At 66.1% G+C, this 57133-nt stretch carries 54 protein-coding genes, 1 tRNA gene and 2 pseudogenes (3 of these 57 cut by a window edge); 28 read left to right on the top strand and 29 right to left on the bottom strand.

Annotated features, from left to right (window positions below; all coding sequences use genetic code 11):
* Window positions 1–90, bottom strand: partial view of a metal ABC transporter permease gene (locus F4X41_08610; protein ID MYB17071.1) — the 5' portion only. The gene continues 894 nt to the left of window position 1, outside the view; 90 of the gene's 984 nt are visible here — the first part of the coding sequence; it begins with the start codon at window positions 88–90; its stop codon lies off the left edge, out of view.
* Window positions 1–788, bottom strand: partial view of a metal ABC transporter ATP-binding protein gene (locus F4X41_08605; GenBank protein ID MYB17070.1) — the 5' portion only. The gene continues 55 nt to the left of window position 1, outside the view; 788 of the gene's 843 nt are visible here — the first part of the coding sequence; the start codon lies at window positions 786–788; the stop codon falls past the left edge of the window. The genes F4X41_08610 and F4X41_08605 overlap by 145 nt, the downstream gene beginning before the upstream one ends.
* Window positions 737–1897, bottom strand: coding sequence for a hypothetical protein (locus F4X41_08600; protein MYB17069.1), 1161 nt, complete (start codon window positions 1895–1897; stop codon window positions 737–739). The genes F4X41_08605 and F4X41_08600 overlap by 52 nt, the downstream gene beginning before the upstream one ends.
* Before the next feature lie 444 nt (window positions 1898–2341).
* Between F4X41_08600 and F4X41_08595 the strand changes: the two genes are divergently transcribed.
* From F4X41_08595 to F4X41_08570, 6 genes and pseudogenes are all read left to right on the top strand, one after another.
* Window positions 2342–2716, top strand: coding sequence for a transcriptional repressor (locus F4X41_08595; GenBank protein ID MYB17068.1), 375 nt, complete (start codon window positions 2342–2344; stop codon window positions 2714–2716).
* 372 nt (window positions 2717–3088) lie between these two features.
* A pseudogene (locus F4X41_08590) lies at window positions 3089–3325 on the top strand (nitrate reductase).
* A 72-nt stretch (window positions 3326–3397) separates the two neighbouring features.
* A complete protein-coding gene (locus tag F4X41_08585; protein MYB17067.1) occupies window positions 3398–4819 on the top strand; it encodes a GTP-binding protein in 1422 nt (473 codons plus the stop codon).
* Window positions 4807–5853 (top strand): PQQ-binding-like beta-propeller repeat protein, encoded by a 1047-nt coding sequence (locus F4X41_08580; GenBank protein ID MYB17066.1) that lies wholly within the window; start codon window positions 4807–4809, stop codon window positions 5851–5853. The genes F4X41_08585 and F4X41_08580 overlap by 13 nt, the downstream gene beginning before the upstream one ends.
* Before the next feature lie 327 nt (window positions 5854–6180).
* Window positions 6181–6882, top strand: coding sequence for an amidohydrolase (locus F4X41_08575; protein ID MYB17065.1), 702 nt, complete (start codon window positions 6181–6183; stop codon window positions 6880–6882).
* A 78-nt stretch (window positions 6883–6960) separates the two neighbouring features.
* Entirely contained in the window at window positions 6961–7296 is a 336-nt protein-coding gene (locus F4X41_08570) for a cupin domain-containing protein (protein ID MYB17064.1), read from the top strand.
* Window positions 7297–7339: 43 nt separating this feature from the next.
* On the opposite strand, the gene F4X41_08565 is transcribed toward F4X41_08570, so the two are convergent.
* The gene (locus F4X41_08565) at window positions 7340–7675 is read right to left on the bottom strand and encodes a hypothetical protein (GenBank protein ID MYB17063.1); all 336 of its coding nucleotides are present in this window, start codon (window positions 7673–7675) and stop codon (window positions 7340–7342) included.
* Window positions 7668–9149: a sulfatase-like hydrolase/transferase gene (locus F4X41_08560; protein ID MYB17062.1), complete on the bottom strand. Its 1482-nt coding sequence runs from the start codon at window positions 9147–9149 to the stop codon at window positions 7668–7670. The genes F4X41_08565 and F4X41_08560 overlap by 8 nt, the downstream gene beginning before the upstream one ends.
* A 38-nt stretch (window positions 9150–9187) precedes the next feature.
* Between F4X41_08560 and F4X41_08555 the strand changes: the two genes are divergently transcribed.
* Entirely contained in the window at window positions 9188–10072 is an 885-nt protein-coding gene (locus F4X41_08555; protein ID MYB17061.1) for a hypothetical protein, read from the top strand.
* Here F4X41_08555 and F4X41_08550 read toward each other — a convergent pair.
* Window positions 10069–11874, bottom strand: coding sequence for an SLC13 family permease (locus F4X41_08550; GenBank protein MYB17060.1), 1806 nt, complete (start codon window positions 11872–11874; stop codon window positions 10069–10071). The genes F4X41_08555 and F4X41_08550 overlap by 4 nt on opposite strands.
* Window positions 11875–11877: 3 nt before the next feature.
* The gene (locus F4X41_08545) at window positions 11878–12105 is read right to left on the bottom strand and encodes a Trm112 family protein (GenBank protein MYB17059.1); all 228 of its coding nucleotides are present in this window, start codon (window positions 12103–12105) and stop codon (window positions 11878–11880) included.
* Between the two features lie 202 nt (window positions 12106–12307).
* On the opposite strand from F4X41_08545, the gene F4X41_08540 reads away from it, so the two are divergent.
* From F4X41_08540 to F4X41_08490, 11 genes are all read left to right on the top strand, one after another.
* The gene (locus F4X41_08540; protein MYB17058.1) at window positions 12308–13000 is read left to right on the top strand and encodes a hypothetical protein; all 693 of its coding nucleotides are present in this window, start codon (window positions 12308–12310) and stop codon (window positions 12998–13000) included.
* Window positions 13001–13048: 48 nt separating this feature from the next.
* Window positions 13049–14662 (top strand): CTP synthase, encoded by a 1614-nt coding sequence (locus F4X41_08535; GenBank protein ID MYB17057.1) that lies wholly within the window; start codon window positions 13049–13051, stop codon window positions 14660–14662.
* 53 nt (window positions 14663–14715) lie between these two features.
* Window positions 14716–15993, top strand: a complete 1278-nt coding sequence (locus F4X41_08530) for an adenylosuccinate synthase (GenBank protein MYB17056.1) — start codon at window positions 14716–14718, stop codon at window positions 15991–15993.
* Between the two features lie 195 nt (window positions 15994–16188).
* A complete protein-coding gene (gene pyrR / locus F4X41_08525) occupies window positions 16189–16710 on the top strand; it encodes a bifunctional pyr operon transcriptional regulator/uracil phosphoribosyltransferase PyrR (GenBank protein MYB17055.1) in 522 nt (173 codons plus the stop codon).
* On the top strand, window positions 16707–17648 hold the full coding sequence (locus F4X41_08520) for an aspartate carbamoyltransferase catalytic subunit (protein ID MYB17054.1): 942 nt from the start codon (window positions 16707–16709) through the stop codon (window positions 17646–17648). Before pyrR ends, F4X41_08520 begins: the two co-directional genes overlap by 4 nt.
* A complete protein-coding gene (locus F4X41_08515; protein MYB17053.1) occupies window positions 17645–18964 on the top strand; it encodes a dihydroorotase in 1320 nt (439 codons plus the stop codon). The genes F4X41_08520 and F4X41_08515 overlap by 4 nt, the downstream gene beginning before the upstream one ends.
* Complete coding sequence (gene carA / locus F4X41_08510; GenBank protein MYB17052.1) at window positions 18964–20145, top strand: glutamine-hydrolyzing carbamoyl-phosphate synthase small subunit; 1182 nt, start codon at window positions 18964–18966, stop codon at window positions 20143–20145. The genes F4X41_08515 and carA overlap by 1 nt, the downstream gene beginning before the upstream one ends.
* Entirely contained in the window at window positions 20142–23363 is a 3222-nt protein-coding gene (gene carB, locus F4X41_08505) for a carbamoyl-phosphate synthase large subunit (GenBank protein MYB17051.1), read from the top strand. The genes carA and carB overlap by 4 nt, the downstream gene beginning before the upstream one ends.
* A complete protein-coding gene (locus F4X41_08500; GenBank protein MYB17050.1) occupies window positions 23360–24169 on the top strand; it encodes a dihydroorotate dehydrogenase electron transfer subunit in 810 nt (269 codons plus the stop codon). Before carB ends, F4X41_08500 begins: the two co-directional genes overlap by 4 nt.
* Window positions 24170–24584: 415 nt before the next feature.
* A complete protein-coding gene (locus tag F4X41_08495) occupies window positions 24585–24848 on the top strand; it encodes an AbrB/MazE/SpoVT family DNA-binding domain-containing protein (protein ID MYB17049.1) in 264 nt (87 codons plus the stop codon).
* Window positions 24842–25183, top strand: coding sequence for an mRNA-degrading endonuclease (locus F4X41_08490; protein ID MYB17048.1), 342 nt, complete (start codon window positions 24842–24844; stop codon window positions 25181–25183). Before F4X41_08495 ends, F4X41_08490 begins: the two co-directional genes overlap by 7 nt.
* A gap of 258 nt (window positions 25184–25441) precedes the next feature.
* Here F4X41_08490 and F4X41_08485 read toward each other — a convergent pair whose 3' ends face one another.
* From F4X41_08485 to F4X41_08475, 3 genes are all read right to left on the bottom strand, one after another.
* Window positions 25442–27523: a GAF domain-containing protein gene (locus F4X41_08485; protein MYB17047.1), complete on the bottom strand. Its 2082-nt coding sequence runs from the start codon at window positions 27521–27523 to the stop codon at window positions 25442–25444.
* A gap of 91 nt (window positions 27524–27614) precedes the next feature.
* Entirely contained in the window at window positions 27615–28781 is a 1167-nt protein-coding gene (ftsZ, locus tag F4X41_08480) for a cell division protein FtsZ (GenBank protein ID MYB17046.1), read from the bottom strand.
* 91 nt (window positions 28782–28872) lie between these two features.
* Window positions 28873–29697, bottom strand: coding sequence for a ParA family protein (locus F4X41_08475; protein ID MYB17045.1), 825 nt, complete (start codon window positions 29695–29697; stop codon window positions 28873–28875).
* Between the two features lie 248 nt (window positions 29698–29945).
* On the opposite strand from F4X41_08475, the gene F4X41_08470 reads away from it, so the two are divergent.
* Window positions 29946–30809: a dihydroorotate dehydrogenase gene (locus F4X41_08470; protein MYB17044.1), complete on the top strand. Its 864-nt coding sequence runs from the start codon at window positions 29946–29948 to the stop codon at window positions 30807–30809.
* On the opposite strand, the gene ychF is transcribed toward F4X41_08470, so the two are convergent.
* Window positions 30810–31901, bottom strand: a complete 1092-nt coding sequence (gene ychF, locus F4X41_08465) for a redox-regulated ATPase YchF (GenBank protein ID MYB17043.1) — start codon at window positions 31899–31901, stop codon at window positions 30810–30812. It abuts the gene before it with no gap.
* Window positions 31902–31988: 87 nt separating this feature from the next.
* Between ychF and F4X41_08460 the strand changes: the two genes are divergently transcribed.
* Window positions 31989–32795, top strand: coding sequence for a pyrroline-5-carboxylate reductase (locus F4X41_08460; GenBank protein MYB17042.1), 807 nt, complete (start codon window positions 31989–31991; stop codon window positions 32793–32795).
* A 16-nt stretch (window positions 32796–32811) separates the two neighbouring features.
* Here F4X41_08460 and F4X41_08455 read toward each other — a convergent pair whose 3' ends face one another.
* Window positions 32812–34017 carry an aminotransferase class III-fold pyridoxal phosphate-dependent enzyme gene (locus F4X41_08455; protein MYB17041.1) on the bottom strand — a complete coding sequence of 402 codons (1206 nt, stop codon included), beginning with the start codon at window positions 34015–34017 and terminating at the stop codon, window positions 32812–32814.
* Here F4X41_08455 and holA point away from each other — a divergent pair.
* The gene (holA, locus tag F4X41_08450; protein MYB17040.1) at window positions 33943–35259 is read left to right on the top strand and encodes a DNA polymerase III subunit delta; all 1317 of its coding nucleotides are present in this window, start codon (window positions 33943–33945) and stop codon (window positions 35257–35259) included. The genes F4X41_08455 and holA overlap by 75 nt on opposite strands.
* A gap of 10 nt (window positions 35260–35269) precedes the next feature.
* Here the strand turns inward: holA and rpsT are convergent, their stop codons facing one another.
* Entirely contained in the window at window positions 35270–35533 is a 264-nt protein-coding gene (gene rpsT / locus F4X41_08445) for a 30S ribosomal protein S20 (protein MYB17039.1), read from the bottom strand.
* A gap of 275 nt (window positions 35534–35808) precedes the next feature.
* On the opposite strand from rpsT, the gene F4X41_08440 reads away from it, so the two are divergent.
* Both F4X41_08440 and F4X41_08435 read left to right on the top strand, forming a co-directional pair.
* Window positions 35809–35882, top strand: a tRNA-Arg gene (locus F4X41_08440).
* A 169-nt stretch (window positions 35883–36051) separates the two neighbouring features.
* Window positions 36052–36828 (top strand): glycerophosphodiester phosphodiesterase family protein, encoded by a 777-nt coding sequence (locus F4X41_08435; GenBank protein ID MYB17038.1) that lies wholly within the window; start codon window positions 36052–36054, stop codon window positions 36826–36828.
* Here F4X41_08435 and F4X41_08430 read toward each other — a convergent pair.
* Complete coding sequence (locus F4X41_08430) at window positions 36780–37202, bottom strand: hypothetical protein (protein MYB17037.1); 423 nt, start codon at window positions 37200–37202, stop codon at window positions 36780–36782. The two genes, F4X41_08435 and F4X41_08430, sit on opposite strands and share 49 nt — an antisense overlap.
* A gap of 39 nt (window positions 37203–37241) precedes the next feature.
* Between F4X41_08430 and F4X41_08425 the strand changes: the two genes are divergently transcribed.
* Window positions 37242–37619 (top strand): hypothetical protein, encoded by a 378-nt coding sequence (locus tag F4X41_08425; GenBank protein ID MYB17036.1) that lies wholly within the window; start codon window positions 37242–37244, stop codon window positions 37617–37619.
* 94 nt (window positions 37620–37713) lie between these two features.
* On the opposite strand, the gene F4X41_08420 is transcribed toward F4X41_08425, so the two are convergent.
* Both F4X41_08420 and F4X41_08415 read right to left on the bottom strand, forming a co-directional pair.
* Complete coding sequence (locus tag F4X41_08420; protein MYB17035.1) at window positions 37714–37923, bottom strand: CDGSH iron-sulfur domain-containing protein; 210 nt, start codon at window positions 37921–37923, stop codon at window positions 37714–37716.
* Window positions 37924–37972: 49 nt separating this feature from the next.
* Window positions 37973–39385, bottom strand: coding sequence for an aldehyde dehydrogenase family protein (locus tag F4X41_08415; GenBank protein ID MYB17034.1), 1413 nt, complete (start codon window positions 39383–39385; stop codon window positions 37973–37975).
* A gap of 163 nt (window positions 39386–39548) precedes the next feature.
* Between F4X41_08415 and F4X41_08410 the strand changes: the two genes are divergently transcribed.
* Both F4X41_08410 and F4X41_08405 read left to right on the top strand, forming a co-directional pair.
* On the top strand, window positions 39549–41213 hold the full coding sequence (locus tag F4X41_08410; GenBank protein ID MYB17033.1) for a hypothetical protein: 1665 nt from the start codon (window positions 39549–39551) through the stop codon (window positions 41211–41213).
* Between the two features lie 47 nt (window positions 41214–41260).
* On the top strand, window positions 41261–42865 hold the full coding sequence (locus tag F4X41_08405; GenBank protein ID MYB17032.1) for a hypothetical protein: 1605 nt from the start codon (window positions 41261–41263) through the stop codon (window positions 42863–42865).
* On the opposite strand, the gene F4X41_08400 is transcribed toward F4X41_08405, so the two are convergent.
* Entirely contained in the window at window positions 42862–43959 is a 1098-nt protein-coding gene (locus tag F4X41_08400) for a Gfo/Idh/MocA family oxidoreductase (protein MYB17031.1), read from the bottom strand. The two genes, F4X41_08405 and F4X41_08400, sit on opposite strands and share 4 nt — an antisense overlap.
* A gap of 138 nt (window positions 43960–44097) precedes the next feature.
* Here F4X41_08400 and F4X41_08395 point away from each other — a divergent pair, with 138 nt between their 5' ends.
* Both F4X41_08395 and F4X41_08390 read left to right on the top strand, forming a co-directional pair.
* Window positions 44098–45066, top strand: a complete 969-nt coding sequence (locus tag F4X41_08395) for a quinone oxidoreductase (protein MYB17030.1) — start codon at window positions 44098–44100, stop codon at window positions 45064–45066.
* Window positions 45067–45164: 98 nt separating this feature from the next.
* Window positions 45165–46682, top strand: a complete 1518-nt coding sequence (locus F4X41_08390) for a sulfatase (protein MYB17029.1) — start codon at window positions 45165–45167, stop codon at window positions 46680–46682.
* A 45-nt stretch (window positions 46683–46727) separates the two neighbouring features.
* Here F4X41_08390 and F4X41_08385 read toward each other — a convergent pair whose 3' ends face one another.
* The 12 genes and pseudogenes from F4X41_08385 to F4X41_08330 form a co-directional block, all read right to left on the bottom strand.
* Window positions 46728–47672 carry a D-2-hydroxyacid dehydrogenase gene (locus F4X41_08385; protein ID MYB17028.1) on the bottom strand — a complete coding sequence of 315 codons (945 nt, stop codon included), beginning with the start codon at window positions 47670–47672 and terminating at the stop codon, window positions 46728–46730.
* A gap of 79 nt (window positions 47673–47751) precedes the next feature.
* Window positions 47752–48234, bottom strand: a complete 483-nt coding sequence (locus F4X41_08380; GenBank protein MYB17027.1) for a hypothetical protein — start codon at window positions 48232–48234, stop codon at window positions 47752–47754.
* Between the two features lie 137 nt (window positions 48235–48371).
* Complete coding sequence (locus F4X41_08375; protein ID MYB17026.1) at window positions 48372–48935, bottom strand: hypothetical protein; 564 nt, start codon at window positions 48933–48935, stop codon at window positions 48372–48374.
* A complete protein-coding gene (locus tag F4X41_08370) occupies window positions 48936–50228 on the bottom strand; it encodes a hypothetical protein (GenBank protein ID MYB17025.1) in 1293 nt (430 codons plus the stop codon).
* Window positions 50225–50614 carry a hypothetical protein gene (locus tag F4X41_08365; protein MYB17024.1) on the bottom strand — a complete coding sequence of 130 codons (390 nt, stop codon included), beginning with the start codon at window positions 50612–50614 and terminating at the stop codon, window positions 50225–50227. The genes F4X41_08370 and F4X41_08365 overlap by 4 nt, the downstream gene beginning before the upstream one ends.
* Window positions 50587–51855 (bottom strand): S41 family peptidase, encoded by a 1269-nt coding sequence (locus F4X41_08360; GenBank protein MYB17023.1) that lies wholly within the window; start codon window positions 51853–51855, stop codon window positions 50587–50589. The genes F4X41_08365 and F4X41_08360 overlap by 28 nt, the downstream gene beginning before the upstream one ends.
* A gap of 2 nt (window positions 51856–51857) precedes the next feature.
* Window positions 51858–53111 carry a peptidoglycan DD-metalloendopeptidase family protein gene (locus tag F4X41_08355; protein ID MYB17022.1) on the bottom strand — a complete coding sequence of 418 codons (1254 nt, stop codon included), beginning with the start codon at window positions 53109–53111 and terminating at the stop codon, window positions 51858–51860.
* Window positions 53104–53814: an ATP-binding cassette domain-containing protein gene (locus F4X41_08350; GenBank protein MYB17021.1), complete on the bottom strand. Its 711-nt coding sequence runs from the start codon at window positions 53812–53814 to the stop codon at window positions 53104–53106. Before F4X41_08350 ends, F4X41_08355 begins: the two co-directional genes overlap by 8 nt.
* Window positions 53786–54673, bottom strand: coding sequence for an ABC transporter permease (locus F4X41_08345; protein ID MYB17020.1), 888 nt, complete (start codon window positions 54671–54673; stop codon window positions 53786–53788). The genes F4X41_08350 and F4X41_08345 overlap by 29 nt, the downstream gene beginning before the upstream one ends.
* Window positions 54666–55409 carry a cell division ATP-binding protein FtsE gene (ftsE, locus tag F4X41_08340; GenBank protein MYB17019.1) on the bottom strand — a complete coding sequence of 248 codons (744 nt, stop codon included), beginning with the start codon at window positions 55407–55409 and terminating at the stop codon, window positions 54666–54668. Before ftsE ends, F4X41_08345 begins: the two co-directional genes overlap by 8 nt.
* Before the next feature lie 170 nt (window positions 55410–55579).
* Window positions 55580–56758, bottom strand: a complete 1179-nt coding sequence (locus tag F4X41_08335) for a carboxylate-amine ligase (GenBank protein ID MYB17018.1) — start codon at window positions 56756–56758, stop codon at window positions 55580–55582.
* A gap of 25 nt (window positions 56759–56783) precedes the next feature.
* Window positions 56784–57133: pseudogene (locus F4X41_08330) on the bottom strand (hypothetical protein); it runs 1516 nt beyond the window's last position.

The raw sequence follows: 57133 nt of genomic DNA, 5'->3' as shown, positions 1-57133 counted from the left end.
ACGTCCACCGGGACGCCGTAAAGCATCGAGAGTTCGTCCCGGGTGAGGTCGTGCGGGGGCCCGTGGCGGACCAGCCGGCAGTTCAAACATGCCACCGTGGTTGCCTCGCGCAGCATCGCGCCGATGTCGTGGGAGACGATAACGATCGTCATGCCCCGGTCGCGGTTCAGGTCGCGCAGGACGGCGTAAAGCCGTTCCTCGCCGGCGACATCAACCCCGGCGGCGGGTTCGTCCAACACCAGTAACTCGGGGTCACGGACCAGTGCCCGGGCCAGCAGCACCCTCTGTTGCTGGCCCACTGAAAGTTCTGAAAGGCGCCGCGACTTAAAAGAAGTCATGCCGACCACCTCCAGTGCGGCCATGACCTCTTCGCGCTCGGAGCGCTCAAACACCGCCAGAGGAGAAAACCGGCGTTTTGCCCCATTGGCGACTATTTCAGAGACAGTGGCGGGAAAGTCGCGCCAGGCGCCGGAGCCAACCTGCGGCATGTAGCCCACTCTGCCCCAGTCCCGGAAATCGCCAGCGTCGCGGCCGAAGAGGCGCACGTGGCCCGAATCGGGCCGCAACAAACCGAGCGCCAATTTGATCAAGGTGCTCTTTCCGCTGCCGTTTGGACCCAGGACGGCCGCCAGCTCGCTGCGGTCAATCGACAGCGAAACGTCTTCGACCGCGGGGATCGCGTCATACGCGAAGCAGACGCGATCCCACTCGACTGCGCTGGGTGAGCCGATCGCGGTCACGCGCAATCCAGCGCCAGGACCAGATTGGCCAGGTTGTCCCGCATCAATCCGAAGTAGTCCCCATGGTCGTCCAACTCGGACTGGGTAACGCTTTCGATGGCGTGAATGGCAATCAAATCGATGCCGTGTTCGCGAGCAAGCGCAGACGTGAGCTCACCGCTGAGCACCGGTTCAACCATCACGTGTTCCAGCCCCAATTCGGCGATCCGGTCAGAGATTTCCGCCAATTCTCGCGGCGAGGGTTCCGTCTCTGGCGAAAGCCCGGCAACCGGTAACTGTTCGATCCCATATCGCGCTGCCAGATAACCGTAGGCGGCGTGCGAGGTGACGAAATGGTCGTGCCGGCAACTGCTCAGTCCTTCGGCGATTTCAATATCCAACGTCCCGAGCTCGTCAGCAAGTGCTGAAGCATTGGCCCGGTAGGTGTCGGTGTTGTCGGGATCGACGCCGATTAAAGCGTCGCGGATGCGCTCGACCTGAGCCACGGCCAACACCGGGTCTAGCCACATGTGCGGGTCCAGTTCGCCATGGTCGTGGGCATGGTCGTCTTCCTCGTGTCCGTGGTCGTCATCGTCCTCGTGGGCGTGGTCGTCGTCTTCTTCATGTCCGTGGTCGTCGTCTTCCTCGTGTCCGTGGTCGTCGTCTTCCTCGTGCCCTTCTTCGCCGTGACCGTGACCGTGCGGGACGCCTTCAATGGCGCGCGACGCATCCGCGGCCTCAACGACGATTCGATCCGGGTTCTCTCCTAAAGTCGCCAGCGCGCGCTCCATCCAGGGTTCGAGCTCCAGACCATTCATCACGACCAAATCGGCCTCTTCAAGCGATCGGAGGTCCGAAGCGGTCGGCACGAATCCGTGGTTTTCGAATCCGGGCCTGACCAAGACCTCTACCGTGACGAGGTCGCCACCGACGCGTTCGGCGAAATATCCGAGCGGATAAATGCTGGCCACCACTGAAAGGGGATCGCGTGGCGTAGCTGCTACATCGGTCGAAGCCTCCTCGCTTGGCGGATCGGGTTCTTCCGCGAGAACCGGTTCGCTAGTAGCGGGCGGAGCATCGACTGAGTCCTGTTCGCCATTTAAATCGCAGGCAGCGAAAACCATCAAAGCCAGCATCAACATGGCCGTCAGGGCGATTGGACCGAGGCGCATCCTCATGGATTCGTCCTTCTTCGGGGTGAGCACGTGAGTTTGTTGCAAGAGTTGCGACGAACGGGCGACCGGAACGCGAATCAAACGAATCCAGGCAAAGCCCAAAAACGCGACTCACCATCTCGGGGTCTTCCGCGCCAATGGGTCAGGAAGACGTGCAATCGTCGCTTTGCTCCCAGTACGACGAAATGATACTCGATTCTCAGTTGCGGGGGTGGTGCGCGTTTGGCCGATTTGACTTAAAACGAGAGCGATTGCAGCTAACGCAATCGATTGCCAGGCGGGCATTCGGGTACCAAATGTGGCCAATCCGCCGCGGCTTGTAGATTTGTGCCGTACGCGTGGCCCGGTCGAAACGCTCCCCGCCGGGAGCGTTCATTCGCCGGGGTGATACGAGCAGCGCAGCGACCCGGCGCAATCGTTGCCTGCCAACTGAGAATCGAGTATCATATGCCCATGGAACGAGCCAAGCAACAACTGACCGTCTTGCGTGCCCTCGGCGAGGCCGAAGGCCCTCTATCCGCCAGGGAACTCTGGAGTCGCCTGGGCGGGACCGGCATAGGTCTGGCCACGGTGTACCGGGCTCTCCGACGGGGCGTTGAGCAAGGCACGCTGGCATCGGTGGAGATGTTGGGCGGCGGGGTACGGTACGAACCCAAGAATCGCGGACATCACCACCACTTTCTCTGTTCGATTTGCAACCACGCTTTTGACCTCTTTGGCTGCGTCGAGGGACTTGAGTCTCTAGTTCCGGACGGGTTTCAGATGACGGAACATGAAGTGGTCTTGATAGGTACGTGCGACGCGTGCGCCAGCGCGGCATGACCGTGGATTGGGGACGGCGAATTCGAACGGTGGGCATTGCGCCGACCTCTGCTCCGCTCGCCACCTGATCGCCCTCCCCAACCCCTCTTTAATTGATCTCGAGTCCCTGGCCGGATACGGCGCTGATAAATCCAACCGGTAGTGCGGTTCTGGCAAGCCGGGACACCACAAGGAGTGCTGACGAGGAACCCCTTGGCGGCAAATTTGATCTGCGCATTCAGGGCGACGTAGCTCGCCATCGCCAGCATCCATCAAAGCGGGGCGCCGCGAGCCAGCTCCCTGACGAACCGCTCTCGTTGCCGCCGGCGCCCGAGGGGAGCAGGGTTAGTCGCTACCGTCCTCCGGCGAAGCTCGCATCAAACGGATGATCGTATGTTGATCGGCTCGTCTCCGCGCCCTCCGAATCTTGAACGAGCCAGACAAATCAAGCACGTCTTGCGCGAGGCGTTAACGCTTTCCGATGACACCACGGTCACGGTCGCCGAGCTGGCTTGTCTTGAAGAGGGCTGCGCGCCCGTCGAAACCGCGATCGGGCTTCTCCGGCCCGGCGCGCCACAGCTACAGGCGAAGGTACACAAACCCATGGACGCCGTTGTCGCCGAGGACCTGGTCCAGGTTTGTGCGACATGGGGGTTTAACGCAGCGAGTTCGGTGCTCGCAGATCTGCTCCAGGAGGACTAGATGGACGCACCTCGGAACATCCCGGTTACGATCCTCACCGGCTTCCTCGGATCCGGCAAGACGACCCTGCTGAACCGGATCTTGAGCGAGGAACACGGTAAACGCATAGCCGTGATCGAAAACGAATTCGGCGAGGTCGGGATCGATCAGGCGCTCGTGATCAACGCCGACGAGGAAATCTTCGAGATGTCGAACGGCTGCATCTGCTGCACGGTGCGCGGCGACCTGATAAGGGTGCTCGGCAATCTCATGAAACGCCGTGACAAGTTCGACTACGTACTGGTGGAGACTACCGGGCTCGCCGATCCCGGCCCGGTAGCCCAAACGTTCTTCATGGACGATGAAATCCGCGCGGAGTTTTCGCTGGACGGAATCGTCACGCTAGTCGATGCAGCCCATATCGAGCAGCAACTCGGCCGAAGCGACGAGAGCTCGGAGCAGGTAGCGTTCGCGGACGTGCTCGTCCTGAACAAGATAGACCTCGTCGACGGCGGCGCGCTCGATGGAATCGAGGCTCGCCTGCGGGACATGAACCGGATGGCCCGCGTCGTCCGCAGCGAGCAGGCGGATATCTCCATCGAAACGGTGTTGAACCTCGGCGCATTCGACCTGGACCAGGCGTTGGAGCGCCGTCCCACATTCCTTGAGCCGGAATACCCGTTCGAGTGGACCGGCGTCTATTCGCTTGATCGCGGCCGGTATGAACTCAGCCTCGCCGACGGGCCCGACCCGGAGATGTCACTGGTCGTCGTGCCCGATCAGGGCGAGGATGAGGCTGCGCTCGAGGAGGGCGCGGAGTGGTGCGTGCGGCGGTACGCGGAACCGCCTGATCTGGTCAACCCGGGGGGCGAGATTCCGGTAGGCAAGCACGTGAGCCTGCAACTTGACTCGCCGGGACGCAAGCGATTCCGCTTGGCGGCAGAATCTCCGGTGCGGATCGGGCTCTACGCCCAGCACTTGGCCGAAGAGTTCGACCTGCAGCTGGTTCGCGCGGACGCTGCGGTCTCCGTGCCAGGGGCGATCACGCGATCCGTCCCGGCCCCCTTGACCGATGACGGCGCTCCGCTAACGTGGGGTGCCGTCACCGCTGAGGTCGAGCGAACCTGGGTCGCGCAGCATGAGCACGACGACGAGGTGGGGTCGTTCGCAATCGAGATTGACGGAGATTGCGATCCCGACCGGCTCAACGCGTGGATTGGCGAACTGCTTCGCGAACGCGGCGTGGACATTTTTCGAATGAAGGGCTTCATCAGCATCGCGGGTGAGTCGAGTCGCTTCGTTTTCCAGGGAGTTCACATGCTCTTCGACGGGCAACCGGAGCGTCCCTGGGGAGACGCGCCGCGCCGCAACCAGCTCGTATTTATCGGCCGCAACCTTGACGAGCCGAGCATGCGGCGGGGTTTCGAGGCCTGCCTGGTTTGAACTTCGACCGCCCGAGGGGCGTACTGCGCCCGGGCTGGTCCGCTGCGGTCGACGAATACGCCATTGCCGGGGGGTGGACCCGACGAGGCGAGTCGCTGGTGGTCGGCGATGCTACCGGCGGTGTCTACGCATTCGACGGCAGGTCGGGAGCGACCGTCTGGCCGCGCCGCGGAGTCCACGCGGGCGGAGTGCTCGCGATGGCCATGCACCCAAACCTGCCGGTGTTCGCTACGGCCGGTCAGGACGGCCGGGTCCTGATCTGGAACGCCGCGGACGGCCGGGTCGAGCAGGATATCCAAGTCGGGAGCGATTGGGTGGGCAACGTGGCGTGGTCACCGGACGGCGAGCGGCTGGCGGCCTCCTGCGCCCGGCAGGTGTGCACGTTTGATTCGGATGGGGCAGAAACGTGGCGGTCAGATGACCACCCCAGTACCGTCAGCGCGATCGCGTGGACAAGCGTAAAGGAACTGGCAACGGCCTGCTACGGTCGGGTGGCTTTTTTTGGCGCGGCTTCCGGGAAGCTCAACCAGCGATTGGAGTGGATTGGCTCCCTGGTATCGATGGTGTTGAGTCCGGACGGGGATATCGTGGCCTGCGGCAGCCAGGACAATACCGTACATTTCTGGCGGCGATCCACCGGGCAGGACTCGATGATGTCGGGATATCCCGGCAAGCCGTCGGCGCTTGCCTTCGACCACAGCGGCACGCTATTGGCCACTGGTGGGGCCGCCCCGATAACAGTCTGGAGTTTTCAGGGCAGTGGTCCCGAAGGAACGCGGCCTGGCGTTCTAGAACTTCACGTGGAGCCCGTCACAACACTCACTTTCGCTCCCCGTGGGATGCGCCTGGCGTCGGGGGCTCGGGATGGCGGCGTCGTGGTGTGGTCGCTAAGACGCGACGGCCAGGGCGAACCGGTTGGAGCCGCGCCACTGGAGGACGTGGTGGGAGATTTGCACTGGCGACCGGATGGACGCGCACTCGCTGCTCTCGACGCGCAGGGTGGAGTGACGGTTTGGCGCGCCGGAAACCGGTGAGGCGCGACCGCAATAGGGTCAATTCGTCGCGTTTCCAATAGCCAACCGCCAACCGGACGCGGTCCGGCGCCCGGCGGGCTGATCGGAAGTTCACCGAACGCCAGGGATCAACGCACCCACTTCACGCCCTGTATTAAGAATCGAGCCGCCGCTCAAGGTCGCTTAAACGGCCCGATCCCGCTCGACTAGGGAAATTGATGGGGCGGCCGGACGCGGGGTTCGAGCGGTTGCAGGGCGACCGGATCGGAACCCCGCTTCGGCGACAATCCGGTCAGTCGGGCCGGCACCGGACCTGAGCTGACCCCTAGCAAGAGTTGCAGAAAAACTATGCGCGCCGATTGCGAAGCCTACGTCTCGACCGCCGAAGATCTGCCCGACCTCCTGGCCATGGAGGACCGCGCCGGAATCGAGAAGGTGGTTCTGATCGCCAGCGTCCAATATCGGCCCAACAACCGGGCGGTGGCCGAATGCGGCCGGTTGTCGGACCGGATCATCCCCTGCGCCTGCGTGAATCCGCGGCTTGGGGACGAGGCCACCGGCGAACTTGAGCGCTGCCTGGGCGAAGACTCGATGCGCGGGCTCAAATTGATGTCGGCCAACCACGGCTACGTGGTTTCTTCCGACGCCGCCAACGATTGCGTCGAGATCGCGCGCAGTTACGGGGTCCCGGTGACCGTGCATTCGCAGGGAACGCCCTCGCATCCGCTGGAAATCGGCGTCCTGGCGCGGCGTTTCCCGGACGTGCCGTTCATCATGGACCACATGGGCCATCGCTACTGGCGCGGCCAGGCGCTGGACGCTGCGCGATTAGCCGACAACCTCTTCCTTGGAACCTGCATAGCCGCTTTCGAGCCCGGCGCGGTCCGCGACGCCGTCAACGCGGTCGGCGCGGAGCGAGTGGTCTTTGGTTCGAACGCCCCCACCGCCCACCCCGATTTGGCGGTCGAGTCGATCGCCCGATTGGGCCTGCCGCAGGACCAGTTCGATCTGATCATGGGCGACAACCTTGCTCGCATCTACGGACTCTGAGAGCCGCTCCGCCAATCAGGTTGGTAGATTGGATAGTCTCCGTGCAATCTGACCAATCTCACCAAGGATTCGTAGGCAATGTTTGACGCAGTTCACAGCTCTGAAGCCAAACAGCTTGAATCACGCTTCGCCGGCGTCCAACTCAAGCTCCTGGTTCACGGCGAACGAATGATGCTCAACCACGTCGAAATTGAAGCTGGCGGTTGCGTGACCATGCACAACCACCCCAATGAACAGATCGGTTACTGCGTCAGCGGAGCCGTAGAACTGGAAGTAGAGGGCGAGAAAAGGGTGTGCCGGGCGGGATCGGCCTGGATCATCCCGGGCGGAGCCGACCATGAGGCCACCGCGATCGAACCGTCGGTGCTGGTCGAGGCTTTCTCCCCGCTCAGATCCGACATGATCAAGGACTAGCCGCGCGCGCCTCAGTCGGCGAAGCGGGGTGGTCGGTCCGAAGTTACGGGTTTGCCAGGCGCGGGCGTTGCTCGAACCAGCCGCGGGCGCGCTGAGTAAGGCCGGCCCGGGCGATCGACAGTCCGTCTTGGCGAACGCCGTGCGGCGCCCGCTCGAAATATCCTCCCGCCTCCAGCGCCGAGAGTTGCGCGCGGGTCGTTGCCAGCACCCATCCCGGTTCGACCGGCACGTGTGGCTGGCTCAGTTCGGCCCGGCCGCTTGAATCCTCGATTTGCAGGCGAAAGACATAACCCTGCGCGACCGATGCGCCGGCTCCGAATGCCCGCTCGCACAGTTGCTGGAGCAGCTCGGCTGACTCGGGCTCGAGCCGGTCAGGCATGGACCGTCGGTACGGGATAGCGGCTTTCGGCGTCCATCATCGCCCCGGCAAGGCGGTCGGACAGCTCGGCGCGTGTGCCGGCGTGAGCCGGATCGGAATAGAGGTTAATCCGTTCCATTGGGTCGTCGGCCAGCGAATACAGTTCGGACTCCGACCCGCCCTCGTACCGGGTCAGCTTCCAGTCGGGCGTTACCAGGGTGCGCGAGCGCAGATCGGTGTATCGCCCCTCGAACTCGATCAGCGCCTGGTCGCGGCCGGGACCGCCGCGCAGCCACTCGGTTAACGGGGCGCCGACCATTTGCGGTGGCGGGGAGTTTCCGGCCAGATCGAGGAAAGTGGGAGCCAGGTCGATCTGGCTGCCGAGCCCATTGAGCGTGATGCCGGTGGGGGCCCCGGGCAGGCGCGCGACGAACGGCACCCGCTGCAGCCCCTCGTAGGCGAATGGGCCCTTGTAAAGCAGGCCGTGGTCGCCCAGCATTTCGCCGTGATCGGAGGTGAAGATGACCGCGGTCTCGTCGGCGATGCCCAGTTCGTCCAGGGCGTCGAGCATGCGGCCGACGGCGTCGTCGATCTGGCGGCACATCCCGTAGTAGAAGGCCAGAGTCTGGCGCCAGGCGGCGTCCGGTATCGCCGTCAGGTCCTCCCATCCGGTCCCGCTGCCTTCCAGGCCGGTGCTGATGCGGCCGGCCGCGTAATCGCGGACGTGGTCGGGTTTGCCGTGGAGGTCGTCGCCGAACGTGGGCGGCAATTCCATCCGGTCGGGGTCAAAGAGGTCGGAATAGGGTTTAGACGGTGCGAACGGATGGTGCGGATCGGGTATCGAGGCCCAGAGGAAGAACGGCTTATCGCGCTTCTCACGCATGTAGGCGATCGCCCGGTCGGCGATCCAGGTCGTGGGGTGTTGCGACGCCGGCAGGGCCGATTTCCAGCCGCCGTTCCAGAGCGGGGGTTCCACTGCGTGCTCGATCAGGCTCGGGTCCGGGCCGCTGATGCCGGCGGCCGGATCGCGGCGGATGTGGCCCTGGGCGACGTAGTTGTGCAGCAGGGTGAGTTCAACGTGGTCGAACCCGTAGTAGGGGCCGTTCCAGTCCGGCGCCACGGCGCCGCTGGTCCAGGCCTCGGGAGTTTCCAGCGATTCTTCCGGAGCGACCCCGTCCTGGTGCCAGTACGTGCAAAAGTGGGCCTTGCCGATCAGGGCGGTCGCATAGCCCCCTTCGGCGAGAATCCCGCCGATCGTGGGCAGGGAGGGATCCAGGTTGACCCCGTTTGCCCAGACCCGGTGGCCGCGCGGCGTCATGCCGGTGATCATCGTCGCCCGCGAGGGCATGCACAGAGGCTGGACGCAGTACGTGCGCGGCGACCAGCAGCCCTCCCGGGCCAGCGCGTCCAGGCGGGGAGTGGCGCCGAGCCGGTTGCCGGCGACGCCGAGCGTGTCGGCGCGCATCTGGTCGGTGGTTATGAAAAGAAAATTCACGCAAGGTCCCAGATCGGAAAAAGGCAAGGCCGGCGACCATGGCCAATATAAGCCCAGCGGATGGAGCAACCAGCGGACATTGGCCGGCCCGTCCGACTCCGGCCCACTGTTACCCGGCGGCCCGGATCGATCTTGGTCAGCTCGCAAATTCGCACGGCTGGCGGACCCTGGCGCCTTTCAACTGGGACCAGGATGGGCTCCGCCTCGAGACGGCGGCCGTCATCTCCGGGCGGGCGGTGGCGATCGACGTGAGCCAGTCCGGATCCGGGGTGCTGGCCGAGGCCTGGGGAGACGTGGGGCGTGGCGAACTCGACGCGGTCGTTAAGCGGATGCTCTGGACCGATCTCGACCTGGCCGAATTCCACATCCGCTGCCGGCGGCAGAATCGCTACCGCGCGGTTGCCGAATCCGGCGACGGCAGGTTGCTCCGCTCGCCCACGCTGTGGGAGGATCTGGTCAAGGTGCTGGCGACCACCAACATCTCTTGGAGCGGCACCAGGGCGATGACCGACCGCCTGGTCGGCGCCCTTGGCGAGCCCGCGCCGCTGGGACGGACCGCCTTTCCGGGGCCGGAGGCGGTGGCCCGGGTGCCGGTCGGCGAACTTGCCGCCGTGTCGGGCTTCGGCTACCGCGCCGGCAGCCTGCGGCGGATCGCGCAGCTGATCGTGGAAGGACGCCTGGACCTGGATGCCTGGGAACGCCCGGACCGCAGCGACCGTGCGGTGGCGCGCGAGATCCTGGGGTTGCCCGGAGTCGGTCCCTACGCCCAGGCCTGCATCATGGCCCTTTGCGGTCGGTTCGGGCACCTGCCCATCGACTCGGTGTTCAGGTCCCGCCATCCCGACTCCGAGGCCGCTCTGCGCCACTACCGGTCCTGGGGGCGCTGGAAATACCTGGCCTACTGGTTCGGGCGCAAGACCTAGAACACCACCAGGAGCGTGGCGTACCCGACCGCCATGACCACCAGCGCAACCGGGACGCCGGCCCGCACGAAGTCGTTGAAGCGGTAATTGCCGGGGCCCATCACCAGGATGTTGCCGGGGTGGGCGAACGGCGTCGCGTAACCGGTGGCCGCGCCCAGCGCTACCGCCATGATGAACATGCGCGGGTCGCCGCCGGAATTGAGGGCCGCGTCGATCGCCAGGGGGGCCATCAGGACCGCCGCCACGTGGTTGTTGACGAAGATGGCAAACAGCGACGTGAGTATCAAGATGACCGCCAGCACGCCCTGCCAGCCGGCCCCGCCGACCACGTCGACCATCGACCTGGCCAGGTATTCGGCGGCGCCGGTCTCGGTCATCGCCTCGGCCATCGCCAGCATCCCGCCGATCAGGATGATCGCCCGCCAGGACACCGACGTGCGGGCCTCGTCCATGGTGACGGCCCCGACCACCACCATCGCCCCGGCCGCCGCCAGCGCCACTATCGCGACCGGCGCCGCGTTGGTGACCATCCCGATCACGAAAAGGGCCAGGACCGCGATCGACAGCGGGGCGCGGTTGCGCCGGAACCGCATCCCGGTTTCCTGGGAGATCACGACGAGGTCCTCGGAGCGCTGGCGGAGCTCGTCCACTGATGCGGTGGGTCCCTGGACCAGCAGCGTATCGCCCTGCTGGAGTCGCAGTTCCGCCAGCCGCGTGCGCCGCGGAACGCCCTCGCGCCACACCGCCAAAACGTTCAGTCCGAAGCGGGCGGTAAATTCCACTTCCGGCAGCGTCCTCTGGATCAGATCGCTGCGCGGGGCCACAACTACCTCGGCCATGCGCGCCCCGCCGGAACCAAGCTGACCCAGGTCGGTGTCGGAGGGTTCCGCCGCGCCGAGTCCGAATTCAGAGGTCATCCGGTCCAGATCGGGGACCTGGCCGCTGACGAGCAGGTGGTCGTTGGATTCCACGATCGTCTTGGCCAGCCCGCTGGCCAGGAGGCGCTCGCCGCGCGCGATCGCGAACACGTAGACGCCGTAGTCCCGGCCCAGGTTCGCCTCGGCCACGGTCTGACCGACAAGGTTCGAGGTGAACGGCACCTCCACTTCAAAGACCGCTTCCTCAAGCTGGTAGGGCTCGTGGTGGCGGCTGTCGGCCGGCAGCATCGAGTCAATTTCGGCACTGCCGGCGTGATCGGGCAGCAGCCAGCGCCGGGCGAAAACCATCGTGACGATCCCTGCCGCCAGGATCGCCGCCCCGACGGGTGTGAAGTCGAAGAGCTGGAACGATTCGAATCCGCGGTCGACCATCACGCTGTTGACCAGCAGGTTGGCCGGGGTCCCGACCAGCGAGAGCATGCTCCCCATCAGGGCACCGTAGGACAGCGGCAGGAGCACACGCGAGACCGGCGCATCCATCGCGCGGGCCGCCGCCACGATCGCCGGCAGCATGACCGCCGCCGCCCCGATCGCGTTCATGAATCCGGAAAGGCCGCCCACGGTCAGCATCGTCAGCGTGATCAGGCGGGCCTCGCTGCCGCCGGCGATCCGGCGCAGCAGTTGGCCGAGCGAGTAGGCCACGCCGGTGCGCGAGAGCCCCTCGGAGATCACGTAAACCGAACCGATGGTGATGATGGCGTTGTTGGCGAACCCGGATAACGCCTTGTCGAGTGGAATCAGGCCGACGAAAAACACCGCCACCAGCACCGCGACGCCGATCAGGTCGAACGGAATACGGTTGGTTGCAAACAGGCCCACCGCAATCACCAGGATTGCGATCGTCAGGCCAATGTCGGGAGTCATCGCTTAGGTCCCGGAATCCTTCCCGGTCGGGCGACCACCGGACCCTGAACCGGAGGCCTCGGCAGGCGGCTTCGCATCCTCCAACATCAATTGCGGGATCCCGTCTTCTATCGGATAGCGGCGCCCGCAGGCGCGGCAAGTCAATTCCGTCGCCGATTCATTCAATCCGGCTCGACACGCCGGGCAGGCCAGCAAATCGGCCCAAGTCTTCGTTTGTGCGGCTGGCGGCATCGGCGAGTTGGCGCGGCCCTGGGCGGTAGTCTGTCGGGCGAGGGCATCGCCGGCGGCATCGCCCATGCGTCCGGATTTTAGTGGCGCGTAATGCGGACGGCTGCGGCCTCTGCCGGGAGGCACCTGGGAAGTTCCGCATTAGAATTTCACAAATCATTCTGGGCGCGCTTTCGAGCCTGCGTCCGACCGCCGAATCCACCGCTTGATGGACATCGCTTGGTTTGGCGCGTCGTGTTTTCGAATCAAGCACGGCGGCGCGACCATATTCATCGACCCTTACCGGCTGGGACAGCGCTACCGCAACCTCAAAATAGCTGCGCACGCGATCAGTCTGAGCGGTTCGCCTTCCCTAAAGAAGGCTGAACTTAGGACCATTGAAGGCCTCGACAACGAAGGCAAACCGGGGCCGGAGCCGTATCGCATCGACCGCCCCGGCGAATACGAGGTCGGCGGGGTCTTCATCGACGCCTGGCCGGCGGCGGAGTTCGCGCCGGACAGCGGCCCGGGGACTCTTGTCCTGCGGCTGAGCGCGGGCGGCGCCAGCGTCGTTCATCTCGGTCAACTTTCCCAGCCCCTGCAACCGGCGCTCCTGTCCGAGATCCGCCACTGCGGCGCCCTGATGATCCCGCCGGGCGGAAGCGAGGAATTCACGATCGAGCAATCGGTGCGAATGATCGCCCGAATCTCGCCGGGGTGGGTCGTGCCCATGGGGTACGCCGCCCGCAGTGAAAAAAAGAACCTCAGCGAGATCGCCAAGTTCAATTCCGCGCTGGGTCTTCCCGAACAACCGCAGCGGAGCGACATCAGCGTGACCGGACCGTTCGACGGCCAGAGTGCGCCAAATCTTGCCTGCCTCCGTCCGCGGACTGCCCTCAAGCCCTCGGCGGTGGCCTAAATAGCCGTCCTCAATCAGTCCAAATACGTCATCGTTACCGGTGGCGTGATGTCCGGGCTCGGCAAGGGGGTTACCTGCGGTTCAATCGGGCGAATCCTCAAGTCCCGCGGCCTGGGCGTGATCAACATCAAGCTCGACCCCTATCTGAACGTCGATCCCGGCACGATGAATCCGGCCCAGCACGGCGAGGTGTTCGTAACCGACGACGGTGCCGAAACCGACCTTGATCTGGGGCACTACGAACGCTTCACCGACGTAAACCTGACCGCCGACTGCAACACGACCAGCGGGCAGGTGTACGCGGAGGTGATCCGGCGCGAGCGCTGGGGCGATTTCCTGGGCGGGACCATCCAGGTCATCCCGCACGTGACCGATGCGATCAAGTCGCGGATCCTGCGCCAGGAGCAGACCTTTGGCGCGCAGGTGCTGGTGGTCGAGGTCGGCGGCACCATTGGCGACATGGAGGGCCTGCCGTTCGTCGAGGCGTTGCGCCAGCTCAAGCGGGACGTCGGCCAAGAGAACATCATGTACATCCATCTGACCTACGTGCCGCGGCTCGGTCCATCGGGCGAGTTCAAGACCAAGCCGACCCAGCACTCGGTGGCCACGTTGCGGTCGATCGGTATCCTGCCCGAAGTAATCGCCTGCCGCTGCGAACAGCCGCTCGGTCCCGCCACCCGCGAGAAGATCGCCCTGTTTTGCGACGTCGACGTCGACGCGGTGATTTCGCTGCCGACCCTTTCGGACATCTACGGCTTGCCGATGCATCTGGAGGAGGAAGGCCTGGGCGATTACATCTGCCGGCACCTGGGAATCGATGCCGGGCCGGTCGACCTGACAGATTGGCAGGCGATGGTCGAGCGATCGCATCAGCACCAGCGCGAACTCGAGATCGCGCTGGTCGGCAAGTACGTCGAGGCGACCGACGCGTACATGAGCGTCGTGCAGGCGCTGTACCACGCCGGCGTCGCCAACTCGGCCCGGGTCAAGATCCGCTGGGTGGACTCGGAGGCGATCGAGTGCGGATCGGCCGACGAGATACTGGCGGGGGTCGACGGTGTCCTGGTGCCCGGGGGATTCGGCGTGCGCGGCCTGGAAGGCAAGATCGCGGCCGCCGGCTGGGCCCGCGCGACCGGCACGCCCTACCTGGGGCTTTGCCTGGGGATGCAGATGGCGGTCGTCGAGTTCGCCCGCAACGCGGCCGGGGTCGCAGGGGCGGTTTCGTACGAACAGGACGCCGAGGCCGGCGAGCAGGTGATCCTGCCGATGCCGCAGCACCATGGCGACATCGACCTCGGCGGGACGATGCGGCTCGGAGCGCACCCCTGCACGATTGCGCGCGGCACGCGGGCGGCGGCGGCCTATGAAGTCGGACGGGTCTCCGAGCGGCACCGGCACCGGATGGAATTCAACAACGCCTACCGGAACCGCCTGCAGCAGGCGGGCATGGTCCTCTCGGGAATCAACGAGGACCGCGACCTGGTTGAAATCGTCGAACTTGCCGATCACCCCTGGTTCGTCGGGGTGCAGTTCCACCCGGAATTCAAGTCCCGGCCGAATCGCCCGCACCCGTTGTTTGTAGGATTTCTGCGCGCCTGCAGCGCCCAGTTCCCAATCACCAAGATGCAGACCGCGTTTCAAGAGGATCTGCAGCTGACCTAGACCGGCCGCTCCGGCGGACCGATTGCGGCGGCGAAATTGCAAATGGACGACAAATGACGGTTACGTGTGTTATCGGCACCCAGTGGGGCGACGAGGGCAAGGGCAAGATCGTCGATTTCCTGGCCGCCGATTGCGGTCTGGTAATTCGGTTCCAGGGCTCGGACAATGCCGGCCACACGGTGGTCAACGAACACGGCCGGTTCGGCCTGCACCTGGTACCTTCGGGCATCTTTCACGGGAAAGTCCGCAATCTGCTCGGGCCGGGCACGGGCGTGAATCCGGATTCCTTCCTGACCGAGATCAACGCGCTGGACGAGAAGGTGCCGCAGCTGCGGGTCCGGGAACGGATCATGATTGCCGAGCGCGCCCACGTGATCATGCCCTATCACCGGACCCTGGACGGCGCCCAGGAACGCTCGCGCGGAGATCTACTGCAGGGAACGACCGGTCGCGGCAACGGCCCGCTGTATGCCGACAAGCACGCCCGCAGCGGAATCCAAATCGCCGATTTGTTCGAGCCCGAGTACCTGCGGCGCTGGCTGGAAAACACGATTCCCGAAAAGTCGGCCCAGCTGGCGCGGATGGGTGAAGAGCCCCCGGAGCTGGAGTCGATCCTGGAGCGGTGCCAGGTTTGGGCCGAGGGACTGGCACCCTACGTGGTGGACAGTTTCGGGGTGGTGCAGGAGGCGCTGGCCTCCGACCGGGACACTCTGCTCGAGGGTCAACTGGGGATCATGCGGGACATCAACTGGGGTCACTACCCTTACGTGACCTCGTCGTCCCCGACCGCCGGCGGGGCAAGCATCGGCGCCGGGATTCCGCCGCGGCGGATCGACGCGGTCGTGGGCGTGGCCAAGGCGTTCACCTCGTCAGTGGGCGAGGGTCCATTCCCGACCGAGCTCTCGGGCCCGCAGGCCGAGCGGTTGCGAATCGAGGGCGACGAATTCGGGGTCGCGACCGGCCGCCCCCGTCGCGTGGGTTGGATGGACGCCGTCGCAGTCCGTTACGCGGTGGCTCTAAACGGGGTGACGGATCTTGCCCTGACCAAATTGGACCTCCTTGACGGTGTTGCCGAAATTCCAATCTGCCGCGCCTACGAAATCGCCGGCGAGAACGTCGAGTGGGTGCCCAACACCCACCAGCTGGCCCGCGCCCAGCCGGTCTACGACTTCATGCCGGGCTGGGTCCGGCCGACCGCCGGGATTTCCACGTGGCGGGATCTGCCGCCCAACGCGCGCGCCTACGTCGAGCGGGTGGAGGAGATCGCCGGGGCCCCGGTGCGGTACATCGGAACCGGCCAGGCGCGCGAGGACATTGTCTGCCGCTGGTAGGAGGATTTCGGCGCCATTTCGGGCGGCCGCAGACCGCGAATCAAATAGAATGCACGAACCTTTAATCTGGCCCAGTGAGGCAGAAAGGTCGCCTTGGCCACATCCGGCCCCGAGCACGATACGACGCGGTCGACCGAACCGGTTGACCGCTTTCTTTTAGACCCCGCAGAATCCCCGCGTCGGCGTCGGACGGTGATGTCCGAAGCCGAGATCGGTCGTTCGCTGCGCCGCATGGCGCACGAGATCATAGAGCGCTGCGGAGATCCCGAATCGCTGGCCCTGGTGGGGATTTGCACCCGTGGCGCACCCCTGGCCGAGCGCCTGGCCGGCACGATCGCCGCTATCGAAGGCGTCCGGCCGCGGGTCGGACAGCTCGACATCACCATGCACCGCGACGACCTCGCCATTCGAGCTCCGCTGCGCGAGATTCTCCCCAGCCGGATCGATTTCAGCCTGGACCGGCTCAACGTGATCCTGGTCGATGACGTCGTATACACCGGTCGCTCGGTGCGGGCCGCGCTGAATGCGCTCGGGTCGTTCGGCCGCCCCGACCGGGTCCAGCTGGCGGTGCTCATCGACCGCGGCCACCGCGAACTGCCGATCCGGCCCGACTACGTCGGCAAGAACCTTCCGACCCGGCGCGCCGACCACGTGCAGGTGCTGATTGCCGAGATTGATGAAACCGATCGGGTCACCATTTCGGCGGGCGAGCGTTGAACGGCTTCGGCCACCGGCACCTGCTCGACCTGGACGGTTACAGCCGGACGGATATCGAGTACGTACTGGATGCGGCCGAATCGATGGCCGAGATTCTCGACCGCCAGGTGCCGCAGGTGCCGGCGCTGCGCGGGGTGAAACTGGCGAACATGTTCTTCGAGTCATCGACCAGGACCCGGATCTCGTTCGAGCTGGCCGCCAAGGCGCTCGGGGCCGAAGTAATCAATTTCGCCTCCGCCGGGAGTTCCCTTTCCAAGGGCGAATCGATGGTCGATACCCTGGCCACGGTGGCTGCCCTGGGGGCCGACATGTTCGTGATGCGGCACGCCCGCGCCGGCGCCCCGCACCTTGCTGCCCGGATCCTGGACGGGCCGGTGATCAACGCCGGCGACGGCTGCCATGCCCATCCCAGCCAGGGACTGCTCGACGCCCTCACCATCCGCCGGCGGTTCGGGTCCGTTGACGGCCTGCGGGTAGTGATCGTCGGCGATATCCGGCACAGCCGGGTCGCCCGCTCGAACGTCCTGGCCCTGGGCAAGCTGGGCGCCGAACTGGTCCTCTGCGGCCCGCCGCAGCTGGTTCCCGGGCAGCTGGCGGCGATGCCGGCGGTATCGATCGAGTCCGACCTCGACCGGGCGGCGGTTGGGGCCGACGTCTTGATGGGGCTGCGGATCCAGCGCGAACGCATGTCCGGCCCCTGGCTGGCCTCGACCGGCGAGTACGTGGCCAGCTACTCCATTCGCCGCCGCCACATCGAGTCGGCCGGGGAGGGGGCAATCCTCATGCATCCCGGTCCGCAGAACACCGGCGTCGAGATCGAGCCGGATCTGGCCGATTCGGACCGATCGGTCATTTCCGAACAGGTCACCGCCGGGCTGGCGGTCCGGATGGCAGTGATCTACCTGTTGGCCCGCAACGTGCTGCGAGTCGAATCTTGACCGACTCCCCGGACCTGTTGATCAGGGGAGGCCGGGTGATCGACCCGGCCGACGGTTTCGACCAGGTCGCCGACCTGCTGGTCCGCGCGGGCCGCGTCGAAGCGCGCGGCCGCGACATCGCGGCCCCCGACGGCGCCCGGCGATTTGACGCCGACGGGCTGGTCGTGGCGCCGGGCCTGGTCGACCCCCACTGCCACCTGCGTACCCCGGGGGGCGAGCACAAGGAGACCATCGAATCGGGGGCCCGGGCGGCGGCGGCCGGGGGATTCACGACGGTGGTCGCGATGGCCAACACCAACCCGGTGGTCGACCACCCCGCGGTGCTGCGGGATATCCAGGAACGCGCCCGTGGGGCCTGCGTGCGCATCGCCCAGCTGGCCAGCATCAGCATCGGTCTCGAGGGCCGGCAGCTTTCTGACATGGGCCGGCTGGCGGCGGCCGGGGCGATCGGGTTTTCAGACGACGGAATACCGGTGGCCTCGGCACGGCTGATGCGGACCGCATTCGAATACGCGACCCGTTTCGACCTGCCGGTGTCCAACCATGCCGAGGATCCGACCCTGATTGCCGGCGCCAGCATGCACGAGGGTCACGTTTCAGCCCGCCTGGGCCTGATCGGAGCCCCGCACCAGGCCGAGGAAATCATGCTCGAGCGAGACCTTCGCCTGGCCCGGCTCACCGGCTGCCGTTACCACGCCCTGCACATATCCTCGGGCGGATCGGTCGAGATACTGGATCGCGCCCGTGCCGGTGGCGTCCGGGTGTTCGCGGAAGTCTCGCCCCATCACCTCACCCTGACCGACGAACTCATCGCCGGCGAGGGGGAGCACGCGTTTGACAGCCAGGCCAAGGTAAACCCGCCGCTGCGGTCGCGCGACCACGTAGACGCGCTCCGCGCAGGCCTCGCGGCCGGTGCGTTCGACCTAATCGGCACCGATCACGCGCCGCACGCCGAGCATGAAAAACTGGCCCCGTTCGAGGAAGCTCCGTCCGGTTTCTCCGGATTCGAAACCGCATTGGGGGTGATGCTGTCGGTGGTGGCCGACGGCGTGCTGGAGCTCCCGGACCTGCTGGCGATGATGACCATCAACCCGGCCCGCCTGTACGGCCTTCCGGGCGGAACCCTGGCGCCGGGGGCGGCAGCCGACATCGTGGCCATCGACACCGCCCGGACCTGGAGGGTGGACCGCTGGCGCTTTCGGTCCCGGGGCAAGAACTCGCCCCTGCACGGAAAAACCCTGCCCGGTCGGGCGGTTGCCACCTGGGTGGACGGGGAGTCGGTCTTCGAGATCGAATCCCCGGCGGCGCGATCCTGATGCAGCACCGGGCGATCCTAAGCCTGGAGACCGGCGAACACTTCTTCGGCTACGCCCACGGGCCGGGCGGCGAGGTTGGCGGCGAGGTCGTCTTCAACACCTCCATGACCGGGTACCAGGAGATCACTACCGATCCTTCCTATCGCGGACAGATCGTGGTGCTGGCGTACCCCCTGATAAACAACTACGGCGCCAATCGGCACGATCCCGAATCGCGCCGGCCCTGGCTGGCGGGACTGGTGGTGCGCGAGCATGCCGAGCGCGCCAGCAACTGGCGCAACCAGCAGCCGCTTTCCGAATTCCTCTCCGAATTCGGCATTCCGGTCCTCTCCGGCATCGACACCCGGCGGCTGGTCCGAATACTGCGGTCGGGCGGTGTCCGCAAGGGCTTGCTGAGCCGGGTGGAAGGTGATGTCCCCGACTGCGACCGCTTCGCCTGGATCACCGGGCGGGCCGTTTTGCCGGACCGGTTTCTGACCGAGCTCCAAAAACGCGCCGCCGCGGTGCCGGCGCTGTCGGCCCAGCACCTGATCGAAGAAGTGACCTACGGCCGCCGATACGAGTTCGAGAGCGGGCCGTGGGATCCCTGGCCCGCACCGGAGACGCGGCCATCGCGCCCCCGGATTGCCCTGCTGGACACCGGCGCCAAGTCCAACATTGCCCGTTCGCTGGCGGTGCGCGGCTGCCGCATCAGCGTGCTGCCCTACGGCGTCAGCGCGGCGGAAGTCGACGCATTGCGACCCGACGGTGTGGTTCTGGCCAACGGTCCGGGCGACCCTGAGGCGGCGGTCCGGGCAGTTGAAACCGTGGGCGCCCTGATCGAGCGGTATCCGCTGATGGGGATATGCCTGGGGCACCAGGTCCTGGGGCTGGCGATCGGCGCCAAGACCTCGCGCCTCAAATTCGGACACCGCGGCTCGAACCACCCGGTCAAGGAGCTGGCCAGCGGTCGGGTCTGCATTACCGCACAGAATCACGGTTTCCAGGTCGAGGCCGAATCAATCCCGGAAAGTTCCGGATTCGCCGTATCCCACCTGAACTTAAACGACGGTTCGGTCGAAGGCCTGGCCCACCGGGACCTGCCGGTGTTCTCGGTCCAGTACCACCCCGAAGCCGCCCCCGGTCCGCAGGACAACCAGCATCTCTTTGACCGGTTTCTGGATCTGGTCGAAAGCCGATGAAGGACTCCTCGTTGCGCAAGGTGCTGATCATCGGATCCGGCCCGATCGTGATTGGGCAGGCGGCCGAATTCGACTACGCCGGCACCCAGGCGTGCAAGGCGGTCCGCGAGGAAGGGATCACGACCGTCCTGGTCAACTCCAACCCGGCCACGATCATGACCGACGAGGACGTGGCCGACGTGGTCTATATCGAACCGCTTACGGTGGAGATCGTCGAACGAATCATCCGGCGCGAACGCCCCGACGGCCTGCTGGCGACGCTGGGCGGCCAGACTGGCCTCAACCTGGCCCGCGAGGTGCAGGAGGCCGGGATCCTGGAGCGCTATGGGGTCCGCCTCCTGGGAACTCCGATCTCGGCGATCCGGCAGGCGGAGGACCGGGACCTATTCCGGCGCCTGATGCTGAGGATCGACGAACCGATTCCCGGATCGGACATCGCCCACACGGTTGCCGAGGGGCGCTCGATAGCCGAACGATTGGGGTTCCCGCTGATCATCCGTCCGGCCTACACCCTGGGCGGCACCGGGGGCGGGATCGCCGAGGACCTGAACCGCCTGGATGAACTGGTTGCGCAGGGCGTCGAGGCTTCCCCGATCGGGCAGGTGCTCGTCGAGGAATACCTGTCCGGTTGGAAAGAAATCGAATACGAGGTCATGCGCGACGCGGCCGGTACCTGCGTGACCATCTGCAACATGGAAAACTTCGACCCGATGGGGGTGCACACCGGCGATTCGATTGTTTTCGCCCCCAGCCAGACCCTTTCGGACAAGGAGTACCAGCTCCTGCGCAGCGCATCGCTGAAGATCATCGACGCCCTGGACATCGCCGGGGGCTGCAACGTCCAGCTGGCCCTGGACCCGAACTCGTTCCAGTACCGCGTCATCGAGGTGAATCCGCGCGTGAGCCGCTCGTCGGCGCTGGCTTCCAAGGCCACCGGCTACCCGATCGCGCGCATCGCCGCCAAGATCGCGATCGGGTTCCGTCTCGACGAGCTTGCCAATCCGATCACCGGCGAAACCGCGGCCGCGTTCGAGCCGGCGCTCGACTACGTGGTCGCCAAGATTCCGCGCTGGCCGTTCGACAAATTCCCGACCGCCGACCGCTCGCTGGGGACCCAGATGAAGGCCACCGGCGAGGTGATGTCCATCGAACGCACCATCGAAGGGGCGGTCAGCAAGGCGCTACGTTCGCTGGAGATCAGCGGCCGTTCGATGCTCTGGGAGGACCCCGCCTGGAGCGATCACCAGGTCCTGGACCGGGCCATCAGCCACCCCAACGACCAGCGCCTGTGGGCGATCCTGGCGGCGCTGCGGCGCGGGCGCAGCGTCGAGGAAATATTCGAGCTGAGCGCAATCGACCGCTTCTTCATCGCCAAGCTGGGCAACTTGATCGCCATGGAGCTGCGGCTGCTGGAGGAGCCTTTGGACGCGGCGCTGCTCTGGGACGCCAAGCGGCTCGGTGTTCCGGATTCGGTGATCGCCCAGCTGGCCGACTATCTGCCCGACCGGGTGCGCGAGTTGCGCAAGCGGCTCGGAATCGTGCCGGTCTACAAGCTGGTCGACACCTGCGCGGCCGAATTCGCCGCGGTGACGCCGTATTTCTATTCGACCTACGAGGCGGAAAACGAGGCCGACCGGCAATCCGGCCAAGCGGCGGTGGTGGTGGGATCGGGCCCGATCCGGATCGGGCAGGGCATCGAATTCGACTACTGCTCGGTGCACTCGGCCTGGGCGCTCCAGGAGAGCGGTTGGCGGGCGGTGATGATCAACAGCAACCCGGAGACCGTCAGCACCGATTTCGACACCTCCGACCGGTTGTACTTCGAAGCCCTCGACGTGGAGTGCGTCGCGGACATCATCGACAACGAGTCCGGCGGCGGCGATCCGCGGGTCGTGGTCCAGTTCGGCGGCCAGACGGCCATCAATCTTGCCGAGCCCCTCTACAACATGGGGGTTTCGCTGACCGGCTCCGACGCCGCCAGCATCGACGCGTCGGAAGACCGCGAAAAATTGGACGGTCTCTTGGAAGAACTGGGCATACCGCGTCCGCCCGGCGCCACGGTGCGGCGGATCGAGGACGCCCTGTCGGTGGCCCGCCGGATCGGGTACCCCGTTCTGATCCGGCCTTCCTACGTGCTGGGCGGGCGGGCCATGGAGATCGCGTCCGATCCCGCCGGTCTGAGCCGGTACGTGGCGACCGTGACCCAGCCGTCGCCCGAACACCCGGTGCTCATCGACAAGTACCTGCAGGGTCTGGAGGTCGAGGTCGACGCGGTCTGCGACGGGCACGGGGTACTCATTCCGGGAATCATGGAACACATCGAACGGGCCGGCGTCCACTCCGGAGACAGCTTCGCGGTCTATCCGACGCAGCACGTGGCCGGGCACCTCAAGGAAGTCCTGGTCGACTACACCGACCGCATCGCCAGGGCGGTTCGCGCGGTGGGTCTGCTCAACATCCAGTACGTGATCTGGGAGGACCAGGTCTACGTGATCGAGGTAAATCCCCGCGCCAGCCGGACGGTTCCGTTTCTCTCCAAGGTGACCGGGATTCCGATGGTCGGACTGGCGACCAAGGCGATGCTGGGTCAGACCCTGCCGGAGCAGGGCTGGGACTACGGCCATGCCCCGGAAGGACCGCTGGTAGCGGTCAAGGCCCCGGTCTTCTCGCACGCAAAGCTGACCGGGGTAGATTCGTTCCTCGGCCCGGAAATGAAATCGACCGGCGAGGCCATGGGCGTCGACTTCGGCTTTGCCCCGGCCCTGCGCAAGGCCATGCTGGCGGCCGGACTGGGAATCCCCGATCGCGGCACGGTGATCATGTCGGTCGCCGACCGCGACAAACCCGAGGCGCTCCCGATCGCCAGGTCGCTCAATGCCCGCGGGTACCACATCAAGGCCACGCGCGGCACCGCCCGGTTCCTGGCGGGGGCCGGCATTCCGGCCGAGACCATCAACCGGCTCGACGAGGCCTCGCCCGGGCAACTGAGCCTGCTCGACCACGTTCGCGATCCCGCGACCGTCCTGGTCGTAAACACCCTTACCTGGGACCGGCCGACGCTCGAAGACGGTTTTCGGATGCGGCGATCGGCCAACGAGCGCATGCTGCCCTGCCTCACCTCGCTGGATACCGCCGCCGCCCTGGTGCGGGCGCTCGAATCCGCCGACGAAGAATTCGTTCTTCCTATCGACCATTACCGCCACGACCGGCGCCAATGACCGGGCCCAGCCCGATCTTCGACGTGGCGACGGTGATCGCCAACGAGCAGCTGTCCGAATCGCTGTGGTGGATCGAACTTGCCACCCCGCAGATCGCCGACCGCGCCCGACCGGGGCAGTTCGTGCACGTAAGCGGCGGCGAGCAGGACCCGTTGCTGCGGAGGCCCTACAGCCTCTCGCGAATCGATGCCCGCGAAGGAGCGGTGGCGATCCTGTTCCATGTCGTCGGTCGCGGCTCGCGTTGGCTTTCCGAATTGCGACCCGGCGATCCGGTGGACACCCTCGGGCCGCTGGGTTCGAGCTTTGCGCCGCCGGACGGATGCCGGCACCTGCTGCTGGTCGGCGGGGGCATCGGCCTGGGACCGCTAATCGCCCAGGCCGAATCGGCTCCGGACCGCTCCTGCGTGATTCTGAACGGAGCGCGCTCGCAAGCCGGGCTGACCCCCGCCGCCAAGCTTCCCGCGCATGCCGAGGTGTATTACGCCACCGACGACGGATCCTACGGCGCGACCGGCAGCGTCGTCGAGCTGCTGCCGGAGTGGTACCAGTGGTCGGATGCGGTGCTGGCCTGCGGGCCCAACCCGATGCTGCAGGCCTGCGCAAGCCGGATCGACGCTCTCGACCCCACCCCGCAGCGGCTGCGCCACCGGCCTGTCCAATTCGCGCTGGAGGCACGGATGGCGTGCGGTCTCGGAGTGTGCTACAGCTGCGTTGTGACCACCCGATCGGGGCTAAAGCGCGTCTGCACCGAAGGTCCGGTGTTCGAAGCCCGGGAGCTTACCTGGCAATGGGATTCGGGCATTTAAGCCAGCCTCGATTTCTCACCAGTCTGGGTGATCGGTTCGATCCTCTTCGCCCGGAACTCCTAGCCGCGCTCCCTTACGCCGACGAACACGGACTTGACGGGCGGGCCCCGGATTCCGCGTCGCCGCGGTTGCCTCGGGCGCCGATCCGCCCCGCTCGGCGGGAGCCCGCCGGCGTTGGAGGTTGGGCGTCCGCTGCCGACCGGGCCTAGCCGTAACCAAACGGCGGCCTGGGCCGGACTAACGAGGATGCCGCGAAATTTACCCTGGCAGCATCATCACCCCGCCTCGCGGGTATTGAAGTAGCGGTTGCATACCCCTTCGGATTGCATTTGGGCGACGGTCTGAATTGCGGGGGCTGGCGAAATTGGCCGGCTGGTTGCCGCAATTCCAACGACGTGAATCCAAAAGATATACAATGAATATCCTCAAGGAGTTGATTATGGGCGTCAAGTCACACGTTTCAAAGTGGGGCTCTAGCCTTGCCATCCGAATTCCTAAGGCGGTTGCTGAGCAGTGGGGGGTCGGCGAAGGGTCGGCGATAGAAATCGATCCAAAAGGGGAAGAGTTGCATTTGCGAAAACGGAACTTCGACCTCAACGACCTGATAAAGGAAATGTCCAGGAATCGTCAACACCCCGAGGAAGAATGGGGTCCGCCACTAGGCGAGGAAGAATGGTAGACGGCGAACCGGTCCCCGGTCGCGGCGACATCGTCTGGCTGCGTTTCGCAGACCAAGTCGGACACGAGCAAGCCGGCCGCCGTCACGCGCTGATATTGAGTCCGCGAAGTTACAACGAGCGGTCTAGCGTAGCTTTGGCATGTCCAATCACGACCAGAATCCGGGCCTGGCCATTCGAAGTAAAACTGCCGCCAAATGGACCGGTAACCGGCGTCGTTATCGCCGATCAAATCAGGAGCTTGGACTGGCGCCATCGAGGAGCACGATTGGCGACTCGGGCACCACGCTCAGTTGTGGCGGAAGTTCTCCAGAAGGTCCGATTGCTGCTGGATTAGATAAGTCTTCAAGCGTCGACCCCGGCCGCGGATGTGCGGCGGACAAAGCTCGAGAACTGGTGCTTTTGGCAAATTGCGCCGTGCCAGCCTTTCGGGTGCCGCAGCAACGGTGATGGGCCCCCTTCGCTGGCACCTCGGCGGCGACTGGCATTTCAGGTGCTCGCGAGGTTTGCGGACTGGCGTTCGGAGCCGGTTCCAACCTGATCACGGTTCGCGCAGCGATCGGCCCCGGCTGCGGCAGGATGGACGGCACAAAAACTAGGCTGGCGCGGTGGACTGTTCGCGTTCTGAGCCCAGCACAGGAATCGGCCGATTGCCGGCGCGACGCGGCAGTGGGAAAGTAACCGCGGCAACGCATCCCGCGTCATTTCGCAACGAAAAGTGGCCGCCGAGATCGGATTCGACCAACTGCTGCACGATGGTGAGGCCCAGCCCTGAATCGCGTCCCAACTCGAAATTCGCCGGGAGACCGCAACCGTTGTCGCGGACGCTGGTCTTGATCATGTCGGCGTCCACCTCGATCCGCACCCCAATGCGGCCCTTCAGGCCTACGTCGAAACCGTGACCCATTGCGTTCCATATCAATTCGTTGACCACCAGGGCGAACACCGTGGCCCGGTCCTCGTCGATCTCGACCCGGTCTCCATCGACCGAGATCTGCACCGACATCCCGGTAGCGGATGCGTCCGAGCTGGCGATTTCGGCCATCTTGTTAACGATCTCGATCGCGGTGGCCGCTTCGTCTTCCTGCGCCGACAGCAGGTCGTGGACCGCCGCCATGCCGGCGATCCGGCCGGCCGACAGGGCGAGCACCGAGGCCACTTCCGGCGACCTGGTTCGCCGCGACTGCAGGTTGAGCAGCGATGCCACCGTCTGCAGGTTGTTCTTGACCCGGTGGTGGAGTTCGCGCAGCAGCAGTTCATTGCGGTGCAGACCCCGCAGCGACTGCTCGTACAACCGGGCGTTGGCCATGGCGATGGCGGCCTGGTCGGCAAAACTGGCGATGATCCGGAGCTCCTCCTCGACGAATTCGCCAACCGCCACCGAATAGACGCTGATCACCCCGATCACCGACCCGCGAAACATTAGAGGCACGCAGATCATCGACCGGTATCCCTCGGCTTCGATCAACTCCCGCGAGACGCGCAGGCGCTGGTCGGATAGCGCGTCCTCGACTATCAGCGGCGCCCGCCGCTCCGCCACCCGTCCGGCCACGCCCTCGCCGAGTTGCAGGCGCAGGCTCCGGTAACGGGCGCTGAGCTTGTGGGCGGCGACGATGGAGAGATCGCCGGCAGATTCATCCAGCTGAAAAATCGCCGCTTTGTCGGCATTCAGGATCGCCGCGGCCTGCTCGGCGATCGTGGACAGCACTTCGGTGTATTCCAGGCGCGAAGTCAGGTTTTGCGAGATGCGCTGCAGGGTGGTCAGTTCGTTGTTGCGCTGCCGCAGGCGCTCGTCGGTCTGCTGGTAAAGGGTGGCGTTCCAGAGCGCGGTCGCCAGTTGCTCGGCCGCGGTCTCCACGAATTCGATTTCCTGGCTGGGGAAATCGCGGTGGATCCGCGACCGGATCGAGAGCACCCCAAGCAGGCGGGCCGGGTTGGCGAGCACTACCGGTACCGCCAACAGGCTGCGATAGATTTCCTCGTCCAGCGCCGGCAGAACCTTGAAGCGCGGGTCGGCCCAGGCGTCGCGCACCGCGATCGAGCGCCCCAGTTCGGCCGCCGAGCCGGAAATGCCCTCGCCGATCTGCAATCCGGCCTGACCGATCTGGTCGCGATTGAGGCCGGTCGTGCTGCGCAGCACAAGGCGGTTGGTCGTCTCGTCGAGGATCCAGACCGAGCACTCGTCGACGTCCATCACGCTCACGATCGCGTCGGCGGTGAAATCGCAGGTCTCGTTCACGTCCAACGACGAATTTGCGGCCTTGGCAATGCGCCGCAGGGCTTCCAGGCTGCCGAGCCCCGCAGAGTCCGTCTCGGCGCTCCGGCCACGGGCCTCGTAGGCGGAGGAGATCGCAGCCATGGCCTCGTTCTGCAGGTGGGCGAACCGGCGCAGCTGCTGGGCCCGGCTGGCGGCGCGGTTTACCGGCAGGAGCTGCCGCGGCAGCGCCGAATTCAGCCGCTCGGCGGCCAGGCGCAGCGCCATGCCCTGGGACCGGTTGCCGCCGCGTCCCTCGGCCGCGCTGTCGCGCAGCATCGCGTACAAACCTGGAACGTCGCAATAGTGCAGCGCCAGCTGCAGCATCTCCAGCGCGTTCCAGGGCCGTGGTGTGCCCTCGCGGTCGGTCAACCACTGGCAGATTCGCTCCAGCGCCGCCTGTTCGGGCGGGTTAGTTCCCATTGCGTCCCACGTCTTGCCCGCAATCGACCGGTGCTCACCGGTCGGTTTTTGCTAGATTGTCGGCCCCCCGCCGGGCGGCCGGGTTCGGTTCCTACTGGCGCAGGTTGCGGCGGCGGCGTATGAACGCCGGGATCTCGGGATCAAGATCGTGCCAGGGATCCAGGTCATCGTAGGCACCGGCCGCTGATTCGGCGACTGCCACCGGCTGGCTTTCGCCTAGCTCGGCACCCAGTTTTTCAAATTCGCGGTGAATCGAGTCCAGGTCCGGTGGATCGGATCGCCGCCGGGGGAGTTCGGCGGCCGGGGACGCGGCGCCGTGCGCTTGATCGGATCCGGTGGCGATGACGGTTACCGAGAGTCGGTCCCGGGCCTCCTCGTCGATTACCGCGCCGAAAACGATGTCGGCGTCGGGATCGGAGGTCTGGCGGATGGAATCCACGATCCGGTTCACCTCGTGAATGCCCAGGTCCGGCCCGGCGGTGATGTTGACGAGTATTCCGGTCGCGCTCTCCACCGGGGTTTCCAGCAGCGGGCTTTTCAGCGCCGCCTTCAGGGCCGATTCGGCCCGATCCCCGCCGGCGGCCGAACCGACTCCGAGCATCGCGGTCCCCGAGTCGTACATGATCTTGCGCACGTCGGCGAAGTCGACGTTGATGAAGCCGCAATTGGTTACCAGGTCGGTTATCCCGCGGACGCCGTTGAGCAGCATTTCGTCGGCTATTCGAAAAGCGTCGGCGATCGGCTGGGACCGCGGAACCAGCTCCACGAGCTTGTCGTTGCTGACGACGACCAACGAATCTACGTTCTGGTACATGTTCTCGACGGCAGTGCGGGCGACCCGCATCCGCATGCCCTGTTCAAATGCGAACGGCGTGGTCACGACTCCGACCGTCAATGCCCCGGCAGCACGCGCCGCGCGGGCGACGATCGGGCCCGCGCCGGATCCGGTCCCACCGCCCATGCCGGCGGTGATAAAGACCATGTCGGCGTCGGCCACGGCGGTCTCGATCGCCGACAGCGACTCGATGGCGGCCTTCTCGCCCAGCCGGGGATCGGCCCCGGCCCCCAGCCGCTTGGTCGATCGCTCGCCGATGATGATGCGCTCATCGGCGCGCGATTGTTCCAGATCCTGGGCATCGCAGTTGACGGCGACGAACGTGACTCCACCAACACCTTCGGCGATCATGCGGTTTATGGCGTTGTTGCCGGCGCCGCCGACCCCGAAGACCTTGATGTCGTGCACCGCGTTCGATCGCATGTTGGGTCCCGACCCGACCAGACCGGCCACAACATTTGAGTCGCGCCTCCGGTCCTGCAGGCGGATTGGATCAAAAGCGCTTCCGTCGCGGTCAGACACGTTCAGCCACTTCCTTTGCTAGTTCTTCATAGGATCCGATCGCCAGTCTCAGGCCCGGCGTTGAGGTGCGATTTTTCTTGTAGGCGTACAACGAGACGCCGTTGCTGGATGCTTCCAGGATCTTGCTATTGGTGGGTATGTAGGCCGAAAACGCGGTGTCGCCCCATTCCTCGCGGATGAACTCGGCGACCGATTTCTCTTCGCGCAGTCGGCGATCCAGCTTGGAGAGCAGGATTCCCAGAATTCGCAGATTCGGATTTATGTAAAGGACCTCGTTGATACTCTCCTTGAGCATCTCCAGTCCCTGCAGCGAGAAGAACCGGGCCTCGGTGGGGACCACCACGTACTCGGCCGCGACCAGCGAGTTGACGGTCAGCAGTCCCAGCGACGGGGGCGTGTCGATCAGGATGAAATCGTAATCCTCTTCGATCTTGCGCAGCTTGTCGCGCAGCCGCATTTCGCGCCCGATACGCGAAGCAAGCGCCGTCTCGACGGTCGTCATGTCCAGGCTGGCCGGGACGATATCAACCTCGATGCCCGACGCGTCGGCCACGCGCAGGATCGGGAGCGCGCGGTCGCGGTCGATTAGGGCCTGAGTCAGCGTCTCGGCAAGATTGCGTTCCAGCCCGAAAGCGGCGGTCAGGTTCGACTGCGGGTCCATGTCGACCAGCAGCACCCGCTTTTCGTCGCGGGCCATGGCAACGCCCAAATTCGCGGTCGTGGTGGTCTTGCCTACCCCGCCCTTTTGGTTGGCGACCGCAATTTTTGTTGCCAATGAACAACCGCTTCCGAAATGCCCGACGCCGCATCGATTCACAGATTTGCGCCAGCCGCCGCAGGTGACAAAATTATGTTATCACCGCAAGTGCGAATTCAGGATTTGTAATTACAAATCCAGCATTTCCGATCGCTTCTTGGGGCCGTACCGTAGTCTTGCCCGGGGCTCGGCAAGGTTAGATTGCCCATAACGCCCCGCAGGGGAGGATTTGCTTGCCAGGCGCCGGTACCGACCTCCCCGTCCACATTTGCGCCGGTGATCGGCCGTTGCGGATTTCAAACCCGGTTATGACCGCTTCGGGCACGGCCGGGTTCGCCGACGAACTGGCCAGGGTGAGCGACCTGGCTGCCATCGGTGCGGTCGTTACCAAGACCGCGACCTCCAATCCGCGCGAGGGAAATGCCACTCCACGCACCGTCGAGACGCCTTCCGGGATGCTCAATTCGATCGGGCTGCCCAATCCCGGATTGGAAGGGATCGTGCGCAGCTACCAGCGCCGCTGGCAGGCTATGCCGCCGGCGGTCGTGGTCAGCCTGGCCGGGTACTCGCTGGCTGAATTTGCAAGTATGGCCAGGATGCTTGAAGGCGTTCCCGGGGTGGACGCAATCGAGGCCAACTTCTCCTGCCCGAACGTTGCCAACGGACTCGAATTCGCAACCGACGCTGACCTCCTGTCGGCCGCGGTCGCCACGATCCGCGACAACTGCTCGCTGCCGCTGCTGGCCAAGCTCTCGCCGAACGTGACCGACATGCGGCCGCTGGCGTTGGCCGCGCAGGCGGCCGGGGCCAACGGGCTCACGATCATGAACACCGTCCTGGGCATGAAGATCGACCCGGCCAGCCGCAGGCCGCTGTTGGGCGGGGTGTTCGGCGGACTGTCCGGCCCGGCCATCCGGCCCCTGGGAGTCCGCTTTGTTTTCGAGGTCTACCCCGAAGTCGATATTCCGATCGTCGGGGTTGGAGGGATCTCTGGCCTCGAGGACGCCCTGGAGTACATCCTGGCCGGAGCGGCCGCCATTCAACTGGGCACGATCAATTTCGTGGCCGCCGACCGCGCCGCCCTCCTGGCCGAGGGGATCAAACGCTATTGCGGAGAGGCCGGCGTCGATTCGCTGGCCGACATCGTCGGGCTGGCCCACCGCGGCGGGTAGTCAGCCGGAGAAGAGGATGTTGACAAGGTCGCCGTCGGCCAGCCGGTAGTCGCGTCCCTCGCGCCGCAGGCTACCAAGCTCCCGGGCCCTGGCCAGGGATCCCAGTCCAATCAGTTCGGCTGCCAAGATGACCTCGGCCCGGATGAACCCTCGCGCCACGTCGCTGTGGACGGCGTCGGCCAGCTGGTAGGCGCTGGCCTCGGGACCGATCGACCAGGCGCGCGCCTCGCGCCGGTTGGCCGTGTAGCACGTCCGGATCTGCAGGGCGCCTCCGGCGGCGGCCGCGACCCGGCGCGAAATCGGCCCTTCGGCGATGCCGTATTCGGACAGCAGCTCCGATCCCAGATCCGGTTCCAGCTCGGCCGCTTCGGACTCGAGTTCGGCGCTGACTCCGACCAGCGGCCAACGGCAATTTGCCTTCAATTTGCTCCAATCGCCCACCGTCGAATCGGCTGTGTTGGCAACCACCAGGAACGGTTTGCGGCCGAGGAAGCCGAAACCGCGCAGCAGCTCGGTTTCAGGCGCCTGAAGGCCCAATTCAGCCAGCGAGCGCCCGCCGCCCAGGTGATCGACGATCCGGGAGAAAAGGTCACGTTCACGCTCCAATTGGGCGCGCTCGGCGCGCGGCGCGCGGGGCAGTTCGGCCCGGATGCGTTCCAGTCTGCGTTTGGCCAACCCCAGATCCCAAATATTTAGTTCCTCGCGCACGAGGTCCAGCGTCGGATCGAGCGCCGCTAGTGGATCCGGTTCGGCGTAGAGCCCCAGCACCAGCGCCAGGGCGTCGAACGCGGCCAGGTTGCCGAACCACTCGGCCTGCCCGTGGGCGTCGCCGAGGCCGGCCTGGCAATCGACGAATTCGATTTGGGCCGGGCTGGATTTGGCCGACCCCAGCAATTGCGCCAATTCGTCCAGCTGCGGGTCATAAAGCACGACCCGGCCCCGATCGGCGGACAGGCGGGGCGAGAGATTGGTGCGATGGCGGGATTCGGGTGCCAGCGCCCGCAGCAGTCGGCTGCGCCCGGCGCCGGGCGCACCGACCAGGGCGACGCTGGGCAATCCATAAATCGGGTGCAATCGGCGGGTCCGGGGGATGGTAAAAGCTGCATCGGGACCGCCCCTACACTTAACCTAGGAACGGTTAAACCGATTCTTGCTAAAGGCTCGCCCTAAGGACCGCTCATGGCAGGCAGAGTCGCCTTCATCGGCGCCGGCGCGATGGCTACGGCCACCATTCGGGGCTTGATCCAATCCCAGATTTGCGCTCCCGATTCGATCCAGGCGTGCGACCCGTTGCCCGCCGCCCGCGAGGCGCTGATGGAGGGCACGGGAGTGAAGGCGTTCGCCGAGTGCGGCCCCTGGATGGCGGAGGCCGATACGGTCATCCTGGTGGTCAAGCCGCAGCACCTGGAACAGGCCGCCGCCCAGGCCGCCGCCCACATCAACGAGAGCCAGCTCGTGATCTCCTTCGTGACCGGGGCCAGGCTGAATTCATTGACTGCCCACCTCGGCCATCAGCGCGTGGTCAGGGCGATGCCCAACACCGCCGTTCAGGTGGGCCGCGGATTCACCGTATGGACGGCTTCCGAAGCAGTATCCGAATCCAGCCTGGCCCGGGTCCGCGAAATCCTCAACGGATTGGGCTCTGAGCTCTACACCGCCGACGAACATCACATCGACATCGCCACCGCGGTCAGCGCCAGCGGTCCGGCCTACGCTTTCCTTTTGCTGGAATCATGGACCGACGCAGGGGTTTTTCTCGGCTTGCCGCGCGACGTGGCCCAAAAGATGGCGATGGAGACGATCGCCGGATCGATGGCGCTGGCCGATGCGACTGGCGCACACCCGGCGGTTCTCAAATCGCAGGTGACCTCGCCCGGCGGGACCACCGCCCGGGCCCTGCAGGTGTTTGAAGAAGGCGGGATTCGCGGACTGTTCGGGCGCGCCATCAGGGCCGCCCACGAACAGTCGATCGACCTCCAGACCTAGTCCGGCGGGCCGCCGCCTAGTCGAGCTGGCCGGCCCTCTTCAGTCCTTCCAGGCTGGCGCGGACGGCGTCAACGGTGGCGTCGATATCGGCATCGTCGAGGGCCGCCGACAGCATGCCGCCGTGCGAGCCGATGTGCACGCCGTTCTCCAGCATCAGGCACCCGAATAGCTTGCTCGGACCGGTTCCGGCCGAACCGTACTCGCCGTTGAAGGTGATGTGGAAGAAGGAGTGCGAACCGTAGGATCCGCCGGGCACGCCGGCCTCGGCGAACGCGGCGTCGATTCCGTCGCGCAGGCGGTCGCCCAGCCGGTTGATCTTGGCGTGAACCTTACCGTCGGCGATGTATTCGAGCACCGCGGCGCCGGCGGTCGCCGACAGCGGGTTGCCGTTGTAGGTGCCGGGGTGGGCGATCCGCTGCCCGCGGTCCCACACTGAATCGCCGCGATATTCCAACCGCTCCAGGAACCGGGCCTGTCCGGCCACTGCGGCGCCAGGGAACCCTCCGGCCATGATCTTGGCCATCGTCGTCAGGTCGGGAACGATGCCAAACTCGCCCTGGTAACCGCCGGGCCCGAAACGGAATCCGGTGACCACCTCGTCGAAGATCAGCGGGATCTGGTGGGCCGCGGTCAACTCGCGCAGCCGCCGAACCCACGACAACTCGGTCGGGCGCCAACCCCAGCTGCCGCCGGAAGGCTCCAGGATCACACCGGCGATATCGTCGCGCGAACCCAGTGTGTCGGCGAGCAGGTCTTCATCGTTGACCGGGATCGCCAGGACCTGGTCGCGCACCGCCTGCGGGACGCCGGCCGAGGTCGGGATCGCGAACGGCTCCTCGTAGGCGACGATCGCGTATTCGTGCCAGCCGTGGAAATGGCCCTGGAATTTGAGCACCTTGTCGCGGCCGGTTACCGCGCGGCACATGCGCATGGCCATCATCGTGGCTTCGGTCCCGGAAGAGAGGAAGCGGACGAATTCGGCCGACGGCACCAGATCAAGGACGCGCTCGCCCCAGCCAATCACCTGTTCGTGCGAGGCCCCGAAATGAGTGCCCCGCGCCAGTTGCTCGCGCACCGGACCCAGGATCGCCGGGTGGTTGTGTCCGAGCAGCAGGGCGCCGTGTCCGACGATGTAGTCGATGTAGCGATGCCCGTCGACGTCCCACTTGTGGGCACCTTCGGCGCGCTCGATGTACACCGGGAACGGGATCGAGATCCGCATGTCGTGCTCGACTCCGCCGGCCAGCACTCCCCCGGCGCGTTCGGCAAGCGCCGCGCTCCGTGGACGAGCCGCCGCGTAGTCGGCGATGATCTGTTCCGCGTTTCTGATTGCGACCGCCAACTTTTACCGTCCTGTCCTGAAAATCGGATCCCCTGCGCTGGCCTGATTGTAGGAAGGGGCCCAGTTTTGTGCCAGCAAGCGTTCGGGCCCATAGACTGCGCCATGGCACCCGGCAGTCAGAACGTCCACCTTGTCATCGGCGACCGCGACCAGCGCATGCAGCAGGTCGTCAAGGGCCTGCTGGGTGACTCTGGCGACGGGGTGAACCTGACCCGCCTCGACGGGCAGGAAGCCGATCTTCAGGAAGTCTCGACCGCGTTCCTCTCGCTCCCGTTCATGGGGTCGGCCCGCCGGACGGTGCTGGTCGAAAACCTTCCGCCGCCCACCCGCAGCGGTCCCTTCTGGCGCTGGCTAGCCGAGAACCTGGGCCGGCTTCCGGATACGACGGAGGTCGTTCTGACCGTCAGCCTGGACGGGATTACCGGGCGCGAGCGCTCCGGACGCATCCGCGCCGCCCAGACCCTGGAATCGGATCGCCTCAGAGTTCATGCCCTGCCCGCCCTGACCGGCGACCCGCGGTCCGGCCAGAACGCCCGCCGCTGGGTGGCCGACCTGGCCCGCGAGGGCGGCGTGACGCTGGACCCCGAAGCGGTCGAACTGCTGCTGCGACAGGCGGAACTGGATGGCAACGTCCTGGCCCGGGAGGTCGAAAAACTCTCCGCCCTGGTCGGGTTCGAGGGGCGGGTTTCGGCAAGTCACGTTCGCTCGGTCGACCCGCTGCCGGCGCACGTGGTGGTCTGGGATTACATCGACGCCGTGGTCGCCGCCGATCCGGCGCGTGCGGCCAGCCTGCTGGCCGGTCTACTGGAGGAGGGCGAGGCTCCGGAAGCGTTGATCGCGATGCTGGCGGCGCGGGTTAGGCAACTGATTACTATCCGCAGCCTGATCGCCGCCGGTGCCGATTACGGCGCGGTGGCCAAGCGCGCGCGAACCTCGCCGGGAATGGTGCGGAGGGCGGCGCCCCAGGCGATGGGTTTGGGAGAGGCGGATTTGCGGGCCATGCTGTCCGCGATCGTGGACCTGGACGAACGCTCCAAGAGCGGGCGACTGACGATCGGCGGCCTGGCGGCCGGATTGCAGACCCTTACCGTGCGGTTCTGCTACCGCTCTTTCCGCAACTAGGCCGGTTCCGCTAGGCGCCGAATGCCTTGGCGAAGGCGGCCATTAGGCGTGACTTGCGCCGGGCGGCGTTGTTGCGATGAAGCACGCCCTTGCCGGCGGCCTTGTCGAGCTGCTTCACGGCCTCTCCGACCGCCCCGGCGGCGGCCTCACGGTCACCCCCGGCAATCGCCCGGCGGGCCTTCCCGACCAAGGTGCGGGTGGTGGTGCGGAAAAAGCGGTTGCGCAGGCGGCGGGCCTGCTGCCGGCGCACGACTTTGGCGCGCTGGCGTTGCATCCGCAGATTTCGGGGCGATGGCATAGAGGAATTAGGGAGCTGGAAAGAAAGGCGGGCTGCGCCGCCAAACCTGGCCGGGGGCGGCGCGCAGACGAATTATAGATGGATTGGGGATTCGCCCACGCCGGCCGACCACCGATTTTTCAGGGTTCAGGGCGGTCCGTCCGGGTGCCGCCCAGGGATCTGCTGCCGGGGAACGGGAATCACGGACAAGCCACATGTTGAAGTTCTCGATCGGCAAAAACGCCGGTCGCGCTGGCGGATAATTCTGCCGCGCGCCCGTAGCTCAGCGGATTAGAGCACTGGTCTTCGGAACCAGGTGTCGGGGGTTCGAATCCCTCCGGGCGTACCCGGTCACCGCGGACTTACCCTGTCCGTCCGCCCGTTGTCGGGCGATGTATCGGCAGGTCCGGCTTGCCCGCGATCGGGGATGGCGGCAGACTTGGGCTGGATTCAGGATCGACGAGGCCTAGGCGGGCCGAGTCGGCGCGCCCTGATCGAACGATTGGCCAACCCGATTGAATGCAGTCAACATTCCCGCGCACCGGCCGCTGCTGGTGGCCCACCGCGGCGGGGCCGGACACCGGCCCGAAAACACCCTGGCGGCGATTGAGCACGCCCTAGAACTCGGTGTCGAAGTGATCGAGGTGGACGTGCGCTGCAGCGCCGATCGAAACCTGGTCCTCCTACACGATGATGCGCTCGACCGGACAACCAACGGTTCAGGGAATGCCGGCCAACAATCGGCCGAGCAACTTGCCGGACTGGATGCCGGTTCGCATTTCGATCCGCGGTTTGCCGATCAGGGAGTGCCGACCTTGGAGGCGGCCTTCGAGCTGGTCGGGGACCGCGCCGGTTGGGATTTTGACCTGAAGGACCGCAACGCGGTGGTCCCATTGCTGGCGATGATCGACCGCCTGGGATTGCGCGATAGCTGTTGGCTGACCGGCATGCGCATCGCCGACGTCCCGCTGCTTGTCCCGCACCGAGTCCGCACGCTGCCCATCCTTTTTCCGCATTCGGGCGAAGCATCCGATCTCCTCGCACCATCTGCTCTGGCGAGTACGGCGGGAGCCCTGGCCGACGCCGGAGCCTGCGGCTTGAACGTCGATCATCGGCTCGTCCGGGGACCCGCGGTCGCCGAAGCGCTGGCCAAAAAGGGAATCGCGCTGTGGACGTTCACCGTGAACCGGGCCGACCTTTATCGTGAAATGGTTGCCGCCGGAGCGCGAGCTATCTGCAGCGACTATCCCGGCGACATGCCCAGCGACGCGGACGGAGGCAAACTGCATTGATCCGCCGGCTGATCCTGTTCTTCCTGCCGGTTCTGCTTATCGCCTGCGGACCGGAGGAACCGGCGCCCGAACCCGCGGCGACGGCGACGCCGGTTCCCACGATCGAGGCCGCCCCCGTCACAGCTACGCCCGTCCCGGCCACCCCTTCGCCGGAGCCGGTCGATGACCGCCCCAACCGGCCGTTGCCGGAGGAGGAAGGCACGCTGCTGGATCCGGGCGTCGCCTGCGCGCCCGCCGATCCGGCCGCGCTGGACGCGGCGCCGGCGTATGCCGCCAGCCTGCCGTTTTCGGCCCAGGCCTGCCTGACCGCGATCGCCCTTCCCGACCGGCGCGAGGTCCTGCTCGGCGCCGGCGGAGAGTACGTACCGGTCCACACCGCCCAGATTGGACCCGGTTCTGAGATCCTGGCCCCCTTGGCCGGCCAGATCGAGTTCCGGATCATGCAGTCGGACCTGCCGCCGGGATACCACCTTTACGGAGCCGGGTCGCTGCGCATCACGATCCGCCCGCAGGGAGAGGACGGCCAGGGAGTTGAACACAATCCGGTCATCTACCTGTACGTGCCGGGTGACTCGGCACTGGCCGCCGAATTCGCGGACCGTCCGGGAGCGTCGGCCGGGGCGGTCGTGGAACGCCGCCAGGTGATCGTCGAATCGATCGGCGGGGCGGCCCTGGACCCCGAGGGTGGCGATCACGATCTGGTCATCTTCTACGAAGCCGACCAGAGCTTCGTCGACCTGCTGGCCTCGGGATCGGAGATTTTCTGGGTCGGCGGGACGCCCAAGGTCTAGGGCGGGGGACGGCCGCGGTCGAAGGGAACGCGAACGATTACGGGCGACGGCGTTGCCGCCGCCGCCCGTACAGGTTCCCTAGTCGGTTGGGGCCCTAGGCGGCGCTGGTTTCGTCGTCGAATCCGCAGGCGCGGTGCGAGCCGTCGCAGAACGGCTTGTTTTCCGAGGCTCCGCAGCGGCAGAGGGCTATTGAGTCCTTCTCCACCGGAAACGAATTGCCCCGGGCATCCACCAGCTCGATTGAGCCGGCGCCCTGCACCAGTAGCGGCCCGCGCCGTGAAACGGTAACTTTTACGTCAGCCATTTGCACTCCTTTGCAAGGGTTGGTCGGGCGAACCCGATCCGGGCGGGTTCTAGAGGTGGAGCACGACCATCTTGGTCTCGGTCATCTCCTCGACCGCGTAGCGCGGCCCCTCCTTGCCGTGGCCGGAATCCTTGACCCCGCCGTACGGCATCAGGTCGGTGCGCCATTGCGTGCCGAAGTTGATGTGCAGGTTGCCGGAATCGACCTCGCGCGCAAACCGCATTGCGTTCCCGATGTTTTCGGTAAAGATCGCCGCCGAAAGGCCGTAGCGGGTTCGGTTGGACAGGTCGATGGCCTCGTCGATCGTTTCGACCGGGGTCACGCCGGCCGCCGGCCCGAACAGTTCGTCACACGAGAACTGCTGAGCGGGATCGATGTCGGCCAGGAGGGTGGGTTCGACAAACGCGCCCTCGCGTCCGCCGCCGGTAACCAGGCGCCCACCGTCGGCGACCGCCTGGTGGATCCACTGCTCGACCCGGACCGCATCGCTCTCGCGGACCAACGGGCCCATGGCGGTGCTCTCCGAACGGGGGTCGCCGTATTCGATCTTGCTCACCGCATCGCCGAACGAGTCGACGAAGTCAGAGTAGATCGAGCGGTCGGCGTAGATCCGCTGGGTGGAAATACAGACCTGGCCGGCGTTGGAATATCCGGTGGTGAGCAGGGCCGCGTTGACCTTTTCGAGGTCAGCGTCGGGCATGATGATCACCGGCGAATTGGAACCCAGTTCCATGGTCACGCGCTTGATGCCGGCGGCGTTGGAGATCGCCTCGCCGACGTCGCGCGAACCGGTAAACGAGATCTTGCGGACCCGCGGATCGGAGACCAGGGCGTTGCCGACCACGCTTCCGCCGCCGGTAATGGTCTGGACCGCCTCGGGCGGAACGCCGGCGTCCAGCAGGATCTCGCACAGCCGCAGCGCCACGACCGGCGTGTCGGAAGCCGGCTTGTTGATCACGGCGTTGCCCCCCGCCAGGGCCGGTCCGACTTTGTGGCAGACCAGGTGCAGCGGGAAATTGAAGGGCGTGATCGCGGCCACCACGCCGCAGGGCACGCGGATCGTGAATCCGAACTTGTCGCGAACGCCCGGCCCGCCTTCCAGCGGGATCACCTCGGAACCGAGTCGTTTGGCTTCTTCTGCCGAGAGGTAGATGATCTCGGCCGCGCGGGCGGCTTCGACGCGCGCCTCGTTGATGATCTTGCCCATCTCGTGGGTAATCGTCTGGGCCAGGTCCTCGCCACGCTCGACCATCAGGTCGGCCGCGCGGTGCAGCAGTTCGTAGCGCTCGAACCCGGTCATCGCCGCCATCTTCTGGGCGCCGACTTCGGCGGTCCGAATTGCGCGGTCAACATCCTCCACGGTCGCCGCCGGGACCGTTTGATACACGGAGCCGTCCCAGGGCGAAAGCACCTCGAACTGGTCCGAACCCTCGGTCCATTCGGCGCCGACATGCATCTTCATCACGTTCAGATTCCTTCTAGCTTGGAAACTACCAGACACGCTTTAACTGCCCGGCCGTTAGCCCGCGGTTACGGACGCGGCTACCGCCCTTGGCGATGGTCGTACTGCCAAAGCTTAGGCTCCCAGCACTTCGCGGCGCGCCATCTCTTTGCCAAGATTGGAAATGCGGCTGAGAGTTTCGCTGATCATTGCCGGTGGACTGGCGCTGTTGCTGCTGATTCCGGTCGCAGCAATCGTAGCCCTGGGCGTTTACGGATCCGGCCAGGGCGGCCAGGCGCGCGGGAAGACCGCGACCGGTGCGACGATAACCATCCTGCCGGCTACCGGACAGCCCGGAACCCAGGTCACGGTTAGCGGCGAGGGCTGGCAGCCGCGGGAGCCGATAGACCTGCTGCTGGTCGTGGAGAAGCCCGGCCGGGATCCGTTGAACCTGACCCTGGGCTCGGTGCTGGCTTCGCGCAGCGGCGAATTCGACATCTCGCTGGTGATCCCGCCGCTGGCGTTCGACGGCGCCGACGCGCGGGCGGAGATTCAGGCCAACGGCGCCGCCGAAGAACTGGAGCAGGCGTCCGGACTGGCAACCGCCGAGTTCGAGGTCGAGCCCTATCCGACCCGGATCGCAGTGCGGGTGTCCGACGATACCGGTGCCGAGATCAACGGCGCCCGGATCTCGGTCAACGACCGGTTCGGACGGACCGCGACCACGGTCGCCACCGACGGGACCGGCGTGGCCACGATCGATGGTCTCTCACCCGGGGAACGCGACCTTACGATTCGGGCCCTCGGCTATTTCCCCACCCGGCTGTCGATGACCATCCCCGAAAGCTCCCCCGACGCGCCGGCGCCGATAGACGTTCAACTGACCGCCTCGTCCGGTCAACGCCTGGTGCTGCCCCACCCGGACAGTCCGGGCGGCGGTCTGCTCACGTACGTCGAGTTCGATCCGATCGCCGGTATCGCGGCGCCGTTCACGCCCACCACCACTCTTTCCGACGGATGGATCACCGATGTGCCCAATCCGGGATTCCGAATATTCTTCCAGTTGCCGACCCGGGTGCCGCGGCCAAGCGAATTGGACGTGGTGCTGGCGGTCGCCAATCGGATCAAGGGATTCCAGAATACGCAGCCGGCGCGGGTGGTATATGTGGGCCGCAACGACCGGGCCGGGATCGTGTTCGCCACCGACGATTCGTACTGGCGCACGCAATCGCTTTATCTGATCGATCGCGACGACGGCTCCCTGATTCGCCGGGTCCCGTTCGGGCCCGAGGAGCTGGACCCGATGATCTCGCCGGACGGATCCCGGGTTTACGTCGTCGACTGGTTCATGCGCGAAATCGACGTGATCGACGCCCGGACCGGCTGGCGGCTGGATCAGCTGACCGGACTACCCCGCTTCACCCGCGCGGCCATCCTGAACCCGACCGGTCAGAAGATGTACCTGGTTTCGGCGCTGGACAACGAGTTGCGGGTCTACGACCTGTTGACCGGCATAGTCACGCGGACCTTCGTTAAGTTGGATGGAGTAACGACGCTCTGGCTTGATCCGGATGGGCGTCATCTATACGGGGCAAGTTATTTCTCGTCGGTGGTTACCAGGGTGGACATGCAGAATCCGGGGATCGTCGAGCTGGCCCCGCTGCCGGAACCGGTGGAGTGGATCTGGTCGGCGCCCGGATCCGAATTGCTCCTGCTTGGCAGCCGCGGCGGGCAATCGGTGCAGGTGCTCAGGACCGAAAGCCTGGAGTTCGTGGCGCGCGAAGTCCTGCCGGCAGCCAGTTCTCCGGATCCATCCTCCTTCGGGGCGCGCTACCTGACCCCGGTCTGATGCCGGCAACCGGAAACAGCCCCGGGTAAGAAGAGAGGGCCGGCACGTTGCGCACCCGAACCGCCGTGGCCCTGGCCGGCGTCCTGGCCCTGTTGGTGGTCTTGCCGGTGGCCGTGATCGTCGGCCTGGGGATCGCGGGGGGAGCCCAGGGCGGCAGCGTCAGCGCGGTATCGGCTACCGGGCAGGGGTTGCGGCTCATCCCCGCCGGGGGGCCGCCCGGTTCCGAAATCACCGTGTTCGGCCGTGGCTGGAATCCCCGCCAGCGGGTCCAGCTGAGCCTGGAGCTGGCCGCCGAGCAACCGGATCCGCAGGCGGACCTGGCGATCGGCCTGGGCGAGATCGTCACTTCGCGCTCGGGAGAATTCGAGGCCGTCGTGGCCCTGCCGGCAATGGCGATCCGGCCCGAGCAGGAACGGGCCTTCATCGGCGCCGGATACGCCGACGGTGGCGGTCGGGTAGTGGCCGGGTTCCTGATCGAGCCGCCGGCCAACCAACTGGACGTCGCCGTCACGGCCGTAGAGGGGACCGGGGCGGGAGCGGACGTGCTGGTCAGCGACGCTTTCGGCCGCGAACTGGCGCGCGGCCAGGCCGACAGCAACGGCGTCGCCAGCTTCACCGGGTTGCCGCCGGGGCCGGTGGAAGTCAGGGCGATGGCACTGGACCACCGTCCCTTGAGCGCCACGGCGCAGCTGGGACTGGAGGGTCTGGTGACGGTACGCATGCGGCTGGGCGAACCGGATCCTTCGCGCCTTGTCATACCCGACCCGGACAATCCACGCCGATTCGTGCTCTCGTCGATCGAAATCGACCGCCGGTCCGGCCTGGTGGCCGATCGCCAGCTGGTCAGCGATCCGGACGATCGGCGGCGGCGTCCCGTCGCGTTCGTCTATCAGATCCCGCGGGCCGGGTTCGAACAGCCCGCGCTGGCGGCGATCAACGTCGCCTCGCGCCAGATCTCCAATTACTTCTACTTCAACTCGGGGTTCGTGCTCTACCTGGGCACCGACGGCTCGCGCGAGTACGTCTTCGCCCACGACAACGCCTTCCGGCGGCGACGCGTACTGTTCGTCTACGACCCGGCCGCTAACCAGTTGGTGCACGAGATCGAGTTGGACTCCCGCGACCTTTCTCCGCTCCTGGATCCCGGCGGATCACACGTTTACGTGCTCAACTGGTGGTCGCGGACCCTGCAGGTCTTCGACACCGCCGATGAAATGTCGGTGCGCACGATCGAGGGTCTGCCCGAATACATCTCGGCCACGACCCTGGACCCGGCCACCGGAACGCTCTGGATGGGTTCCGCGCTGAACGACAGCCTGACCCCGCTCGATCTGGCCAGCGGCGCCATCGGCGATCCGGTCCAATTCGCCGCCGACCTGATCACGCTCACATTCGATCCCTCGCGGAACCGAATTTACGGAGTCAACTACAAGTACCCCAGCGTCGCCATGATCGATCTCGACAGCGGGCGGGTGCGTTTCGCCGACATACAAAGCCCCGCGATGTGGATCTGGCCCGACGCCGAGGGGCAGCTGCTTTTCGCGGCCACCGATTTCGGCAAGGGGCTGCAGGTCCTTGACAAGGACACCCTGGAAACGGTCCAGTCGCACCATTTCGTCCCCGACCGCGACCCGGTCGCCGGCGACGGCTAGACCATGTTCTGGTGCACCAGCTGGGCGGCGCGGTTCAGGTGGGCGGTGTCCAGGACGGCATGCCGGGCGTTGTGCAGCGGCTGGGCGCGGCCGCAGCACACATCGTGGAAATGTAAGAGTTCGAGCTTGAACGATTCCTCGTAGGAAGCCTGTACGGTTCGGGCGATTACCGCCTCATCCTGCATTTCGCGAACTTGAAAGCGGGTAGGCGCCGACGGATGGTACGGCGACGGCCAATGCGCTTCGAGCCGTTTTGATCCGCCGACCACGACCAGCGCCTGGCGGTAGTCGATAAGGCCGTGATTGAAGATCCAGCTCTGCTGGACTACCACCTCATCCGGGTAACGCACGGTCATCGCCACGCAGCGGCCCTGGTCCCAGGCCCGGGCGTCGATGATCTCGGGCTCCTCGCCCAGTAGCAGTCGCAACGTGTAGGTCTCGTGGATGCAGGAGCCGTGCAGGGTGAAGAACGCCTGCGCCATCGCCGCGTCCGGCGTTGATCCGATGACCGATTCGATCTGGCCCATCACCGGGTTGGAATCGTCCAGCAGACTGGTCGCCCCCCGGGCCCAGTCGGGCGTGTCGGGGAAACTGCGCACGTCCAGGTGCGCGTAGGTCGCGGTGTTCTCCGGATTGCAGATCTGCAAAGAGACGTAATCGAGTCTTTCCCAGCCGGCCAACTCGCCCCTGATCGCCTCCACGGCCGGGTCGAATGCGACCGAATATCCCATCAGCAGGCGGGCCGAGCATTCAGCCTGGGCCGCAGCAACCGCGCGGGCGTTGGCGACCGTGTAGGTAAGCGGCTTCTCGCACAGGACGTGGCGACCGGCGCGGAGGGCCTCGATGACGACCGACGCGTGATCGCCGCCGCTGAGGATCAGGACCGCGTCGACACCCGGATCGGCGATCAATTCGTGATGGTCCCGGTAGCGCCGGGGCACCGCGTAGCGATCGCCGATGTAGGCAAGCAGCGAAGGGGATAGATCGCAGATCGCGGTTATCTCGAACCGGTCGTCCAGTTCGCGCAGGTAGGGCAGGTGCATTATTTGGGCGATCGCGCCGCACCCGATCACCCCGACGCGGATTGGCGGCAATTTGCTTCCTTTGGTTTGTCCAGGGCCTGCCGCGGCGCGCACCCGTTGGGCGTGGCCGCCAGCCCCTTAATCTAGTTAGGAATTGGACCGGGCGCGACTGCGGCGCCCGCTCCGTCGGCCCAGCAGGGAACATCCATCATGCAAGCGATTCAGATCACCGCGTTCGGCGGCAGCGACGCCCTCGCCCTCGTCGATCTCCCCGTCCCCGACCCCGGACCCGGGCAAGTTCTGATCAAAGTCGCCCACGCCGGCGTCAACTACATCGACACCTACCACCGCACCGGTCTGTATCCGCTCGAACTGCCGCTGGTGATCGGCCTCGAAGGCGCCGGGACCGTGGCCGCGGCGGGAGAGGGAGTGGCCGGGCTCGGTGCCGGCGACCGGGTGGCCTGGTCCTCGGTGTCTGGTTCCTACGCGCAGTACCTGCTGGCGCCCGCGGCACAGGTGGTCAAGGTTCCCGACGGAGTCGGCCTGCGTGACGCGGCGGCGGCGATGCTGCAGGGAATGACCGCTCACTACCTGTGCAAGAGCACATACCCCCTGCAGGCCGGTCAGTGGTGCCTGATCCACGCCGGCGCGGGCGGGGTCGGGTTGCTGCTGACCCAGATGTGCAAGCTGATCGGCGCAAGTGTCATCACCACCGTCTCGAACCCGGCCAAGGCCGAGCTCTCGCGGGCCGCCGGGGCCGATGAGGTCATCAACTACACCGAATCCGATTTCGTAGCCGAAGTCGGGAAGATTACCGACGGACAGGGCGTGGCAGTCGCCTACGACGGGGTCGGCAAGACCACCGCGATCGGCAGCCTGAAATCCCTGCAGCGCCGCGGCTTGCTGGCCCTTTTCGGCAACGCCAGCGGGGCCCCAGATCCGATCGAGCCGCTGTTGCTCAACAGTCTGGGCTCGCTGTATCTGACCCGGCCCTCGCTGTTTGATTACATTTCCACGCGCCCGGAATTCGAGCGGCGCTCGGCCGAAGTCTTCGGCTGGATCGCCGCCGGCCAGCTCAAGCTGCGGATCGAATTCGAATACCCGCTCGCCGAAGCCAGGACCGCGCACGACATGCTCGAGGGTCGCAAGACCACCGGCAAGGTGTTGCTCAACCCCTAAGGACCGGCAAGGGTCGGCCGGGTAGGCCTTCGCAGCGCCGCCCGCGGATTCAGCGGGCCTTAAATTGGTGTTGGCCCGCTGAGCAAAGGGTTAAGTCCATGAACTTTGTGGTGGTGGTCTCCGACACGCTGCGGCGAGATCACGTCAGCTGCTACGACGATCAGCCCGATAGGTGGGCGTCCGGCGGCCGCTGGAAGGTCGAGACCCCCAACATCGACCGCCTGGCCCGGATGGGGGCGCGGTTCGACAACTACTACGTCTCCTCGTTTCCCACGGTGCTGAACCGCCACGAGATGCTGACCGGGCTGCCGGTGTTCACCTATCACGAGTGGGCGCCGTTGCCGCCCGGGGAGGTGACCATGGGCGAGTACCTGGCCGAGGCCGGTTACCGGTCGATGCTGGTGGCCGACACCCCGCACATCTTCCGCCAGGGGTTCAACTACTCGCGGGGCTTTAGCGCGTTCGACTGGGTGCGGGGCCAGGAGAACGACGCAGTGCGGCTGGATCCGCCCGACGCCGAGCTGGAACCGCCCTTCGACGTTGCCAAGGTCCGGGCCACCATAAATTCCTGGCGCAACCATACGCGCACCACCCTTGCCGCCCGCCAGGAGGAGGACTACTTCGCCCCGACCACGTTCAGGCGCGCCGCCAACTGGCTGGAGCGCAACCGCGGCAACCAGCCGTTCCTGCTGGTGGTGGACACGTTCGACCCGCACGAGCCCTGGGACCCGCCGGACTGGTACGTGGAGAAGTTCTACCCGTCAATTCGGGAAAGAATGACCTTCCCCGCTTACGACCACGTTTCCAAATTCCTCGAACCCGAGGAGCTGCTCTCGGCGCACGCCCACTACTGCGGCGAAGTGGCGATGGTGGACCGCTGGTTCGGGCGCATCCTGGACACCCTGCAGACCCTGAACCTGCTTGAGGACACCGCGGTCATCATCGTCTCCGACCACGGCTACCTGTTCGGCGAAAAGGACATCATCGGCAAGCATCTGGGCCTGGCCGGGTACAGCGAGGCGATTCCGCTCTGGCCGGAGATTTCGCACATTCCGATGGTGGCCCACGTCCCCGGCGTCACCCGTCCGGGCAGCACCGTCGAAGGCTACGCCCACCCCCAGGACATCCTCCCGACATTGCTGGAGCTGGCCGGGCTGGCGATTCCGGACGAACTGGCCGGCCATTCGCTGGTCGGCTTGATGAACGGTTCGCACGGCCAGGTGCGTCCGGCGGCGATCTCGGCCCACTCGATCATCGCCGAGGTGGCCGGCCGGCCGGCGCGGGTGACCGCGGACGGCTGGAGCCTCTACCTGGGCGGGGCGGTCACCGAACGTTCCCCGGCCTCCCTTTACGGTTTCGGCGGCGGCACCGCGACGCTGCGCGACCCGTGGTGGATTCCGGTCCGCGAACGCGTCGCCCGCCAGGAGCGCGCCAACGACGTCGCCCTGACCCCGATGCTCTTTAACGACCTCATTGATCCGCGCCACGAACGCGACGTGATCGCGGAGAACCCCGAGCGCGCCGAGCGCCTCAAGCGCCTGCTGATCGAATTCCTGGTCGAATGCGGGACCGACGAGGTTTACGTAGCGCCGCGGCGGGCGATGCCGGTCAGCTGACGGCGTCGGCGGTCGTTCCTTGACGACCCGCCCGCACAACCGGGACTAGTAGCCCTCGCCCAGGTCGACCACGTTGCGCAGCGGCCGGCCCGACTTGTAGCGACCGACATTGTCGATGAAAAGGTCGGCCAGGCGTTCGTCGCGGGCGGTCGAGGCACCGCCGATATGGGGCGTGATCAAGACGTCTTCCCTTCGCCAGAGCGGGTCGCCCTGGCCCAGCGGCTCCTCGTCAACGACGTCGAGGCCGGCGCCCCAGAGGTGGCCCGAATCCAGCGCCGCGATCAGGTCCGGCGTGCGGGTGAGTCCGCCGCGGGAAACGTTCACGAAGATCGAGCCCTGCTTCATCTGGGCGAAGGTGGTCGAATTGAACATGTGGTGAGTGGCGGGCGTGTCGGGCGCGCAGACCACGACCACGTCCGACTGACCCAGCAGCCAGCCGAGTTCGTCAACATGCCGCACCTCGTCCACGAATTCGGACGTTATCCCGGGGTCCACGTCGACCCCGATGATCCGCATCTGGAAACCCTTCAGGCGCCGCGCGACCTCGATTCCGATCCCGCCTAGCGCGATGAGTCCGGCAGTCTTGCCGACCAGTTCGTAGGTCCCGCGGTCCGGGGCCCAGCAGTGCGCCAGATGGTTGCGCACCGCCCAGTTCAATCGCCGGGCAACTCCCAGCAACAGGGCCATGGCGGTGTCGGCCACCGGTATCGCATGCACGCCGGCGGCATTGGTAAGGGTGATCCCGCGGCCCTTGACTTCGCCCAGCGGCGCTTTTTCGACGCCGGCGCCGCCGGTCTGGACCCACTTTGCCGATTTGCAGGCGGCCAGTCCGCCGGGGCGCCGGAAGGGGTCGAACACCACTTCGGCGTCGCCCACCACCTCGGCGAATTCGGCATCGCTGTCGGGAACCACCACCTCGACATCGGGATGGGCCGCCCGCAGGCGGTCGATGCTCGCGGAGATGCCTTCGCTGGCAATGACGATCTTCATCAAATCAAAACTCTTGCTGGAAACCGGGGCGCGTCAACGCGCCCATTTTTGCAGCAGGAGAGGCCCGCGGGCCGGAAATTTAGAAGTTGACGTCGCCCGGAATGAACAGGTCAACACCGTCGCCGATGGCGTCGATAACCCATTCCTTGCTGCCTCGCTCGCCCACGTACAGGGCTCCCAGGTAGGTCTGGGCTGAGCTGCCATCAGCGTAACTGAAGTTCACCAGAACGCGGCCCTTGCTCTTGTTGCGCTCGGAGGTGACCAATTCGTAACCGGTCAGATCAACGCCGGAGTAGGCGCCGATGGACAGGTATGCGATCAGATCGCCGAATTCCTCGCTGTCCTTGTAATAGAGCCTGGCCTTGGTCGAAAGCGCTGAATTGGCGCCGGCCGAATCAGGACCCTCGGCGAGGATGGCCTGCATGAAGACGTCGCCGGCAGTCCCGAGGTCGGCGAGTTCCTGAGCTTCACGGGCCTCGGTCTCGGCCTGGGTTTCGCAGGCAATGAGTACGGTGCTGGCCAACGCCAGGAGCACAATGACGACCAGCGGACGCAATAACAAACGGTTGAATCGGGACAAATGGGACTCGCTTAGTCGGGAAGATGATGCCGGCGGCCGCGCGTGGATGGGCCTCGCCGCAGCGGTGTTGAACAATCTTATGCGACTGGTTGGGAAGCCTGTCGACGGCCGGTGCCCGACTATCCCAGCAGCAGGCGCGCCATCGCCCGCCGGTCGGTGGTCAGAAAAATGCGCGAAGCATCAATCCCGGCGCCGGCCAGCGCCTCGAACTGGTCTTCGCTGCTGGCCACCACCGCATCCGCCTGCGCGGCGGCGCGCACCCAGGCGGCGTCGGGCGCCGAGCCGCCGGTCATTTCCAGCACCAGTCGTTTGCGGCGCCGGCGCAGGAACCAGCCGAGCCAGGACCAGACCAGGCGATCGGAAACCAGCAGCAGCTGCGGTCCCGATAGCGCGCTCACGTACAGGAACGCATTGAACGCGAATCCGATCCGCCGGGTGCGGGCGGACCAGCCCGGCGCCGGCAGGCCCACCAGTCCGAATTCCGGATCGGATTCCAGCCGCGCGAACGGATCGTCGCCGCTGCCCTTGCCCGGCAGCGATCCGTGCGGGTAAAGCAGCCGCGTGTTTGCCACCACTCCGGCCAAGTCCGAAGCGGCGGCGGCGGCCTGCAGCAGCGCGCCGCGCGGTTCGCCGGGCCAGTGGGCCGCCAGTACCAGCACCTGCCAGGGGCGATCGCGGTTCATCTAGCCCGACAGGTAGGACCGCAGGTTCGCAAACCCCAGGACCGCCAATACCGCCCCGGAAACGATCAGCAGCGCGCTGGCGACCGCCAGGACTACGGCCACCGCCAGTTCACCGTCGCCGAACTGCTGCAGGGCCCGCAGTTCCAGCCGGACCGAGCCCGGCCAGCGGTTCCGCAGGACGATCTCCCCCCGGCCCGCTTCCGCTCCGGCCAGGTCGACGTCGAAACTGGGCAAAGGGTCCGCTTCCGCGGCCCTGAGGAAACTGAAACTATCGGGTTCGCGTTCGAACAACGCCGGGACGAACACGTCCACCACCCCGCTGCCGGAGAGCGCGAAAATCCGCACCCCGGAAACCTCCGGGCCCAGCGGCACCGTGAGCGTCCGCGAGGATCGCAAGCCGTCCAGGAAAAACACCGCCGTGTCGTTGCTGGGGAAGCGTTCCAGGCCGGGGTCGGTGAGAAAGGCCCGCAGCAGCAGGCAGATCAGAAACAGGGCCACCGCGGGCTTGCCCAGCATGGAATTTGCCCCGGCGGTCGCAGCCAGCCAGGAGGGCATGCGGCTGCTGCTGTCGCGCTCCACCACGCTAATGTCGTCGCGACCGGCCAGGGCCGGCAGATCGGCGCGCGGCCGCTGGCTGAACTCGCCCGCTTCGACCCGGGTGGCGCGCACCCGATCGTGATAGGCGAGCAAATCGGGGCCGGCGGGCGCGAACCGGGAGTTGGCAGCACCGGGCGCCGGGCTCAGGCGCAGCCAGATCCGCAGCCAGAGCGGGATCGCCAGCAGCAGCGCCGCCAGTGCGGCGGCGAAGGCGGCGGCCCAGAGCTGTTCCTCGCGGCCCAGCAGACTCTGCAGGTCGCTCAGCAGCCAGGGGCGGGCGGTGTCGCCCCACGCAGTCACGATCGCGACCCGCGCCAGGGCCGCCCAGATCAATACCGATGACAACAGGGCCGCGCCGGGCAGGGCGTAGACCGCCAGCGCCGCCAGGCCGGGCAGGTGCGGGGTGAGTGCGCGGACCAGAGGCAGCGCCAGCAAGGAACCCGCCCAGGCGGCGACCAGCGGACCGGCGCCGGTGCCGAGGATCGTCACCGGACTCACGTCAATTGCAAACCCGCCCAGGACTATCCAGGTGATCGTGGCCAGCAGCAGGTAGGTGAGCGCGAATCCGGCCAGCGCCGCGATCCCGCCGCGCAGGATGGTCGCCCGCAGGGGCCGGGATCCCAGGTCGGCCAGGACGGCCGGGTCGACCCGGAGAAAGAACGCGACCGCCCTTCCCGGATCCTCGGCCGGGGTCATTCCTCCTTGCGCCACCAGGAACTGTGGCAGAACGGGTCGACGTGCTCGGGATCGTCTTCGCGCACGAACCCGGCGAACTTGAGCCGCCGGTCGTTGCGCAGGGCAACCGATATGACCTGGCCGTGCAGGGCCATCAACCCCAGATCGGGATCGTCGCCGAGGGTCTTCAGCGCCGCCTTGTAAGCCTCGGCACGCTCGGGGTCGGCGATGAATACCGCGATGAACCGGCGCGTGGAGAACTGGCACACCGGCAGCGTTCCGATCAGGCCCTCGATGAGTGGATCCAAAATGGCGTGCGCCGGGCCGGTGTCCGGCTCCATGAACGCCTCCATGCCGCCGTGCCGCGAGTGCGCCACCGTCAGGCCGCCGCGTCCTGGATCAGGCAACATCCGGCGTCGGCGCGCATCAGGCGCAGCGCCTCCGCCAGGGCCAGATCATCGTCGTTGGGATCGCGCTGCGACGATGTGCTGACCGTCACGTCCGGCTCCAGGCCGGCGCCGTCGATGGGAACCCCGCCGGCGGTGAGCCATTTGCCGACCGTTACCCGCACCAGCGAGTCGTCGGCGAGGTCGAAACTGAGCTGCACCGACCCCTTGCCGTAGGTCTGCTGCCCCACCAGCGGGGCCCGGCGATTGTCAGCCAGGGCCGCCGCCACGATTTCGGCCGCGCTGGCGGTATCGGAATCGACCAGCACGACCAGCGGCATCCGCAGCGCCTCGCCGTCGCTGCCGGTGCGGTGCCGGACGTTGGGACCGGTGCGCTGGGTCTGATAGGCGACCGTTACTCCCTCCGGCAAGAACTGCGAGGCCACTCCCAGGGCCGAGCTCAAGAATCCGCCCCCGTTGCCGCGCAAATCCAGGACGACTCCGGCGACGCCCGCGTCGGATAGCTCGGCGAGCGCGTCCTGAAGTTCGCCGGCGGTGCGCGAGCGGAACTGGGTCAGCTCGACGAACCCGAATCCATCGATCTGGCGCGCCCATACCGTGGGCGGACTGATCCGCGAGCGCTCGATCTCAAACCTGAGCGATTCGTCAGTGCCGGGACGATAGACGTCGAGCACCACCACCGTGCCGGACTCCCCGCGGATCAGATACAGGCCCTCGGCGAGCGGCAGGTCGGAGAGCAACCGGTCGTCGACCGATAGGATCTGGTCCCCCGCCAGCAGGCCGGCGTCGTGCGCCGGCGTGCCCGGAAACACCCGCTGTATCCGGACCGCTCCATCCGGCTCCAGCGACATCGAAACTCCGATTCCGGAAAAGGTGCCGTTGATCCAATCGCGGTGGTTGCCGGCCCGCTCGGGCGGCAGGAAGTAGGTATGGGCATCGTCGGCCGCGCCGACCATCCCGTCGACCGCGCCGCGCATCAGTTCCCGCGAATCCAGCGGCCCGGCGTAAAAGTTGTCCTGCAGCGTCGACCAGGCCTGCCAGAAGACCGCGAAATCCTCTTCCAGGAGGGCGGCGTCCTCGGGGTCCGGGTGTCCTTCGCGAAACGGGCTGGGCAGCTCGGAGCTGCCCAGCAGCATACCGCCCAGGAGGGCGGCCACCGCCAGCAGCAGCGCTCCGATCAGGGGCAGCGGGCGGATCATGGCCCCGACCAGGCGTTGGCGGACTCGGCCGATCATCGCCATCCCTAGAAACCGAACTGGATCGAGTCGCGGGGATTGACGGGGGCCCCATTGCGGCGGAGCTCGAAGTGGAGATGCGGTCCGGTGGTCCAGCCGGTCACGCCGACGTAGCCGATCGTGTCGCCGACGATCACCGTGTCGCCCTGCCTAACGGTGGGCGGATGGCTGGTGTCGGCTAGGTGGGCGTAAAGGGTCTCCTCGTGGGTCCCGTGGGCGATTATCACGGTCATCCCGTAAGAGGCCCAGCGATTGCCGGCGATCGCGTAGCCCGACTTGATGACCACTCCGCTGGAGGCGGCCACGATCGGCGTGGCCAGCGGTGCGGCGATGTCGATTCCCAGGTGCGGGCACTGTCCGTAGGTGCAGCCACCGAACTCGGTGGTTACGATCCCGTAAAGCGGCGGGAAATAGGCTCCGCCGGACAATCCGGCCGCCCGCCGCCGCGCCTCCGCTATCTGCCGCTCGCGCTCGATCCGAGCCAGCTCGTCCTCGATCTGCTGTTTCAGGTAGTCGATTTGCCCGCCAAGCGCGGACTGTTCGGCGGCGAACGCGCGCACGTCGGACTCGTAGCCGGCCTGCTGCCGTTTGACCTCCTCGACCCGCTGCAGATGCTCTTCCCAACGCCTATCCAGCGCCGCCTGCACAGCGGCCTTTTGTTCGCGCAGCTGGCCCAGGTTGTCCTGCTGGTCTTTGAGCAGGTCGTAGCGCAGCCGGATTTCCTCGCGCTTGGCCAGCAGCCGCTTTATCTCGTCCTGGTCCTGGCGCAGCACCTGCTCCAGCGCGGCCACCTTGTCCAGCCCCTCGGTCAACGAGTCCGAGGAGAGGATCAGGGTAAGCGGGCTGGTGCTGCGCGAGGCCTTGTAGATTGCCCGGATGCGCGAACCGACCGAGCGCCGGATGAACTCGAACTCGGATTCAAGGTCCGCGATCTCGCGCCGCGTGCGTTCGGTTTCTAGGGCCCCGATGTCGAGCTGGTAGTCGATTTCCTGGGCTCTGACCAGTTCCCGGAATCGCGCTTCGTCGGTCACCCGCAGTTGCACTTGCAGCGCCGAGGACCGGGCGGCGGTGGCGGCCCGCAGCGCGTCGGAAGCCGACAGCGACTGGCCGGAGGATTCAAGATCCTGCTCGGCGGCCGCCAATTTGCTGCGCAGGTCGGAAAGCTCGTCGGCGTCGGATCTGGGGGCGCCCGCCGCGGCCACCGCGGCCACCCCGGCCAGGGCCGATCCGCGCAGCAGCAGCCGGCGCGAGAACCTAGTCATCGAATCCGCCGGCCGGCACGTCGGCCACGACCCGGCCTTCCTCCAGCTTGACCACGCGGCGGCGCAATCGGTCGACTACCGCCGAATCGTGGGTGGCGACCAGCGCCGTGATTCCTTCGCTGCTGGCCTGCAGCAACAGCTCCATCACGGCCTGCGACGCCGAGGGACTCAGGGCTTCGGTCGGTTCGTCGGCGATGAGGATTTCGGGATCGTTGACCAGGGCCTTGGCTATCGCCACGCGCTGCTGCTGTCCGCCGGACATTTCATTGACGACGGTATCGGCCTGGTCGGCCATGCCGACGCGGTCCAGCCCGGCCATGACCCGCGCGCGCAGCCGATTGCCGCCCTCGCCCGTCACCTGCAGTGGCAGAGCCACGTTCGCATAGGCGGTGCGGTCGTAGAAAAGCCGGTTCTGCTGCGGGATTATTCCCAGTCGCCGACGCAGCCGGGCGCGCCCCTTCGAATTGAGCCTGTTCACGCGCTGAGACCCGATGATCAGGGTGCCGGCGCTCGGTTCCTCCTGAAGCGTGGCGAGCTTGAGCAGGGTCGATTTGCCGGCCCCGTTGGCGCCGATCAGAAATACGAATTCGTTGCGGGCAATTAACAGATTGATGTCCTCAAGGACGTTGCGCGAACGCCCGTAGGACTTGGAAACGTTGCTGAACAAAATCAAGCTACATCTGCGCGTTGCGAACCGAGAAATAAGATCCGAGAGTGCCGATTATCAGGCCCATGAGAACGATGAATAGGGCCAAGTTCACCCAGAAGAAAGCGGCCGTTCGGACCGGCAGGAACGAAATCAGCGAATTCACCACCGGCACCACCCGTATGTAGATGACCAGGGTCAGGAACGCCGCAACGACCGATCCGATCAGGCCGATGACGGCGCCTTCGATCAGGAAGGGTCCGCGCACGAACCAGTCGGTGGCCCCGAGCAGTTTCATGACTTCGATTTCCTCGCGTCGCGAGTGCACCGCCAGTCTGATCGTGTTCACGATCACCAGCAGCGCCACCAGGGCCAAAAGGGCAATCATCAGTCCGCCCCCGATGGTCACCAGTTGCGACGCATTCAGCAGCCGCTCGATCACGTCCGCCCTGACCAGCACCTCCTCGATCTGATCGGTCTCCTGGCGCAGCGCCTCGGCCAGTTCCAGGATGTTGGCGGGATCCTCCATGCGCACTTCGATCGATGCCGGGAGCGGATTCTGTCCGATCACGTCGAGCACCTCGCCCAGTTCGGAGAGCGACGCCCGCAGGTCGTCGGCCGCCTGCTCCTTGGAGACGAAGATGACCTCGGCGACGTCCGGGCGGGCATGGAAATCCGCGATCGTCTGCGAGATCCAGACCGGGGACGCGTCGTCGCGTAGGTAGACGACCATGTTGGTGCGCCGGCCCAGCGCATCGACCATGCGCTCCAGGGTGTCGTTGGCGGCCAGAAAAAGTCCAAACACCAGCAGCATGACCGTCGTGGTGACTATCGCCGCCACCGTGGTCAGCCGGTTCCGCCACATCGAGGCGAACGCGGCCGCGAACACGTACTGCAGGGTGTGGACGCTAGTCATCCGACGGATCTTCGGCCGGAGATTGCGCCGACGTGAAGGCGTCCGCGTCGAGCAGGTCGGCGGTGTAGCCGGCGCGGATCTCGTCGCGGGCCAGCCTGCCGCCGGAGAGTTCGATCACCCGTTGCCGCAGACTGTTGACCAGTTCGCGGTTGTGGGTGGCAACTATCACCGTCGTACCCAGTTCGGAAATCCGCAGTAGCAGCGAAATCGTCTCGCGCGCGATCTCGGGGTCCAGGTTGCCGGTCGGCTCGTCGGCGATCACGATCGGGGGCTTGGTGACCAGGCAGCGCGCAATCGCGACCCGCTGCTGTTCGCCTCCGGAGAGCTGAAACGGGTAGTCGTTGGCCCGGTCGGCCAGCGAAACCGTCGCCAGCGCTTCCCGCACCCGACGCTGGGCGGCGCCGTCGTATCCGCCGGTTACACGCAGCGCAAAGGCCACGTTTTCACCGACCGTGTAGCGGGTCAGCAACTTGTAGTCCTGGAATATCACCCCGACTCGGCGCCGCAGTCGCGGAATCTCGGAACGGGTCAGGCGCGCGGTGTTTACACCGTCGATGTAAATCGATCCGCTGCTGGGCACCAAGTCGCGGTTTAGAAGATGGATCAGGGTCGTCTTGCCGGCACCAGACGACCCGACCAGGAATACGAACTCGCCGCGCCGGATCGTCAAATTGACCGTGCGGAGCGCCAGTTCGCCAGCGGGGTAGCGGTAGTTGACGTTGCGGGCCACGATGATCGGCGAGCGACCGACCCCGTAGAGGGCGTCGGCCAGCTGCCGTGATTCGAGTTCGCTGGCCGCCTCAGGTTGATCCGAATCGGGGGCGCGGACCGCATCCGCTGGCGCCGAGTCCCGATCCTCGGCAGCAGCCGGTCGGACCGATCCGGGGTCGCTCACGCCAGGCTCGCTCACCGGCGGGCCGCTACGGAGGTGTCACCGTGGGAGCGGGGTTCAACCCCGGCCACGGTCGTGGCCACCAAGTGGTCGACGACCCGCGAAAACGCGACTTCGTCCGAGTCCCCGTTGGCCAGGGCGGCGCGATACACGTCGATCTGCCGGTGGGCGCTGGTGCCCCGTTTGACGATCGTGCGCAGGTGCTCCACCTCGCTCATGCATCCAAAATACCCGGCGTCCGGCGCGATCAGCTCGAGCAATTCTTCACACAGGTCCGCAAATGACTTGATTTCGCCCTGTCCGAAGTCCACCAGTCCGGCATCTATTCCATATCGCTGCGCGCGCCAGCGGTTTTCGCGAATCAGCAGGGGGGAGTATCGTCGCCAGCGCTGGTTGGCTCGCCGCAGGCGAGTGAGCATCCGCAAGACGCAGCGGTAAACGGCGGCCAAGCAGATCGCATCGTCGATGTCGGTGCAGATATCGGTGGCGCGCATCTCGATCGTCGGGAAACTCTTGCTGAGCCGGGCGTCCCACCAGATCTTGGACGCGTCGTCGATCAGGCCCACGTCCTGCAGGACCGCGACGGTTTGCACGTAATCGGCGTGGCTCTCGAACTGCTCCGGCGGCCCGGTCCGAGGAAGCTCCGAAAAGACGCTTGTGCGGTACGACATCAGGCCGGTCAACTCCCCTTCCCAGAACGGCGAGGAAGTGCTGGCCGCCAGCAGGTGCGGCAGGAAGTAGGTCAACTGGTTGAGTAAGTCGATGCGCAGATCGTCATCCTCGATTCCCACGTGCACGTGCATTCCGCCGATCAGCGCCCGCGATCCGACTACCTGCAGATCGTCGCCCAGTGCCTGGTACCGTTCGCGGTCGGTGACCTTCTGCACGCGCCAGTTGGCAAACGGGTGAGTGGATGACGCTATCGGGGCCATCGCGTATTCGCCGGCGATCGCGGATACCGCCCCGCGCAGCCGCGCCAGATCATCGCGCAGCTCGCTTATGTCGTTGCAGACTTTTGTCCCCACTTCAATCTGGGTCCGCAGGAGCTCGCGGCTGAATTGCTTGCCGAGCTGGTCCTCGAGGGCGGTGGTCAGCTCCGGCGGCGGCTCGGCCACCAGATCGCGGGACCCCAGATCGACCAGCATGTATTCCTCCTCCACCCCGATTGAGAAGGACGGTTCCGGTAATGGCATGGAGTGTCAGTCCCGCGCGCGGCGGTTACGAGCGCCCGCCCCGGAAGCGCCGCAAGTGCGGTCGGCGCTTGCCGGCAAAACGATCCGGTCGGACCCTGGTCAATTGTTGGTAGCGGTTGAATCCAAAGCCGCCGGTGCGGGCCCGTCCCGAGCGCGCCAGTTCGCTTGCCGGCAACGAATGCGGTTTGGCCGACGGCGCTTGCCGCCGCAGGTCACCGGCGGCGGGAGCGGGCAGGCCCAATGCAAACGGCGGCGGGTCGGCGGTGGGGGGGGGGGGGGCCCAGCCCCCCCCCCCCCCCACCACCCCCCGCCCCCCCCCCCAAAAAAAAAAAAAACCCAAAAAAAAAAAAAAAAAAAATAAAAAAAAAAAAAAAA

This window comes from Chloroflexota bacterium (assembly GCA_009840625.1).
In the GTDB taxonomy this organism is placed as follows: Bacteria; Chloroflexota; UBA11872; order UBA11872; family VXNJ01; genus VXNJ01.
This window is presented reverse-complemented; position numbering and strand designations above follow the sequence as displayed.

What these genes read in the sequence shown, in the direction of transcription:
- F4X41_08375 (MYB17026.1), bottom strand. Translation starts at nt 48,935, where the DNA reads ATGAACCGCGATCGCCCCTGGCAGGTGCTGGTACTGGCGGCCCACTGG.
- F4X41_08495 (MYB17049.1), top strand. Translation starts at nt 24,585, where the DNA reads ATGAATATCCTCAAGGAGTTGATTATGGGCGTCAAGTCACACGTTTCA.
- F4X41_08410 (MYB17033.1), top strand. Translation starts at nt 39,549, where the DNA reads ATGCGGCTGAGAGTTTCGCTGATCATTGCCGGTGGACTGGCGCTGTTG.
- F4X41_08485 (MYB17047.1), bottom strand. Translation starts at nt 27,523, where the DNA reads ATGGGAACTAACCCGCCCGAACAGGCGGCGCTGGAGCGAATCTGCCAG.
- F4X41_08470 (MYB17044.1), top strand. Translation starts at nt 29,946, where the DNA reads ATGACCGCTTCGGGCACGGCCGGGTTCGCCGACGAACTGGCCAGGGTG.
- carA (MYB17052.1), top strand. Translation starts at nt 18,964, where the DNA reads ATGCAGCACCGGGCGATCCTAAGCCTGGAGACCGGCGAACACTTCTTC.
- F4X41_08545 (MYB17059.1), bottom strand. Translation starts at nt 12,105, where the DNA reads ATGCCGCCAGCCGCACAAACGAAGACTTGGGCCGATTTGCTGGCCTGC.
- F4X41_08420 (MYB17035.1), bottom strand. Translation starts at nt 37,923, where the DNA reads ATGGCTGACGTAAAAGTTACCGTTTCACGGCGCGGGCCGCTACTGGTG.
- F4X41_08345 (MYB17020.1), bottom strand. Translation starts at nt 54,673, where the DNA reads ATGACTAGCGTCCACACCCTGCAGTACGTGTTCGCGGCCGCGTTCGCC.
- ftsZ (MYB17046.1), bottom strand. Translation starts at nt 28,781, where the DNA reads ATGCGATCGAACGCGGTGCACGACATCAAGGTCTTCGGGGTCGGCGGC.
- F4X41_08385 (MYB17028.1), bottom strand. Translation starts at nt 47,672, where the DNA reads ATGAAGATCGTCATTGCCAGCGAAGGCATCTCCGCGAGCATCGACCGC.
- F4X41_08575 (MYB17065.1), top strand. Translation starts at nt 6,181, where the DNA reads ATGCGCGCCGATTGCGAAGCCTACGTCTCGACCGCCGAAGATCTGCCC.
- F4X41_08570 (MYB17064.1), top strand. Translation starts at nt 6,961, where the DNA reads ATGTTTGACGCAGTTCACAGCTCTGAAGCCAAACAGCTTGAATCACGC.
- F4X41_08395 (MYB17030.1), top strand. Translation starts at nt 44,098, where the DNA reads ATGCAAGCGATTCAGATCACCGCGTTCGGCGGCAGCGACGCCCTCGCC.
- F4X41_08550 (MYB17060.1), bottom strand. Translation starts at nt 11,874, where the DNA reads ATGACTCCCGACATTGGCCTGACGATCGCAATCCTGGTGATTGCGGTG.
- F4X41_08455 (MYB17041.1), bottom strand. Translation starts at nt 34,017, where the DNA reads ATGCGGATCTCGATCCCGTTCCCGGTGTACATCGAGCGCGCCGAAGGT.
- F4X41_08585 (MYB17067.1), top strand. Translation starts at nt 3,398, where the DNA reads ATGGACGCACCTCGGAACATCCCGGTTACGATCCTCACCGGCTTCCTC.
- pyrR (MYB17055.1), top strand. Translation starts at nt 16,189, where the DNA reads ATGTCCGAAGCCGAGATCGGTCGTTCGCTGCGCCGCATGGCGCACGAG.
- holA (MYB17040.1), top strand. Translation starts at nt 33,943, where the DNA reads ATGCCCGTCGACGTCCCACTTGTGGGCACCTTCGGCGCGCTCGATGTA.
- F4X41_08490 (MYB17048.1), top strand. Translation starts at nt 24,842, where the DNA reads ATGGTAGACGGCGAACCGGTCCCCGGTCGCGGCGACATCGTCTGGCTG.
- carB (MYB17051.1), top strand. Translation starts at nt 20,142, where the DNA reads ATGAAGGACTCCTCGTTGCGCAAGGTGCTGATCATCGGATCCGGCCCG.
- F4X41_08370 (MYB17025.1), bottom strand. Translation starts at nt 50,228, where the DNA reads ATGACCCCGGCCGAGGATCCGGGAAGGGCGGTCGCGTTCTTTCTCCGG.
- F4X41_08500 (MYB17050.1), top strand. Translation starts at nt 23,360, where the DNA reads ATGACCGGGCCCAGCCCGATCTTCGACGTGGCGACGGTGATCGCCAAC.
- F4X41_08390 (MYB17029.1), top strand. Translation starts at nt 45,165, where the DNA reads ATGAACTTTGTGGTGGTGGTCTCCGACACGCTGCGGCGAGATCACGTC.
- F4X41_08600 (MYB17069.1), bottom strand. Translation starts at nt 1,897, where the DNA reads ATGAGGATGCGCCTCGGTCCAATCGCCCTGACGGCCATGTTGATGCTG.
- F4X41_08360 (MYB17023.1), bottom strand. Translation starts at nt 51,855, where the DNA reads ATGGCGATGATCGGCCGAGTCCGCCAACGCCTGGTCGGGGCCATGATC.
- F4X41_08415 (MYB17034.1), bottom strand. Translation starts at nt 39,385, where the DNA reads ATGAAGATGCATGTCGGCGCCGAATGGACCGAGGGTTCGGACCAGTTC.
- F4X41_08530 (MYB17056.1), top strand. Translation starts at nt 14,716, where the DNA reads ATGACGGTTACGTGTGTTATCGGCACCCAGTGGGGCGACGAGGGCAAG.
- F4X41_08555 (MYB17061.1), top strand. Translation starts at nt 9,188, where the DNA reads ATGGCCAATATAAGCCCAGCGGATGGAGCAACCAGCGGACATTGGCCG.
- F4X41_08595 (MYB17068.1), top strand. Translation starts at nt 2,342, where the DNA reads ATGCCCATGGAACGAGCCAAGCAACAACTGACCGTCTTGCGTGCCCTC.
- F4X41_08355 (MYB17022.1), bottom strand. Translation starts at nt 53,111, where the DNA reads ATGACTAGGTTCTCGCGCCGGCTGCTGCTGCGCGGATCGGCCCTGGCC.
- F4X41_08535 (MYB17057.1), top strand. Translation starts at nt 13,049, where the DNA reads ATGTCCGGGCTCGGCAAGGGGGTTACCTGCGGTTCAATCGGGCGAATC.
- rpsT (MYB17039.1), bottom strand. Translation starts at nt 35,533, where the DNA reads ATGCAACGCCAGCGCGCCAAAGTCGTGCGCCGGCAGCAGGCCCGCCGC.
- F4X41_08335 (MYB17018.1), bottom strand. Translation starts at nt 56,758, where the DNA reads ATGCCATTACCGGAACCGTCCTTCTCAATCGGGGTGGAGGAGGAATAC.
- F4X41_08565 (MYB17063.1), bottom strand. Translation starts at nt 7,675, where the DNA reads ATGCCTGACCGGCTCGAGCCCGAGTCAGCCGAGCTGCTCCAGCAACTG.
- F4X41_08460 (MYB17042.1), top strand. Translation starts at nt 31,989, where the DNA reads ATGGCAGGCAGAGTCGCCTTCATCGGCGCCGGCGCGATGGCTACGGCC.